This is a genomic window from Rhodococcus sp. 5G237 (assembly GCF_053764735.1).
On the sequence record NZ_JBSNCD010000013.1, the window covers coordinates 1 to 57,671 of the forward strand.

General features: G+C 68.5%; 53 protein-coding genes and 1 pseudogene (1 of these 54 running past the window's edge). 38 read left to right on the forward strand and 16 right to left on the reverse strand.

The window, feature by feature from the left end:
- From ACWPOC_RS24435 to ACWPOC_RS24495, 13 genes and pseudogenes are all read left to right on the forward strand, one after another.
- Window positions 1-253 (forward strand): annotated as a pseudogene (locus ACWPOC_RS24435) (ABC transporter ATP-binding protein); the annotation flags it as partial.
- A gap of 67 nt (window positions 254-320) precedes the next feature.
- Window positions 321-1,112 (forward strand): MlaE family ABC transporter permease, encoded by a 792-nt coding sequence (locus ACWPOC_RS24440; protein WP_006552286.1) that lies wholly within the window; start codon window positions 321-323, stop codon window positions 1,110-1,112.
- A gap of 4 nt (window positions 1,113-1,116) precedes the next feature.
- Window positions 1,117-1,977, forward strand: a complete 861-nt coding sequence (locus ACWPOC_RS24445) for an MlaE family ABC transporter permease (RefSeq protein WP_024101684.1) — start codon at window positions 1,117-1,119, stop codon at window positions 1,975-1,977.
- Window positions 1,974-3,347, forward strand: a complete 1,374-nt coding sequence (locus ACWPOC_RS24450; protein WP_159417763.1) for an MCE family protein — start codon at window positions 1,974-1,976, stop codon at window positions 3,345-3,347. The genes ACWPOC_RS24445 and ACWPOC_RS24450 overlap by 4 nt, the downstream gene beginning before the upstream one ends.
- The gene (locus ACWPOC_RS24455; RefSeq protein ID WP_120280024.1) at window positions 3,344-4,423 is read left to right on the forward strand and encodes an MCE family protein; all 1,080 of its coding nucleotides are present in this window, start codon (window positions 3,344-3,346) and stop codon (window positions 4,421-4,423) included. Before ACWPOC_RS24450 ends, ACWPOC_RS24455 begins: the two co-directional genes overlap by 4 nt.
- A complete protein-coding gene (locus ACWPOC_RS24460) occupies window positions 4,420-5,418 on the forward strand; it encodes an MCE family protein (RefSeq protein WP_159417764.1) in 999 nt (332 codons plus the stop codon). The genes ACWPOC_RS24455 and ACWPOC_RS24460 overlap by 4 nt, the downstream gene beginning before the upstream one ends.
- Entirely contained in the window at window positions 5,418-6,668 is a 1,251-nt protein-coding gene (locus ACWPOC_RS24465; protein WP_120280023.1) for an MCE family protein, read from the forward strand. The genes ACWPOC_RS24460 and ACWPOC_RS24465 overlap by 1 nt, the downstream gene beginning before the upstream one ends.
- Before the next feature lie 14 nt (window positions 6,669-6,682).
- Window positions 6,683-8,032 carry an MCE family protein gene (locus ACWPOC_RS24470; protein WP_159419159.1) on the forward strand — a complete coding sequence of 450 codons (1,350 nt, stop codon included), beginning with the start codon at window positions 6,683-6,685 and terminating at the stop codon, window positions 8,030-8,032.
- A complete protein-coding gene (locus ACWPOC_RS24475) occupies window positions 8,029-9,276 on the forward strand; it encodes an MCE family protein (protein WP_120280021.1) in 1,248 nt (415 codons plus the stop codon). Before ACWPOC_RS24470 ends, ACWPOC_RS24475 begins: the two co-directional genes overlap by 4 nt.
- Before the next feature lie 140 nt (window positions 9,277-9,416).
- Entirely contained in the window at window positions 9,417-10,061 is a 645-nt protein-coding gene (locus tag ACWPOC_RS24480) for a hypothetical protein (RefSeq protein ID WP_455409462.1), read from the forward strand.
- A 256-nt stretch (window positions 10,062-10,317) separates the two neighbouring features.
- Window positions 10,318-10,953 carry a hypothetical protein gene (locus ACWPOC_RS24485; RefSeq protein ID WP_183070547.1) on the forward strand — a complete coding sequence of 212 codons (636 nt, stop codon included), beginning with the start codon at window positions 10,318-10,320 and terminating at the stop codon, window positions 10,951-10,953.
- Window positions 10,954-11,342: 389 nt separating this feature from the next.
- A complete protein-coding gene (gene rpoB, locus ACWPOC_RS24490) occupies window positions 11,343-14,849 on the forward strand; it encodes a DNA-directed RNA polymerase subunit beta (protein ID WP_120280018.1) in 3,507 nt (1,168 codons plus the stop codon).
- A 115-nt stretch (window positions 14,850-14,964) separates the two neighbouring features.
- Window positions 14,965-18,936 (forward strand): DNA-directed RNA polymerase subunit beta', encoded by a 3,972-nt coding sequence (locus ACWPOC_RS24495; protein WP_120280017.1) that lies wholly within the window; start codon window positions 14,965-14,967, stop codon window positions 18,934-18,936.
- Between the two features lie 77 nt (window positions 18,937-19,013).
- Here the strand turns inward: ACWPOC_RS24495 and ACWPOC_RS24500 are convergent, their stop codons facing one another.
- From ACWPOC_RS24500 to ACWPOC_RS24510, 3 genes are all read right to left on the reverse strand, one after another.
- The gene (locus ACWPOC_RS24500) at window positions 19,014-19,508 is read right to left on the reverse strand and encodes a nuclear transport factor 2 family protein (RefSeq protein WP_120280016.1); all 495 of its coding nucleotides are present in this window, start codon (window positions 19,506-19,508) and stop codon (window positions 19,014-19,016) included.
- Between the two features lie 86 nt (window positions 19,509-19,594).
- Window positions 19,595-20,086: a SixA phosphatase family protein gene (locus ACWPOC_RS24505; protein ID WP_230791095.1), complete on the reverse strand. Its 492-nt coding sequence runs from the start codon at window positions 20,084-20,086 to the stop codon at window positions 19,595-19,597.
- Window positions 20,083-20,895 (reverse strand): acyl-[acyl-carrier-protein] thioesterase, encoded by an 813-nt coding sequence (locus ACWPOC_RS24510; RefSeq protein WP_455409457.1) that lies wholly within the window; start codon window positions 20,893-20,895, stop codon window positions 20,083-20,085. Before ACWPOC_RS24510 ends, ACWPOC_RS24505 begins: the two co-directional genes overlap by 4 nt.
- 167 nt (window positions 20,896-21,062) lie before the next feature.
- Here ACWPOC_RS24510 and ACWPOC_RS24515 point away from each other — a divergent pair, with 167 nt between their 5' ends.
- The 4 genes from ACWPOC_RS24515 (at window position 21,063) to ACWPOC_RS24530 (ending at window position 24,020) form a co-directional block, all read left to right on the forward strand.
- Complete coding sequence (locus ACWPOC_RS24515) at window positions 21,063-22,739, forward strand: FAD-dependent oxidoreductase (protein WP_120280014.1); 1,677 nt, start codon at window positions 21,063-21,065, stop codon at window positions 22,737-22,739.
- 89 nt (window positions 22,740-22,828) lie between these two features.
- The gene (locus ACWPOC_RS24520; protein ID WP_120280013.1) at window positions 22,829-23,284 is read left to right on the forward strand and encodes a Rieske (2Fe-2S) protein; all 456 of its coding nucleotides are present in this window, start codon (window positions 22,829-22,831) and stop codon (window positions 23,282-23,284) included.
- Between the two features lie 24 nt (window positions 23,285-23,308).
- Entirely contained in the window at window positions 23,309-23,674 is a 366-nt protein-coding gene (locus ACWPOC_RS24525; protein ID WP_120280012.1) for a YidH family protein, read from the forward strand.
- A gap of 13 nt (window positions 23,675-23,687) precedes the next feature.
- Entirely contained in the window at window positions 23,688-24,020 is a 333-nt protein-coding gene (locus tag ACWPOC_RS24530) for a DUF202 domain-containing protein (protein WP_120280011.1), read from the forward strand.
- Between the two features lie 20 nt (window positions 24,021-24,040).
- Here the strand turns inward: ACWPOC_RS24530 and ACWPOC_RS24535 are convergent, their stop codons facing one another.
- On the reverse strand, window positions 24,041-25,066 hold the full coding sequence (locus ACWPOC_RS24535; protein WP_120283570.1) for a putative sulfate exporter family transporter: 1,026 nt from the start codon (window positions 25,064-25,066) through the stop codon (window positions 24,041-24,043).
- Between the two features lie 101 nt (window positions 25,067-25,167).
- Here ACWPOC_RS24535 and ACWPOC_RS24540 point away from each other — a divergent pair, with 101 nt between their 5' ends.
- Window positions 25,168-26,061 carry a LysR family transcriptional regulator gene (locus ACWPOC_RS24540; protein ID WP_120280010.1) on the forward strand — a complete coding sequence of 298 codons (894 nt, stop codon included), beginning with the start codon at window positions 25,168-25,170 and terminating at the stop codon, window positions 26,059-26,061.
- 23 nt (window positions 26,062-26,084) lie between these two features.
- On the opposite strand, the gene ACWPOC_RS24545 is transcribed toward ACWPOC_RS24540, so the two are convergent.
- Window positions 26,085-26,948: an EamA family transporter gene (locus tag ACWPOC_RS24545; RefSeq protein ID WP_455409458.1), complete on the reverse strand. Its 864-nt coding sequence runs from the start codon at window positions 26,946-26,948 to the stop codon at window positions 26,085-26,087.
- A gap of 93 nt (window positions 26,949-27,041) precedes the next feature.
- Here ACWPOC_RS24545 and ACWPOC_RS24550 point away from each other — a divergent pair, with 93 nt between their 5' ends.
- From ACWPOC_RS24550 to ACWPOC_RS24560, 3 genes are all read left to right on the forward strand, one after another.
- Window positions 27,042-27,836 carry a TIGR03084 family metal-binding protein gene (locus ACWPOC_RS24550; RefSeq protein WP_120280008.1) on the forward strand — a complete coding sequence of 265 codons (795 nt, stop codon included), beginning with the start codon at window positions 27,042-27,044 and terminating at the stop codon, window positions 27,834-27,836.
- 69 nt (window positions 27,837-27,905) lie between these two features.
- Window positions 27,906-29,063, forward strand: coding sequence for an acyl-CoA dehydrogenase family protein (locus ACWPOC_RS24555; RefSeq protein ID WP_120280007.1), 1,158 nt, complete (start codon window positions 27,906-27,908; stop codon window positions 29,061-29,063).
- Between the two features lie 58 nt (window positions 29,064-29,121).
- Window positions 29,122-30,282 (forward strand): acyl-CoA dehydrogenase family protein, encoded by a 1,161-nt coding sequence (locus ACWPOC_RS24560; protein ID WP_016690886.1) that lies wholly within the window; start codon window positions 29,122-29,124, stop codon window positions 30,280-30,282.
- Here ACWPOC_RS24560 and ACWPOC_RS24565 read toward each other — a convergent pair.
- A complete protein-coding gene (locus ACWPOC_RS24565; protein WP_120280006.1) occupies window positions 30,279-30,938 on the reverse strand; it encodes a TetR/AcrR family transcriptional regulator in 660 nt (219 codons plus the stop codon). The two genes, ACWPOC_RS24560 and ACWPOC_RS24565, sit on opposite strands and share 4 nt — an antisense overlap.
- Before the next feature lie 163 nt (window positions 30,939-31,101).
- Between ACWPOC_RS24565 and ACWPOC_RS24570 the strand changes: the two genes are divergently transcribed.
- From ACWPOC_RS24570 to tuf, 7 genes are all read left to right on the forward strand, one after another.
- Window positions 31,102-31,731 (forward strand): TetR/AcrR family transcriptional regulator, encoded by a 630-nt coding sequence (locus ACWPOC_RS24570; RefSeq protein WP_120280005.1) that lies wholly within the window; start codon window positions 31,102-31,104, stop codon window positions 31,729-31,731.
- Between the two features lie 10 nt (window positions 31,732-31,741).
- Window positions 31,742-32,293 (forward strand): DUF3558 domain-containing protein, encoded by a 552-nt coding sequence (locus ACWPOC_RS24575; protein ID WP_064060459.1) that lies wholly within the window; start codon window positions 31,742-31,744, stop codon window positions 32,291-32,293.
- The gene (locus ACWPOC_RS24580) at window positions 32,290-32,823 is read left to right on the forward strand and encodes a DUF3558 domain-containing protein (RefSeq protein ID WP_120280004.1); all 534 of its coding nucleotides are present in this window, start codon (window positions 32,290-32,292) and stop codon (window positions 32,821-32,823) included. The genes ACWPOC_RS24575 and ACWPOC_RS24580 overlap by 4 nt, the downstream gene beginning before the upstream one ends.
- Before the next feature lie 324 nt (window positions 32,824-33,147).
- Window positions 33,148-33,522: a 30S ribosomal protein S12 gene (gene rpsL / locus ACWPOC_RS24585; RefSeq protein WP_006552258.1), complete on the forward strand. Its 375-nt coding sequence runs from the start codon at window positions 33,148-33,150 to the stop codon at window positions 33,520-33,522.
- Window positions 33,522-33,992, forward strand: a complete 471-nt coding sequence (gene rpsG, locus ACWPOC_RS24590) for a 30S ribosomal protein S7 (RefSeq protein ID WP_006552257.1) — start codon at window positions 33,522-33,524, stop codon at window positions 33,990-33,992. The genes rpsL and rpsG overlap by 1 nt, the downstream gene beginning before the upstream one ends.
- Before the next feature lie 146 nt (window positions 33,993-34,138).
- Window positions 34,139-36,241 (forward strand): elongation factor G, encoded by a 2,103-nt coding sequence (fusA, locus tag ACWPOC_RS24595; RefSeq protein WP_024101663.1) that lies wholly within the window; start codon window positions 34,139-34,141, stop codon window positions 36,239-36,241.
- A gap of 92 nt (window positions 36,242-36,333) precedes the next feature.
- A complete protein-coding gene (gene tuf, locus ACWPOC_RS24600) occupies window positions 36,334-37,524 on the forward strand; it encodes an elongation factor Tu (RefSeq protein ID WP_016690893.1) in 1,191 nt (396 codons plus the stop codon).
- 188 nt (window positions 37,525-37,712) lie between these two features.
- Here tuf and ACWPOC_RS24605 read toward each other — a convergent pair whose 3' ends face one another.
- Together ACWPOC_RS24605 and ACWPOC_RS24610 are read right to left on the reverse strand one after the other, a co-directional pair.
- Window positions 37,713-38,879 carry a serine hydrolase domain-containing protein gene (locus ACWPOC_RS24605; protein ID WP_120280003.1) on the reverse strand — a complete coding sequence of 389 codons (1,167 nt, stop codon included), beginning with the start codon at window positions 38,877-38,879 and terminating at the stop codon, window positions 37,713-37,715.
- 109 nt (window positions 38,880-38,988) lie between these two features.
- Window positions 38,989-39,567, reverse strand: a complete 579-nt coding sequence (locus ACWPOC_RS24610) for a TetR/AcrR family transcriptional regulator (protein ID WP_033096098.1) — start codon at window positions 39,565-39,567, stop codon at window positions 38,989-38,991.
- Between the two features lie 99 nt (window positions 39,568-39,666).
- Here ACWPOC_RS24610 and ACWPOC_RS24615 point away from each other — a divergent pair, with 99 nt between their 5' ends.
- On the forward strand, window positions 39,667-40,842 hold the full coding sequence (locus tag ACWPOC_RS24615) for an oxygenase MpaB family protein (RefSeq protein WP_120280002.1): 1,176 nt from the start codon (window positions 39,667-39,669) through the stop codon (window positions 40,840-40,842).
- Between the two features lie 44 nt (window positions 40,843-40,886).
- Here the strand turns inward: ACWPOC_RS24615 and ACWPOC_RS24620 are convergent, their stop codons facing one another.
- From ACWPOC_RS24620 to ACWPOC_RS24640, 5 genes are read right to left on the reverse strand one after another with little or no spacing between them, the layout of a single operon-like run.
- Window positions 40,887-41,450 carry a hypothetical protein gene (locus ACWPOC_RS24620; RefSeq protein ID WP_060650735.1) on the reverse strand — a complete coding sequence of 188 codons (564 nt, stop codon included), beginning with the start codon at window positions 41,448-41,450 and terminating at the stop codon, window positions 40,887-40,889.
- Window positions 41,447-42,454, reverse strand: a complete 1,008-nt coding sequence (locus ACWPOC_RS24625; RefSeq protein WP_120280001.1) for a DUF6286 domain-containing Asp23/Gls24 family envelope stress response protein — start codon at window positions 42,452-42,454, stop codon at window positions 41,447-41,449. The genes ACWPOC_RS24620 and ACWPOC_RS24625 overlap by 4 nt, the downstream gene beginning before the upstream one ends.
- Window positions 42,447-42,641: a hypothetical protein gene (locus ACWPOC_RS24630; RefSeq protein ID WP_006552248.1), complete on the reverse strand. Its 195-nt coding sequence runs from the start codon at window positions 42,639-42,641 to the stop codon at window positions 42,447-42,449. The genes ACWPOC_RS24625 and ACWPOC_RS24630 overlap by 8 nt, the downstream gene beginning before the upstream one ends.
- Entirely contained in the window at window positions 42,638-42,949 is a 312-nt protein-coding gene (locus ACWPOC_RS24635; RefSeq protein ID WP_120280000.1) for a hypothetical protein, read from the reverse strand. The genes ACWPOC_RS24630 and ACWPOC_RS24635 overlap by 4 nt, the downstream gene beginning before the upstream one ends.
- Window positions 42,946-43,407 (reverse strand): Asp23/Gls24 family envelope stress response protein, encoded by a 462-nt coding sequence (locus ACWPOC_RS24640; protein ID WP_120283568.1) that lies wholly within the window; start codon window positions 43,405-43,407, stop codon window positions 42,946-42,948. Before ACWPOC_RS24640 ends, ACWPOC_RS24635 begins: the two co-directional genes overlap by 4 nt.
- A gap of 210 nt (window positions 43,408-43,617) precedes the next feature.
- On the opposite strand from ACWPOC_RS24640, the gene ACWPOC_RS24645 reads away from it, so the two are divergent.
- The 3 genes from ACWPOC_RS24645 to ACWPOC_RS24655 all read left to right on the forward strand — a co-directional run bounded on the left by ACWPOC_RS24645 (window position 43,618) and on the right by ACWPOC_RS24655 (window position 47,108).
- On the forward strand, window positions 43,618-44,823 hold the full coding sequence (locus tag ACWPOC_RS24645) for an FAD-dependent oxidoreductase (protein ID WP_120279999.1): 1,206 nt from the start codon (window positions 43,618-43,620) through the stop codon (window positions 44,821-44,823).
- 68 nt (window positions 44,824-44,891) lie between these two features.
- The gene (locus ACWPOC_RS24650) at window positions 44,892-45,695 is read left to right on the forward strand and encodes an aspartate/glutamate racemase family protein (RefSeq protein ID WP_120279998.1); all 804 of its coding nucleotides are present in this window, start codon (window positions 44,892-44,894) and stop codon (window positions 45,693-45,695) included.
- Window positions 45,696-45,857: 162 nt separating this feature from the next.
- The gene (locus ACWPOC_RS24655; RefSeq protein WP_120279997.1) at window positions 45,858-47,108 is read left to right on the forward strand and encodes an MFS transporter; all 1,251 of its coding nucleotides are present in this window, start codon (window positions 45,858-45,860) and stop codon (window positions 47,106-47,108) included.
- Window positions 47,109-47,160: 52 nt separating this feature from the next.
- On the opposite strand, the gene ACWPOC_RS24660 is transcribed toward ACWPOC_RS24655, so the two are convergent.
- Window positions 47,161-48,216: a ferredoxin--NADP reductase gene (locus ACWPOC_RS24660; RefSeq protein WP_120279996.1), complete on the reverse strand. Its 1,056-nt coding sequence runs from the start codon at window positions 48,214-48,216 to the stop codon at window positions 47,161-47,163.
- Between the two features lie 299 nt (window positions 48,217-48,515).
- Here ACWPOC_RS24660 and mdo point away from each other — a divergent pair, with 299 nt between their 5' ends.
- The 3 genes from mdo (at window position 48,516) to madC (ending at window position 52,505) form a co-directional block, all read left to right on the forward strand.
- A complete protein-coding gene (mdo, locus tag ACWPOC_RS24665; protein ID WP_120279995.1) occupies window positions 48,516-49,787 on the forward strand; it encodes an NDMA-dependent methanol dehydrogenase in 1,272 nt (423 codons plus the stop codon).
- Between the two features lie 80 nt (window positions 49,788-49,867).
- Window positions 49,868-50,956: a MadB family AAA-type ATPase gene (locus ACWPOC_RS24670; RefSeq protein ID WP_120279994.1), complete on the forward strand. Its 1,089-nt coding sequence runs from the start codon at window positions 49,868-49,870 to the stop codon at window positions 50,954-50,956.
- 7 nt (window positions 50,957-50,963) lie between these two features.
- Window positions 50,964-52,505 (forward strand): MadC family VWA domain-containing protein, encoded by a 1,542-nt coding sequence (gene madC / locus ACWPOC_RS24675; protein ID WP_455409459.1) that lies wholly within the window; start codon window positions 50,964-50,966, stop codon window positions 52,503-52,505.
- 7 nt (window positions 52,506-52,512) lie between these two features.
- Here the strand turns inward: madC and ACWPOC_RS24680 are convergent, their stop codons facing one another.
- Window positions 52,513-52,998 (reverse strand): SRPBCC family protein, encoded by a 486-nt coding sequence (locus ACWPOC_RS24680; protein WP_120279993.1) that lies wholly within the window; start codon window positions 52,996-52,998, stop codon window positions 52,513-52,515.
- 26 nt (window positions 52,999-53,024) lie between these two features.
- Window positions 53,025-53,384 (reverse strand): ArsR/SmtB family transcription factor, encoded by a 360-nt coding sequence (locus ACWPOC_RS24685; RefSeq protein WP_120279992.1) that lies wholly within the window; start codon window positions 53,382-53,384, stop codon window positions 53,025-53,027.
- Between the two features lie 158 nt (window positions 53,385-53,542).
- Between ACWPOC_RS24685 and ggt the strand changes: the two genes are divergently transcribed.
- From ggt to ACWPOC_RS24700, 3 genes are all read left to right on the forward strand, one after another.
- Window positions 53,543-55,555: a gamma-glutamyltransferase gene (gene ggt, locus ACWPOC_RS24690; protein WP_120279991.1), complete on the forward strand. Its 2,013-nt coding sequence runs from the start codon at window positions 53,543-53,545 to the stop codon at window positions 55,553-55,555.
- A 166-nt stretch (window positions 55,556-55,721) separates the two neighbouring features.
- Entirely contained in the window at window positions 55,722-56,954 is a 1,233-nt protein-coding gene (locus ACWPOC_RS24695; RefSeq protein ID WP_120279990.1) for an iron-containing alcohol dehydrogenase, read from the forward strand.
- On the forward strand, window positions 56,951-57,671 hold the 5' portion of the coding sequence (locus tag ACWPOC_RS24700) for a MadS family sensor histidine kinase (RefSeq protein ID WP_120279989.1). Its footprint extends 653 nt past the window's final position; the window shows 721 of its 1,374 coding nt (coding positions 1-721); its start codon is at window positions 56,951-56,953; its stop codon lies beyond the right edge, outside the window. Before ACWPOC_RS24695 ends, ACWPOC_RS24700 begins: the two co-directional genes overlap by 4 nt.

The following is a 57,671-nucleotide window of genomic DNA, read 5'->3' on the forward strand; positions in this document are numbered from 1 at the left end:
TGTCGATGATGTCGAGGGGATCGTGCCGCAGATGCAGGCCACGCCGGGGATGCCGGAGCGGCAGGCGGTGGCGCGTCGGCAGGAGCGGGTGCGCTCGATCCTGCACACTCTGCCCCCGGCCGCCCAGAGCGCCATCCTCGAGTCGCTCGATCACAACGGCGCTCCCCACACCGCCCGGGGCTACGCCGACGACGACACCCAGATCATTCCCGCCTACACCGGAGAGGGATACGAGCAGCAGGCTCAGCAGTAACAACAGCCGCAGCAGTGGTACAGCGTCAGTAGTGGTACAGCCGCAGGCTGGAGAAGTAGGAGACTAGATGGGGGCGGGCAGCTCGCTCGTGCGGCCGGTTCACGGCGCACTCACCCAGGCCGGCAACATCGTCGAACTGTTCGTCGACGTCGTGCGGAACACCTTCCGCCGACCGTTCCAGTTCCGGGAATTCATCGAACAGGCGTGGTTCATCGCGAGCGTCACGATTCTTCCGACGGCGCTCGTCGCGATCCCGTTCGGCGCCGTCGTGTCGCTGCAGACCGGCTCGCTGATCAAGCAGCTCGGCGCCGAATCGTTCACCGGCGCCGCGAGCGTCCTGGCGGTCATCCAGCAGGGCAGTCCGATCGTGACGGCCCTGCTGATCGCCGGTGCCGCCGGTTCCGCGGTCACCGCCGACCTCGGATCGCGGACGATCCGCGAGGAGATCGACGCGATGGAAGTGCTGGGCATCAATCCCATCCAGCGCCTCGTCGTCCCGCGAGTACTGGCGATGGTGCTCGTCGCGCTCCTGCTCAACGGTCTCGTCTCCGTGATCGGCATCGCCGGCGGCTACTTCTTCAACGTGGTGCTGCAGGGCGGTACCCCCGGCGCCTACCTCGCCTCCTTCTCCGCCCTCGCGCAGCTACCCGACCTCTACGTCGCCGAACTCAAGGCTGCGATCTTCGGGTTGATCGCCGGTGTCGTCGCGTCCTACAAGGGGCTGCACCCCGGTGCGGGCCCGAAGGGTGTGGGGGAGGCCGTGAACCAGACCGTCGTCATCACGTTCCTGCTGCTCTTCTTCGCGAACCTGATCCTGACGATGGTGTACCTGCAGATCGTTCCTGCGAAGGGATCCTGACCAGATGACAGTCTCCAGAGGCCGCGGAGATCTCGTTCTTCTCCGGGGTCGCCGAGCGGTGCGCGCACCGCTGAACGTGCTCGACCGCGCGGGGGACCAGATGTCCTTCTACGCGCGTGCCGTCGCGTGGACCCCGCGAACCCTCACCCACTACCGCAAGGAAGTCCTGCGGTTGCTCGCCGAGGTCACCTTCGGCAGCGGTGCACTCGCCGTGATCGGTGGCACCATCGGCGTCATCGCGATGATGTCCGGCTTCACCGGCGTCGTCGTGGGTCTGCAGGGTTACGCCGCGCTCGAGCAGCTCGGCTCGTCGGTGCTCACCGGCTTCCTCTCGGCCTACGTCAACACCCGTGAACTGGCCCCGATCGTCGCGGCGCTCGCGTTGTCGGCGACCGTGGGTTGTGGCTTCACAGCACAGCTCGGTGCCATGAGGATCAGCGAGGAGATCGACGCCCTCGAGGTGATGGCCGTGCCGTCGCTGCCGTTCCTGGTGACCTCCCGGATGATCGCCGGCTTCGTCGCCGTGATCCCGCTGTACATCATCGGTCTCCTCGCGGCCTATCTCGCGACCCGCACGATCAGCACGCTGTTCAACGGCCAGTCGAGCGGCTCGTACGATCACTACTTCTATCTGTTCCTCCCACCGGAGGACGTGTTGTATTCGTTCGCGAAAGTGCTGGTCTTCGCGTTCGTGGTCATCCTCATCCACTGCTACTACGGTTTCCACGCCAGCGGCGGTCCCGCCGGCGTCGGGGTGGCCGTGGGCCGCGCGGTGCGTACCGCGATCGTGACGATCGCGATCCTCGACTTCTTCCTCAGCCTCGCGATCTGGGGCACGACGACCACGGTGAGGGTGGCCGGATGAGCGACACGACCACTTCGCCCTTGCGTCGCCGCACCCTGGGACTGATCTTCTTCGTGGTGCTGGCGCTGTTCCTGTACGTCACGATCGCGATGTACAACAAGACGTTCACGAAGGTCGTGAAGGTCGACCTCCGCACCGACAGCATCGGCAACGCCCTGCCGCTCAACGCCGACGTCAAGGCACGCGGTGTGCTCGTCGGCGAGGTCCGCGGAACGAGCGCGGACGGCGGCGATGTCACCGCGCATCTCGCTCTCGACCCCGACAAGGCCGAACTGATCCCGGTCAACGCCACCGCACAGCTGCTGCCGAAGACCCTCTTCGGTGAGCGCTACGTCTCGCTGATCATCCCCGACGATCCGGGCCGTCCCGTCACGAACGGCGATGTGCTGGTGCAGGACACGAGCGAGCGCACCGTCGAACTCGGCGACGTGCTCGACGGGCTGCTCCCGCTCCTCGAGGCCGTCCCGCCGCAGGACCTCGCCAACACGCTCGGCGCCCTGGCCCAGGGGCTGAGCGGACGTGGCGAGAAGCTGGGGCAGACGGTCGACGACCTCGAACAGATCTTCCGCGAGGTGAACGTCGAACTGCCCACGCTGCAGGAGGATCTGCGCGGACTCGCCGACTTCTCGCAGACCTACTCCGAGGCCGCACCGGATCTCGTCGAGGCGCTGAACAATCTGCGCACGACGGGTGGCACGGTCGTCGAACAGCAGAACCAGATCCGCACGCTGCTCGCGAGCGCGACGGGAGCGTCGTCGCAGACGGCCGATTTCATCGAGCAGAACTCGAACTCGATCATCACGCTGTCCGCCGATTCGAAGGAGGCGCTGCAGCTGCTCGCCCGTTACTCGCCGTCCTTCCCGTGCACCTTCGAGGGATTCGCCGACGCGAAGCCGGCCGCCGTCGACCTGCTCGCGGCCGACGATCCGTTCCCGGGTGTGCGCGCGAACATCCAGTTCACCAACCCGAAGGGCCGCTACCTGCCGAACCAGGACGAGCCGCGTCTGCTCGACGATCGCGGACCGGCCTGCTACGGCGACGTGACCGCGCCCGGCCGCAACTTCCCGCAGTATCCGGGCGGTTCGGTCAACGACGGTTCGTATCAGGTGCCGTCGCGTAATCCCGGTCCCGAGACCATCGATTTCTTCCCTGCCCCGGCAGGATCCGGCGTCCCCGACGACGTCGGTGAGATCATCGGCACCTCGGACGGCGGCGCGACTCCCGTCTCGTACGCCGGCTCGCGTCTGGAACAGGACACGCTCGATGTGATCTACGGACAGGCCACCGGTGTCGACCCCGAGGAGGTCCCGTCCTGGACCACCCGGCTCGGCGCTCCGGCGATCCGCGGTACGGAGGTGAGCTTCCAGTGAGAGGTCTGGCAGCACCCCTGATCAAACTCATCGTGTTCGCCGTGGTCACCGTCATCGCGACGGGTGTCCTCGCCGCGACCATCGCCAGTGTCGGCGGTGGGGGAGGAACGAAGTTCCACGCGATCTTCTCCGACGTCACCTCGCTCAACAAGGGCGACGACATCCGTATCGCGGGTGTCCGCGTGGGGCAGGTCGAGGAGATCTCCGTCTTCGACGAACGGCAGGCGCGGGTCACCTTCTCGCTCGAGGAACGCGACTGGCTCCCGGCCGGTGCCACCGCGACCATCCGGTTCCGCAATCTCGTCGGCCAGCGCTACATCGCGCTCGGTCAGGGTGAGGGCGCCCAGGGCGAGAAGATCACGGGTGGCGACACGATCCCGATCGAGCGCACGAAGCCGGCGGTGAATCTCACGACGCTCTTCGACGGCTTCCGGCCGTTGTTCCAGACGCTGAGCGCCGACGACGTCAACAAGCTCTCGTTCCAGATCATCCAGGTCTTCCAGGGGGAGGCCGGAACGATCGACGATCTGGTGCGCAGCACCGCGTCGCTGACCAACACCATCGCCGACAAGGATCGCGTGATCGGTGCGGTGATCGACAACCTCAACACCGTCCTGGCCACGATCGACCAGCGCGACGAGCAGCTCGATTCGCTGCTGGTCAACACGCAGGCACTCGTCAGCGGGTTGTCGGCCGACCGGGCGACCGTCGGTTCGGCGGTGGCGTCGATGGCGGGGCTGACCGACGCGGTCTCCGACGTCCTCGAGCCCACCCGCCCGTCGATCGCGCAGTCGATCACAGCGCTCGAACAGGTCACCTCGAATCTCAACGCGAACCGCGACGAGGTCGACCGCGTCCTCGAGACGTTGCCGGTCAAGCTCGACAAGCTCGGGCGCGTGGCCAGCTACGGTTCGTGGTTCCAGTTCTACCTGTGCGGTATCGACATCGTCGCAGGTCCCGGTTCGGTCCCGTATCTGAATCTGCCGACGGGGCTGCCCACCGTGAACCAACCCATCTACACGAATGCGGCGAAGCGTTGCTCGCAGGAGGGGATGCAGGAGTTGCAGGGACGATGAGCAAACGTCGCAGTCCGGCCGCCGCCGGTGCCCTGGGCATCGTCGTGGTGCTGCTGGGGACACTGTCCGCCTTCTTCCTCGACGAACTGCCCATCATCGGGGCGGGCGCGACCTACAAGGCCGAGTTCAGCGAGGCCGCAGGTCTCAAACCCACCAACGAGGTGCGTATCGCCGGCGTGAAGGTCGGCAAGGTCACCGGGGTCGACCTCGATGGCGATCGCGTGATCGTCTCGTTCAAGGTCCAGGACGCCTGGGTCGGGAACGACACGGCGGCCTCCATCCAGATCAAGACGATCCTCGGGCAGAAGTATCTGGCACTCGAGCCGCGGGGTACGGAGGTGCTCGACCCGGACGACCGGATCCCGCTCGACCGGACGGTCGCGCCGTACGACGTGATCGAGGCGTTCTCGTCTGCGGCCACGACCCTCGGCGAGATCGATTCCGAGCAGCTCGCGACCGGCTTCCAGACCCTGTCGGAGGCTTTCTCGGAGACACCCGACGACATCCGGGCCTCGCTCGACGGCATCAGTCGCCTGTCCGAGACCGTCGCGAGTCGTGACCAGGAGCTGAAGAAACTCCTCGACGCGACCGGCAACGTATCGAAGGTGCTCGCCGACCGCAACGCCGAGTTCAACCGGTTGCTCTCCGACGGTGCGCTGCTCGTCGCGGAACTGAACAACCGGCAGGAGGCGATCTCCCAGTTGCTCGACGGCACCAAGCGGTTGTCGGCGGAGCTCTCCGGGCTCGTCGAGGAGAACCGCGAGACCATCGGTCCCGCCCTGCAGCAGTTGCGCGGCGTCGTCGACGTCCTCCAGGAGAACAACGACAACCTCGATCGGGCCATGGAGCTGTACGAGCCGTTCGTGCGTGTCTACACCAACGTCGTCGGCAACGGCCGGTGGTTCGACCAGGTCGTCGTGAACCTGACCCCGCCGGGCCTGCCGGAGATCCCCGGTTACCGCGAACCCGGTCGCCGCCTGGAAGGGGGCAACTGATGGCACACGCCGAGAACGGCGAGTCCCGCAGCAATCGCGGGCGCATCGCGCTGATCGCGGCCGTCGTGGCGGTCGCGGTGGCCCTGGCCGGAGTGGGCTGGTGGTTGTTCACCCGACTGGGCACCACCGAGATCACCGCCTACTTCGACAAGGCCGTCGGCATCTACGAGGGTTCCGACGTGCGGGTGCTCGGCGTCGAGGTGGGGAAGGTTACCTCCGTCGAACCGCAGGGCGACCTGGTCAAGGTCGGTCTGCGGGTGAACCGCGGCGTCGACATTCCTGCCGACGCCCGCGCCGTGCAGATCACCCCCTCGGTCGTCGCCGATCGTTACGTGCAGCTCACCCCCGCCTACACCGGTGGCGACACGATGAGCAGCGGTGCGGTGATCGACCGCGAGCGCACCGCCACCCCGGTGGAGGTCGACGAGCTCTACGCGAGCATCGACGAACTCTCCCGCGCGCTCGGTCCCGACGGCGCGAACCGCGAGGGCGCGCTGACCGATTTCGTCGAGGTCGGTGCGGAGAACCTCGCCGGCAACGGTGAGGCCCTCGGGCAGAGCATCGAGAACCTGTCGGCCGCCGCGCGCACGCTCGACCAGTCGCGCGACGACCTCTACGGCACGATCGAGAATCTGCAGCTGTTCGTCAGTGCTCTCGCGGCCAACGACGAGCAGGTGCGCCAGTTCAACGCGCAACTGTCGGACCTGTCGGGATTCCTGGCGGGGGAGCGGCAGAACCTCGGTGAGGCGCTGAACACGCTGTCGGTCACGCTCGGCGACGTCGCGACGTTCGTGCGCGACAACCAGGCGGCGGTGAAGGACAACGTCGACGCACTCGTGCCGATCACGGAGACGCTGGCGAACCGCCGGCAGGAACTCGTGGATTCGCTGACGCTGCTCCCGCTCGCGGTGAGCAACCTCGTCAACTCGTACGACGCCGAAGCGGGTGTGCTTGCATCGCGGCTCGTGCTGCCCGACCTGCAGGATCCTGCGGGAGCAGTGTGCAAGCTCATCGATCTCGGCAATCTCGTGCCCGGCGACGAGCGTTTCGAGCAGCTCGGCCGGCAGATGCAGCCGCTGATCGACCGGTGCCGCGATGTCGCCACGCAGATCACCGAGGACCAGCGGTCCCCGGATCTGATCCTGCCGTTCGGTGTCCTGAGCGGCGAGAACATCCAGCGGCAGGTCACTCCGGGCACGGTGCCCGGCGTGGTCTCGCCCCGGCTCGACCTCCAGGGAGGAGATCGGTGAGCGGCGCGAAGAGGATGGGCCGCACAGGTGTCTTCGGAGCGGCCGCGTGCGTGGTCGCGGTGACGGTCACGGGGTGCGGAGGTCTGTCCGACGTCCCGTTGCCCGGCGGCGCCGATGTGGGTAGCGATCCGATCCGTCTGTCCATCCAGTTCGACGACGTGCTCGACCTGGTTCCGCAGTCGAGCGTGAAGGTCGACGGTGTGCCGGTCGGGCGCGTCGAATCGATTTCGGTCGCATCCGATTTCGGATGGACCGCCGACGTCGGCATCGTGCTCGACTCGAGTGTCGACCTGCCGGCGAACGCGCTCGCGAGCGTCGAACAGTCGAGTCTGCTCGGTGAGAAGTTCGTGCAGCTCACGCCTCCGGAGGACGAGCCCCCGACTGGTCGGCTCGCCGACGGCGACGTGATCCCGCTCGACCGCACCCGGCACGCCACCGAACTCGAACCGGTGCTCGGCGCGCTGTCGCTGCTGCTCAACGGTGGCGGTGTCGGCCAGCTCGCGCCGATCGTCAGCGAGTTGTCGACGGCCTTCGACGGCCGCGAGGGAACCACGCGCAGCCTCATCGAGCAGGCCGAGACCCTGATCACCGGTCTCGAACAGCAACGCGACGACATCACCCGGGCGCTCGACGGACTCGACGAGCTCACGGTGCGGGTCGCGGAGCAGAACGACAAGATCGCCGCCGTGCTCGACGAACTGCCGGTCGCAACCGAGGTGCTCGAGCAGCAGCGGCCGCAGCTGACGCAGCTGCTCGGCCAGCTCGACCGGCTCGGCACCGCAGGTGTCGACGTCCTCGATCAGTCCAAGGAGGATCTGATCGCCGACCTCCTGGCGCTGCGCCCGACCCTCCAGGCACTCGCGGCGTCGGGCGACGACCTCGTCGAGGCGCTCGCCTTCGTGCCCACGGTGCCGTTCCCGGACGGTGTCGAAAAGGTCGCGCTGGGCAACTCGGTGAACCTCTTCCTCGTCGTCGACCTGCAGATCGGCAACGCGCTGGCCGCGCTCGGTGTGGGTCAGGGCGACCCGGTCTACCGCCAGCCGAAGTTCGGCAATCCGAAGCCGCTCGTCGACCCGTCCAACCCGTACTACGACGGGAACGGACCTGCCCCGGGCTGGCCCACCGTGTCGTTGCTGCCGGTGCTTCCCACTCCGCGTCTGCCCGGTGTGACCCTGCCCGAAGGGGTGACGCTGCCCGAAGGGGTGTCGCTGCCCGACGGCATCGAGATCCCGGGGGTCACCGAGGCCGGCGCGGACACGGACACGGACACCGGCACCGGCACCGGCACCGAGGGCGACGATGCCCCGCCGCCGGGGCCGCTGGAAGGTTTGCTGAATCAGCTCGGACTCGGGGGTGGGCAGTGAGATCGCGCCTTGTGAAAGTGCAGCTCGCGCTGTTCGTGGTCATCGCGCTGCTCGGCATCGTGTTCGTCGGTGCCCGGTATGTGCGGCTCGACAACCTCATGGGCTTCGGCCAGTACACCGTCGACGCGCGGTTCCCCACCGGCGGCGGCATCTTCCCGAACGCCGAGGTCACCTACCGCGGTGTGCCGGTGGGCCGCGTCGGGCCGATGACCCTCACGGACGACGGCATCAATGTCGAGTTGCGCCTCGACAACGGTGGCCCGCAGATCCCGGCGTCGGCGCGACCGGTCGTGGCGAACCGGTCGGCGATCGGTGAGCAGTACGTCGATCTGCAGCCACCGAACGACGAGGGTCCCTATCTCGAACAGGGCTCCGTCATCGAGGGCACCGAGGACGATCTGCCCACGCCGGTCGAAGACCTGCTGTTGAGCACGAACGACCTCGTGTACTCGGTTCCGCTCGAGCCGCTGCGCACCGTCGTCACCGAGCTCGGCGCGGCCTTCGACGGCCGCGGCGACGACCTGCAGGTGCTCGTCGACGCGCTCGCCGGTCTCAGCGAGAAGGGCACCGAATACCTGCCGCAGACCGTCACGCTCATCCGCGACAGCCTCACGGTGCTCGACACGCAGTCCGACCAGTCGTCGGCGATCCAGCAGTTCAGCTCGGATCTGGATCTGGTGACCGCGCAGCTTCGCGACAGCGACCCCGATCTGCGGCGCCTGATCGACACCGGCACCGATGCGAGCGACCAGCTCTCCCAGCTGATCGAGGGCTCCGGCCCGGGCCTGACCACCGATCTCGCCAATCTCGCGGCGGTGGCGGAAGCGGCAGCCCCGCAGTCGATCGCTCTGCAGCCGCTGCTGGCCTTCCTTCCCGCCGTCGCGGGCAGTGCGAGTACGGTCGCTCCGGGCGACGGCGCGGTGCGTCAGGGCATCGTGCTCGAGACCAACAATCCGCCTTCGTGCACCATCGGGTACGAGGGGACGCAGGAGATCCTCGCGCAGATGCGCGCGCAGGATCCGAACTTCGACGAGACCCAGCAGGACTTCCCGTTCAACACGAACGCCTCGTGCGAGGTGCCGCAGGGCAGTGTCACCGGCGTGCGCAGCGCGAACCGCATCGTCTTCGCCGATCCGAACACGATCCAGCCCTGGGATTTCAAGCCGAAGAAGGACCCCGACAAGCTCAACCTGAATCCGATCGCAACGCAGCTCGCGCCGTTGCTCGGAGTCACCCCGAAGTGAGCAGTTAGTAGGTTTGTGGAGTGAGTGCACCAATTTCCTCCGACGCTCCGCCCACCCCACCTCCCTCCGCAGACGGCAACTCGTCCGCGGACGGTCGGGGACCGGGCGGGGCACGCAGGGCGGCCCTCGCCGTCGTCTCGGTGCTCGCCGTCGTCGCCCTCGCGGCGGCGGTGTGGTTCGGCTACGGCTGGGGGCGTGCGCTCCTGGTGGACCGCTCGGCTGCCGAGGCGCGCGACGCCGCGCTCTCGGGAGCCATGCAGGCGGCCGTCAACCTGAACAGCGTCGACGCGAACGACGTCGACCTGTCGATCGAGAACATGCGATCGTCGATCACCGGCGACGCCCTGCGCAACGATCTCGCGGCGACCGAGGAGGACATCCGGGCCCGGGTCGCGGAGACCGGCACCAGCATGTCGGCCGAGGTGCTGTTCGGAACGCTCACCGAACTCAACACCGACGACGATCTGGGCAAGGCGCTCGTCGTCCTGGCCGTGCGCACCCAGACCCCCGAGTACTTCGTGACCAACAAGGTCCCGGTGCTCGTGTCGCTGCGCAAGGACGGCGACGTGTGGAAGGCCGAGACCATCGAACCGCTCGCCTCCGTCGAGATGGAGTCGGGACCGGTCCCCGGTGCGCCGGCCTCCGATCCCGGCGCGCAGCCCGCGCCCGGAGATTCCGGGGCGCCCGAGCCGGGAGATTCCGGGGCGCCCGAGCCGGGAGATACCGGGGCGCCCGCGCCGGGAGATACCGGGGCGCCCGCGCCCGAGGGCGAGGCGGGTCCGTGATGTTCGGCAAGTCGACGAAGGAGAACGTGTAGTGCCCCCGCAGCGACGGAAGACCGGCCCCAGTGGGCCCCCGCGCCGTCGGCCGAAGGTCGCCGGCACGTCCCGACCGCCTCGGATGACCCCGGCAGAGGACGAACGCCCGACCCGGGCAGAGGACGAACGCCCGACCCGGGCAGGGGACGAACGCCCGACCCGGGCAGGGGAAAAGCCTGCCGAGGAAACTTCTGCCGAGCAGTCGCAGTCGCGACCCTCCGAGGTGACGCTCGACAAGCAGGACGAGAAGCAGGAGAAGCCGGCCCCGGCGGCCGGCGACGGAACTCCCGCAGAGCACCCGACGGAGTCTCCGGCCGAGCCGGTGGATCCGCCCGAGCCTCCCGCCGGTGACGACGGCGGGTCGCGCGCCTCCGGTGGATGGCGCCCGGTGATCGTCGTCGGTGCGGTGGCGGTGGTGCTCGCGGTGATCGCCGCGGTCGCCGCCTTCCGTCCCGGCGCCGAGGTCTCGAACGTCGCGTGGGTCGATACCGCTGAGACGCGCGAGGTCACCGAGGCCGCGAAGGTCGCGATCGAGACCATGCACGGCTACGACTACCGCACCATCGACGAGGACTTCGGCCGGATCCGGGAGTTGCTGACCCCGGAGCGGCTCGAGGAGTTCGACTCGACCGCGGACGTCACCAAGAAGGCCGCGGTCGACACCCGCACGGTCACCGAGGTGATGGTCGAGCACATCGGCGCGACGATGCTCGACGACACCCGCGCCGAGGTCGCCGCCTACATCAACGTCAGCGCCACCGGCGACGGGATCGCCCAGGGGAGCGCGGCCGCACCGCTGCTGGTAAGGATGGAGAAGTCGGACGGACGATGGCTGGTCTCGGAGATCCGCGACCGGTGACGACGGCTGCGGATCGCCCCCTCACCGGGAGCGTCCGCGGCCGCGACGCGCAGATCGTTCCGGACTCGCAGTCTTGACGCAGGCGACGCGAGGGGTCACTCTATCGGTACGCCTGTTCGACTGAAGGCTTCCTCGTGAGCCGCTCGAGGTCGTTTGCCAGGTTTCTTTGAGGCACCCCTGTGGACATTTCGCCTACTCAGGTGTAGGTTAGTTCTTTGCGCTGGCTGCCTCCTGTTCACCTTCTGATCGTCGAGTCGGAATTCGCCCTTTCGGGCGAGACCGTTTCGGTGCGTCGGTGGGGTTCTCGTTCGGGTTGCGACCAGCGAAAACGCCCCACATGAAGAAGCAGGTACAGCGGCGGTCGCACCGGTTGGAGCGGCCCGCGTGAGGTGCTGGAAGGACGCATCTTGGCAGTCTCTAGCCAGACCAAGGCAGTAGCCGGAATCCCCGGAGCCCCGACGAGGGTGTCGTTCGCGAAGATTCGCGAACCCCTCGAAGTTCCCGGGCTCCTCGATCTACAGACCGATTCCTTCGAATGGTTGATCGGCTCGGAGCGCTGGCGCGCGAAGGCTGCCGAGCGCGGCGACGGTCACGTCGTCGGTGGCCTGGAGGAGATCCTCGACGAGCTCTCGCCGATCGAGGATTTCTCGGGTTCGATGTCCCTGTCCTTCTCCGATCCTCGTTTCGACGAGGTCAAGGCCTCCGTCGAGGAGTGCAAGGACAAGGACATGACGTACGCGGCTCCGCTGTTCGTCACTGCCGAGTTCATCAACAACAACACCGGCGAGATCAAGAGCCAGACGGTCTTCATGGGTGATTTCCCGATGATGACCGACAAGGGCACCTTCATCATCAACGGCACCGAGCGTGTCGTGGTGTCTCAGCTCGTCCGTTCGCCGGGCGTGTACTTCGACAAGAATGTCGACAAGAGCACCGAGAAGGACCTGCACAGCGTCAAGGTCATCCCGGGCCGCGGTGCCTGGCTCGAGTTCGACGTCGACAAGCGCGACACCGTCGGTGTGCGTATCGACCGCAAGCGCCGTCAGCCGGTCACCGTGCTGCTCAAGGCGCTGGGATGGTCCACCGAGCAGATCGTCGAGCGTTTCGGGTTCTCCGAGATCATGATGTCGACGCTCGAGAAGGACAACACGGCGGGCACCGACGAGGCGCTCCTCGACATCTACCGCAAGCTCCGTCCGGGCGAGCCGCCGACCAAGGAGAGCGCGCAGACCCTGCTGGAGAACCTCTTCTTCAAGGACAAGCGCTACGACCTGGCGCGCGTGGGTCGTTACAAGATCAACAAGAAGCTCGGCCTGAACACGGGTCAGCCGATCGAGGCGTCCACCCTCACCGAGGAAGACATCGTCGCCACGATCGAGTACCTCGTGCGTCTGCACGCGGGCGAGAACAAGATGACCGTCCCCGGCGGCGTCGAGGTTCCCGTCGAGGTCGACGACATCGACCACTTCGGCAACCGTCGTCTGCGCACGGTCGGTGAGCTCATCCAGAACCAGATCCGCGTGGGCCTGTCCCGCATGGAGCGCGTGGTCCGTGAGCGCATGACCACCCAGGACGTCGAGGCGATCACGCCGCAGACCCTGATCAACATCCGTCCGGTCGTGGCCGCGATCAAGGAGTTCTTCGGAACCTCCCAGCTGTCGCAGTTCATGGACCAGAACAACCCGCTGTCGGGCCTGACGCACAAGCGTCGTCTGTCGGCGCTGGGCCCCGGCGGTCTGTCGCGTGAGCGCGCCGGCCTCGAGGTCCGCGACGTCCACCCGTCGCACTACGGCCGCATGTGCCCGATCGAGACCCCGGAAGGCCCGAACATCGGCCTGATCGGTTCGCTGTCGGTGTACGCGCGGGTCAACCCGTTCGGCTTCATCGAGACGCCCTACCGCAAGGTCGTCGACGGTGTCGTCACCGACGAGGTCGAGTACCTCACGGCCGACGAGGAGGACCGCTACCTCATCGCGCAGGCCAACTCGCCGATCGGTTCCGACAACCGCTTCTCGGACGAGCGTGTCCTCGTCCGTAAGAAGGGCGCGGAGATCGAGTACGTCGGCGCCGACCAGGTCGAGTACATGGACGTCTCGCCGCGCCAGATGGTGTCGGTCGCGACCGCGATGATCCCGTTCCTCGAGCACGACGACGCCAACCGTGCCCTCATGGGCGCGAACATGCAGCGTCAGGCCGTCCCGCTGGTGCGTAGCGAGTCGCCGATCGTCGGTACCGGCATGGAGCTGCGTGCCGCCGTCGACGCCGGCGACGTCATCGTCACCGAGAAGAGCGGCGTGATCGAAGAGGTCTCCGCCGACTTCATCACCGTCATGGCCGACGACGGAACCCGCAAGACCTACCGTCTGCGCAAGTTCGACCGTTCGAACCAGGGCACCTGCTCGAACCAGCGTCCGATCGTGGACGAGGGACAGCGCGTCGAGTCCGGCCAGGTCCTCGCCGACGGCCCCTGCACCGAGAACGGTGAGATGGCGCTCGGCAAGAACCTGCTCGTGGCGATCATGCCGTGGGAGGGCCACAACTACGAGGACGCGATCATCCTGTCGCAGCGCCTCGTGGAGGAGGACGTGCTCACCTCGATCCACATCGAGGAGCACGAGATCGACGCCCGCGACACCAAGCTCGGTGCCGAGGAGATCACCCGCGACATCCCGAACGTCTCCGACGAGGTCCTCGCCGACCTCGACGAGCGTGGCATCGTCCGCATCGGTGCCGAGGTCCGCGACGGCGACATCCTCGTCGGCAAGGTCACGCCGAAGGGCGAGACCGAGCTGACCCCCGAGGAGCGCCTGCTCCGCGCGATCTTCGGTGAGAAGGCGCGCGAGGTCCGCGACACCTCGCTGAAGGTGCCCCACGGTGAGAACGGCAAGGTCATCGGTGTTCGCGTGTTCTCGCGCGAGGACGACGACGATCTGCCTCCGGGTGTCAACGAGCTCGTCCGCGTGTACGTGGCGCAGAAGCGCAAGATCCAGGACGGCGACAAGCTCGCCGGCCGCCACGGCAACAAGGGCGTCATCGGCAAGATCCTCCCGCAGGAGGACATGCCGTTCCTGCCCGACGGCACCCCGGTCGACATCATCCTGAACACCCACGGTGTTCCGCGTCGTATGAACATCGGCCAGGTCCTCGAGACGCACCTGGGCTGGATCGGCAAGGCCGGCTGGCAGATCCAGGTGGCCGACGACGGCAGCCGTCCCGAGTGGGCACAGAACCTCTCCGAGGAGATGCTCGCCGCCGAGCCCGACACCAACATCGCCACGCCGGTGTTCGACGGTGCCCGCGAGGAGGAGCTGACGGGTCTGCTGTCCTCGACGCTGCCGAACCGCGACGGCGAGGTCATGGTCGGCCCCGACGGCAAGGCGACGCTGTTCGACGGTCGCTCCGGCGAGCCGTTCCCGTACCCGGTGTCGGTCGGCTACATGTACATCATCAAGCTGCACCACCTGGTCGACGACAAGATCCACGCGCGTTCGACCGGTCCGTACTCGATGATCACGCAGCAGCCGCTCGGTGGTAAGGCGCAGTTCGGTGGTCAGCGCTTCGGTGAGATGGAGTGCTGGGCGATGCAGGCCTACGGCGCCGCCTACACCCTCCAGGAGCTGCTCACGATCAAGTCCGACGACGTGGTCGGTCGCGTCAAGGTCTACGAGGCGATCGTCAAGGGCGAGAACATCCCCGAGCCGGGTATCCCCGAGTCGTTCAAGGTGCTCCTCAAGGAACTCCAGTCGCTGTGCCTGAACGTGGAGGTCCTCTCCAGCGACGGCGCGGCCATCGCGATGGCCGACGGCGACGACGAGGACCTCGAGCGGGCGGCCGCCAACCTGGGCATCAACCTTTCCCGCAACGAGTCGGCCACGGTCGACGACCTCGCGAACTAGGAGCCGAGCCGATGCGGTACGCACCCCGACACCACCGGGCGCGTACCGCGTCGGGCCCCGGCAGCGATAGCGACAACTAGCAGCAATACAACCCGCACAGGGGAAAGGAAGTTACGTGCTCGACGTCAACTTCTTCGATGAACTCCGGATCGGCCTGGCCACCGCCGAGGACATCCGTAACTGGTCGTACGGCGAGGTCAAGAAGCCCGAGACCATCAACTACCGCACGCTCAAGCCCGAGAAGGACGGCTTGTTCTGCGAGAAGATCTTCGGTCCCACCCGGGACTGGGAGTGCTACTGCGGCAAGTACAAGCGTGTCCGCTTCAAGGGCATCATCTGCGAGCGCTGCGGCGTCGAGGTGACCCGCGCCAAGGTCCGCCGTGAGCGCATGGGCCACATCGAGCTCGCCGCTCCGGTGACGCACATCTGGTACTTCAAGGGTGTGCCGAGCCGTCTCGGCTACCTGCTCGACCTCGCGCCGAAGGATCTCGAGAAGATCATCTACTTCGCCGCGTACGTCATCACGTCGGTCGACGACGAGCTGCGCCACAACGAGCTCTCCACTCTCGAAGCCGAGATGGAGGTCGAGAAGAAGTCGGTCGCCGACCAGCGCGACGCCGACCTCGAGGCCCGTGCGCAGAAGCTCGAAGCCGACCTCGCCGAACTCGAGGCCGAGGGCGCCAAGTCCGACGTCCGCCGCAAGGTCAAGGACGGCGGCGAGCGCGAGATGCGTCAGCTCCGCGACCGTGCGCAGCGCGAGCTCGACCGTCTCGACGAGATCTGGACGACCTTCACGAAGCTGAAGCCGAAGGATCTGATCGTCGACGAGATGATCTACCGCGAGCTCCAGGACCGCTACGGCGAGTACTTCACCGGTGCCATGGGTGCCGAGGCGATCCAGAAGCTCATCGAGAACTTCGACATCGACGCCGAGGCCGAGTCGCTGCGCGAGACCATCCGCAGCGGCAAGGGCCAGAAGAAGCTCCGTGCTCTCAAGCGCCTGAAGGTCGTGGCGGCGTTCCAGCAGTCCGGCAACTCGCCCATGGGCATGGTGCTCGACGCCGTGCCGGTGATCCCGCCGGAACTGCGTCCGATGGTGCAGCTCGACGGTGGCCGCTTCGCGACCTCCGACCTCAACGACCTGTACCGCCGCGTCATCAACCGCAACAACCGCCTCAAGCGACTGATCGACCTCGGTGCCCCCGAGATCATCGTCAACAACGAGAAGCGGATGCTGCAGGAGTCGGTCGACGCCCTGTTCGACAACGGCCGTCGTGGTCGGCCGGTCACCGGTCCCGGTAACCGTCCGCTCAAGTCGCTGTCCGATCTGCTCAAGGGCAAGCAGGGTCGCTTCCGTCAGAACCTGCTCGGTAAGCGCGTCGACTACTCGGGCCGTTCGGTCATCGTCGTCGGTCCGCAGCTCAAGCTGCACCAGTGCGGTCTGCCGAAGCTCATGGCGCTCGAGCTGTTCAAGCCGTTCGTGATGAAGCGTCTCGTCGACCTCAACCACGCGCAGAACATCAAGTCCGCCAAGCGCATGGTCGAGCGTCAGCGCCCGCAGGTGTGGGACGTCCTCGAAGAGGTCATCAACGAGCACCCGGTTCTGCTGAACCGTGCTCCCACGCTGCACCGCCTCGGTATCCAGGCGTTCGAGCCGCAGCTCGTCGAGGGCAAGGCCATCCAGCTGCACCCCCTCGTGTGTGAGGCCTTCAACGCCGACTTCGACGGCGACCAGATGGCCGTGCACCTCCCGCTGTCCGCGGAGGCGCAGGCCGAGGCCCGCATCCTGATGCTGTCGTCGAACAACATCCTGTCGCCGGCATCGGGCCGCCCGCTCGCCATGCCGCGTCTGGACATGGTGACGGGTCTGTTCCACCTGACCCGTCTGGTCGAGGACGCCCCCGGCGCCTACAAGGCCGCGACCGCCGACGAGCCCGAGCAGGGCGTCTACTCGTCGCCGGCCGAGGCCCAGATGGCGGTCGACCGCGGCGTGCTGTCGGTTCAGGCTCCGATCAAGGTGCGCCTGACCCAGCTGCGTCCGCCGCGCGACGTCGAGAACGAGCTGTTCCCGGAGGGCTGGAAGTTCGGTCAGCCGTGGACCACGCAGACCACTCTCGGTCGCGTGCTGTTCAACGAGCTGCTGCCGGCGAACTACGCGTTCGTCAACGACATCATGCCGAAGAAGCGCCAGGCCGCGATCATCAACGACCTGGCCGAGCGGTACCCGATGATCGTCGTCGCGCAGACCGTCGACAAGCTCAAGGACGCCGGCTTCTACTGGGCCACGCGTTCGGGTGTCACCATCTCGATGGCGGACGTGCTCGTTCCGCCGGAGAAGAAGGACATCCTCGAGCGGTACGAGACGCAGGCCGACGCCATCCAGCGGCAGTACGACCGAGGAAAGCTCTCGGAGGACGAGCGTCGCGATTCGCTCGTCAAGCTGTGGCAGGAAGCGACCGAAGAGGTCGGTCAGGTCATGGAGGCGCACTACCCGGACGACAACCCGATCCCCACGATCGTCAAGTCCGGTGCTGCGGGCAACATGACCCAGATCCGATCGCTCGCGGGCATGAAGGGTCTGGTGACGAACCCGAAGGGCGAGTTCATCCCGCGCCCGATCAAGTCCTCCTTCCGTGAGGGCCTGACCGTCGCCGAGTACTTCATCAACACGCACGGCGCGCGTAAGGGTCTGGCCGACACCGCTCTCCGTACCGCCGACTCGGGTTACCTGACCCGTCGTCTGGTCGACGTCTCGCAGGACGTCATCGTCCGCGAGGTCGACTGCGGCACGCCGCGCGGCATCGAGATGACCATCGCCGAGCTCGCACGCGACGCGACCGGTCAGCCGACCGGTGAGCTCGTGCGCGACGCTCACATCGAGACCAGCACCTACGCCCGTACGCTGGCGACGGACGCGGTCGACGCGAACGGCAACGTCGTCGTCGAGCGTGGTTCCGACCTGGGCGACCCGGCGATCGAGGCGCTGCTCGAGGCCGGTATCCAGAAGGTCAAGGTCCGCTCGGTCCTGACCTGCGACACCGGCACCGGCGTGTGCGCGACCTGCTACGGCCGCTCGATGGCGACGGGCAAGCTCGTCGACATCGGCGAGGCCGTCGGTATCGTCGCCGCCCAGTCGATCGGTGAGCCCGGTACGCAGCTGACGATGCGTACCTTCCACCAGGGTGGCGTCGGTGAGGACATCACCGGTGGTCTGCCCCGCGTCCAGGAGCTGTTCGAGGCCCGCGTCCCCAAGGGCAAGGCCCCGATCGCCGACGTCTCCGGCCGCATCCGTCTCGAGGACGACGATCGTTTCTACAAGATCACGATCATCCCCGACGACGGTGGCGAGGAGGTCGTGTACGACAAGCTGTCCAAGCGTCAGCGTCTGCACGTCATCCGCAAGGCCGACGGCACCGAGGGCGTGCTCGCGGACGGCGACCACGTGGAGGTCGGTCAGCAGCTCCTCGAGGGCTCTGCCGATCCGCACGAGGTGCTGCGCGTGATGGGCCCGCGTCAGGTTCAGGTCCACCTGGTCCACGAGGTCCAGGAGGTCTACCGGAGCCAGGGCGTGTCGATCCACGACAAGCACATCGAGGTCATCGTGCGCCAGATGCTGCGTCGCGTGACGATCATCGACTCGGGCTCGACGGAGTTCCTGCCCGGTTCGCTCGTCGAGCGCAGCGAGTTCGAGGCTGCGAACCGTCGTGTGGTCCAGGAGGGTGGCGAGCCGGCTGCCGGCCGTCCGGTCCTCATGGGCATCACGAAGGCGTCGCTGGCCACCGACTCGTGGCTGTCGGCGGCGTCCTTCCAGGAGACCACTCGCGTGCTCACCGACGCGGCGATCAACTGCCGCTCGGACAAGCTGATCGGTCTCAAGGAGAACGTGATCATCGGCAAGCTGATCCCCGCCGGTACCGGTATCAACAAGTACCGGAACATCGAGGTCCAGCCGACCGAGGAGGCCCGCGCGGCCGCGTACGCCATCCCGGCGTACGACGACCAGTACTACTCGCCGGACGGCTTCGGCCAGAACACCGGCGCTGCAGTGCCGCTGGATGACTACGGTTACTCCAACGACTACCGGTAGTTCGCTGCCGTAGTAGACGACGAAGGTCCCGCCCTCTTCTCTTCGGGGGCGGGGCCTTCGTCATGTGTGGGGGGCCGTCATTGCTTCGGTGCGAGCATCTCCCGGTGGGCGGGGGTGCCGTCGAGGTTGGCATTGATGCGTTCGGCGGTCCGCCATCCCTCGGGGGTGCGGACCCAGCGCCAGGTGTTGGCGGAGACTCGCGCGACCCGGAAGAGGTCGTTCTCGGCGTCCCACCGGATGTTGAGCGCGTAGCTTCTGCCGGTCGCCTCGTCGCCGTCGATCTCGATGTGCGGAACCGTCAGAACGTGCCCGCATCCGTTCTCGATCAGGCTGCCGTGGCCGGGTCCGTGCACCATGGCGGCGATCTCGGCGCGACCCTCCATCCGTCGTTGGGGGACGGCGTCGAAGAGTCCGTCCTCGGTCCACAGCGCGGCAGCGGCGTCGCCGGAACCGCTGTCGACGGCGGGTCCGTACTGGGCGACGAGCTGCATGATCTCGATCCGGTCCTCGAGCAGGCGGACACGTTCGGTCAGCTGTTCGACGGTCGCGGCGAGTCGTTCGACATCGGTCACGGCATCTCCTGATGATTTGGAAAGGTCATTCTCATGCAGGAGAATGTCATACTGAGAGGTGCCGCGGCGGTTGCGCTCGGGGTGGGTCAGCGTGGGATGTGGAAGTCCACGAGTTCGGCCGTGCCTCGCGACAGTTCGGACCAGGATCCGCTCACCGTGAGGACCGCGATCGCGGAGGTGGGGAACTTCTCGGCCACCTGATGGGCAGCGTCGGTGCTGTGATCCGTGATGAGCCCGAGGACGGTCGCGGAGAGGGTCGGCTCGTGCCCGACGACGAGCAGGGTCTGCACGTCGTCGGCCGTTCCCCGGATCTCGGCGACCAGGGATTCCGGATCGGCGTGGTACAGGCTGTCGCGGTACTCGACGGGAGCCTCGACCGCCGCCTCGGCGAGTGTCTTGCGCGTCCGGGTCGTGGTGGAGCACAGAACGGCGTCCACCTCGGGCAGGTTCGCCCGGATCCAGCGACCGGCGAGTCCGGCCTCGCGGCGTCCGCGGGGAGAGAGGGGACGCTCGTGATCGTCCACGTCGTCCGGGTACGCGGACTTGCCGTGGCGCAGCAAGATCAGGGTACGGGTCATGGGGTCCACCGTAGAGCGTCCGGTTCCCGGCCGATCCACGCGACCGCGCGAGTGTGATCCTCGACCGTGAACCAGACCGTCAGTCCGTCCTCTCGCAAGGTCGTCCGCAGTGTGAGGGTCTCACCGGCGGAGACGGGGCGCAGGTGTTCGATCACCGCCCGGTACGGCGCGTCCGGGACGTCCGGTCGGAGGGGCAGGAGTTCCTCGAGGCCGTGCCAGTAGACGGCATTGTTGACGTGCCCGAACGGGTCGAGATCGGTGGCGCGCAGAGGGAAGACCCGTTCGTCGTCGACCTCGTCGGGTGCGCGACCGGGCAGCCACGCCGTCCACTTCAGGCGCGTGTCGTGCGCGTAGCGGGCCATGTGCTCGAACAGGCCGTCGCTGATCCGGGTGGGGGCGCCGGTGGTGGGGCCGATGTCGATCCAGAACGCCGCGGTCTCGATCAGCGGACCGTCCGGAGCGTCGTCGGGATCGTCGAGGCGGACCCGCACGTTCGCCCACCGTGTCGACAGGGCGTCGCACCAGCGTCGCAGCCGGAGCGTGCGGCCGTACTCGGCGGGGCGGTGCACGTCGACGATCGTGCGCCGGACGATCCAGAGCGGGTCGGTCTCGGACGCGCCGACGGCGGCGAGGTTGTCGGTGCCGATGTCCTGGAGATAGCGGGCGATGCCGTCGAGTCGCAGTCGCCTGCCGGTGTCGACGTCGCCGGTGCGGACGGTGCGCTCGGTGGAGAAGGGATCCGCTTCCTCGGGCAGTTCCGTCAGCGGTCGTGTCCGAGGCAGGTCGGTGCTCGGCGTCGACGTGGCCATGTATCCCCCCGGTTCGGATGTCCGATCGTGCGATTCTCGCAGCTTCGGCGGGTGGGTCGCAGGTTCTCTTGCGAACCCGCGGTGGCAGCCGCTACAGTCGAATTAACTGTTACGGATCGTTACATGAAAATCGCGGACGCTCCGCCCGGCTGCCGAGGACTCTTCCCATGGCCTATGTGATCACCCAGACCTGCTGCAACGACGCGAGCTGCGTCGCGGTCTGCCCCGTGAACTGCATCCACCCCTCGCCGGACGAGCCCGAGTTCGCCACCGCCGAGATGCTGCACATCGATCCGAAGACCTGCATCGACTGCGGCGCCTGCGCCGACGCGTGCCCGGTCGAGGCGATCCTGCCCGACGACAAGCTCGATCCCTCCCAGAAGCGGTTCGCCGAGATCAACGCGGCCTGGTACGAGGACCACCCGGCGCCGGAGGGGTGGCAGCCCCTCGTGCCTGTTCCGGCGCCTCCGCGCGATCGCGGAACGCTGCGGGTCGCCATCGTCGGCGCCGGCCCCGCGGCCTGCTACGCCGCCCAGGAACTGCTCGAACGGTCCGACGTCGAGGTCGAGATGTTCGACCGGCTCCCGACTCCCTTCGGCCTCGTGCGCGCCGGTGTCGCCCCCGATCATCCGGGGACCAAGGCGGTCACGGAATCGTTCGAATGGTCGTTCCGGCGCGAGGAGTTCGCCCTGCACCTCGCCACCGAGATCGGACGCGACATCACTCACGCCGAACTGCTCGAGCATCACCACGCCGTGATCTATGCGACCGGTGCGTCGTCCGACCGCCGACTCGGGATCGCGGGCGAGGACCTGCCCGGCAGCCACGCCGCCACCGAGTTCGTCGCCTGGTACAACGGCCACCCCGATTACGCCGACCGCACCTTCGATCTGTCCGGCGAACGCGCCGTCATCGTCGGCAACGGCAACGTCGCCCTCGACGTCGCGCGGATCCTCACCATGGACGTCGACGAACTGGCGCGCACCGACATCGCCGACCACGCTTTGAAGGCGCTGCGGGAGAGCAACATCCGCGAGGTCGTCCTGCTCGGCCGGCGCGGCCCGGCGCAGGCCGCGTACAGCAATCCGGAGTTCCTCGCACTCGGCGACCTCACCGGGGTGGACGTCGTCGTCGACGACGCCGACCTCGAACTCGATCCGGTGAGTGCCCGGGCCGTGGAGGAGGACGCGGCGACCGCGCTGCGTGTCCGTCTCGCCCGTGAGTACGCCGGACGGCCCGTCCGCCCCGGGCACCGCCGCATCGTCTTCCGGTACCTCGCCGCGCCGAGTGAACTGCTCGGCGACGACCACGTGACCGGCGTGCGGATCGAACGCACCGAACTCGTCGACGACGGTGGCCGCCTCACCGCCCGCCCCACCGGCCGGTTCGAGGACTCACCCGCCACGCTCGTACTCCGGTCGATCGGCTATCGCGGCGTTCCGCTTCCGGGTGTGCCCTTCGACGAGGTCCGCGGGGTCGTTCCCAACACCGGCGGTCGTGTGGGCGCCGGCGTCTACGTCACCGGGTGGGCCAAGCGCGGGCCGAGCGGCGTCATCGGCACCAACAAGGGATGCGCGAAGGAGACCGTCGCGGCGCTGCTGGCCGACTTCGACTCCGGTGCACTCGCGGCTCCCCGCGGAGACCGCCGGGCGCTGAACCGGTTGCTCACACAGCGCAGGCCCGATCGAGTGGACCTGCACGGCTGGAAGACCATCGACGCCGCCGAGCGGCAGGCCGGACGAGCCCAGGGCCGGCCCCGCGTCAAGATCACCGATCGCGAGACCCTCGTCGAACTCGGTCGTCGCCGACGCCGTCTTCCGTTGCTCGCCTCGTTGCGTCGCTGACCGAGCCGCGGGTGACGCAGGTCGCGGCCCGCCCGGACGTTCGTCGATAGGCTCGGGAGAACCGAATCCCGACCCGAACGGACATGTGCATGAGCAGCGACAATCTCGACCGCACGGCGCTCACACGCCGCACTCTCATCGGCGGCGCCGGTGTGGTGGCGGCCGGCGCGGCCCTCACGGCCTGCGGATCGTCCGGCGACACCGGCGAGGCGCGATCGGCGGTGCCCGCACCGACCACGACGGCGCCTCCCGGACCCGACGCGGAGGTCGTCGCCGCCGTCGCGGACGTGCCGGTCGGCGGAGGTGTCATGCTCGAATCGAAGAGGCTCGTCGTCACTCAGCCCGCAGAGGGCGACTTCCGCGCGTTCATCGCGATCTGCACCCATCAGGGCTGCAATCTCAGCGGTGTCGAGGGTGAGCGCATCATCTGCCCGTGCCACGGCAGCCGGTACGACCTCGACGGCGCCCCGGTCGAAGGACCTGCGAAGCGGCCGCTGAAGACCCGTCCCGTGGCGGCGCGCGGGTCCGATCTCGTCGTGGGCTGATCGGTCCGGGATAGAGTCCGCTCCGTGGAGACCAGCGGAGGCTGGCGCCCGAAGGCGCTGCGTGACGGTACGGACCCGGACCCTCGTTTCACGCTGGCCAACGAGCGCACCTTCCTCGCGTGGGTGCGGACCGCGCTCGGCGTCATCGCCGCGGCGGTCGCGCTGGAGACCTTCGCGGGCGGCATCGTGTCGGAGGGGCTCCGCACAGTGCTGGCGTGTGCGTTGCTCGGATTCGCCGCCGTGCTCACGGTGTTCGCGCTGATCCGCTGGCACCGCGTCGAGCACGCGATGCGCACCGGACGCGCACTCCCGGTGCCGTGGGTGGCCTACTTCCTCGCCCTGGCCCTGGGGGTCTCGGGGGTCGTGCTCGCCGTCGCGATCGCCCGGTGAGACGAGCGGCATCGTGAGCGGGGACGATCTGCGGCACGGCGACGCAGGTCTGCAGCCCGAACGGACGAGTCTGGCGTGGCTGCGCACCGCCTCGGTGCTCGGTGCGGTGGTGCTCGGATTCATGCGGTTCGTGCCCGGCCCGGGTGCCGTGGTCGCGACGATCGGCCTGATCTGCCTCGTGCCCGTGCTCGCGGTGCTGCTCGCCTCCCGGATCGGTCACCGCGCGCGGGTGCGCGGTCTGGTCGCGGGTCGCGCGCCCTATTTCTGGTGGCGCAACGTCTCGGTCTCCGCCACGGTCGTGGTGCTCGCGATCTCGTCGGCCGTACTGATCGTCACTGCCCGCTGATCGTCACTGCCCGCCGATCCTCACTGCCCGCCGAGTGACGACACGCCGATCAGCGCTATCGCGGCGACCCAGACGGTCGCCGCTGCCGCGAGTGCGATCGGGCGCCATCCGACGCCGCGGAGGACTTCCCGGCGCACCCCGGCGCCCAGGGCGAACATCGCGACGGTCAGCAACGCGCGCTGCACCGTCCCCGTAGCCTCCACCACGATCGGATCGAGCAGTCCGGTCGAGCGCAGTGCGACGCACGCGAGGAAGCCCAGCAGGAAGACCGGCACGATCGGGGGAGTGCGCGCGTCTCGGCGACCGTCACCGCGCCGCCGGGCGACGACCCCGACGATCGCCACGACCGGGGCCAGCAGTGCCACCCGCGCGAGCTTGACCGTCACCGCCGCGGCGAGCACCCCACCGGCGGTGGCTTCGAGGGCGGTGCCGGTCGCGACCACCTGGGCGACCTCGTGGATCGCCGCACCCGCCCACAGACCGGCGGTCCCGGGAGTCAGCCCGAGCATGCCCGCGGCGAGCGGAACGAGCGGGATCATCGCGGTGCCGAAGACGACCACCAATGCGACGGTGGTGACGAGTTCGCGTTTGCGCGAATCGATCACACCGTCGATCGCCGCCGCGGCCGCAGCTCCGCAGATCGAGAAACCGCACGCGATGAGCAGGCGCTGGGTCCAGCCCACCCCGAGCCACCGGCCGAAGGCGAGCGACCCGCAGATGCCCGCGACGACGACGGCCGCCGCGACGACCGCTGTGCCCCACCCGAGGCCGACGAGATCGGAGACCGCGAGTTGCACGCCGAGCAGGGCGACGCCCACTCGGAGGAGACGCTTCGCCGCCATACCCAGGCCCGGCTCCAGAACCTCGACCACCGGTGCGGGCAGACCGACGTTCGCCACGACCACACCCAGGACGATCGCGACGAGCAGCGGACTCGCCCCGGGGACCAAGTGCGTCGTTCCCAGCGCGACGACTGCGCCCGCCGCGGCCACCAGGAGCCCCGGGACGACGGTGGGCCGGGATGCGGGCGCGTGGACGGTGAGCATGCCTCGACTCTTCCGTCGCAGCGGTGTCCGCACCAGCCGCCGATCGGACATGAGGTCATATCGAATGGATATGAGTAGCGGGTACGGCATATCGTTCGTGCATGACCAGCTGGCCGGATCTCGTCGCTCTGGAACTGCTCGTCGGGGTCGACGACCGGGGCGGGCTCGGCGCCGCGGCCCGCGCGGCCGGTCTCGCCCAACCCAACGCGACCCGCATGCTGCGCCGCCTCGAACGGCAACTCGGCGCGGTCCTCGTGCGGCGGGGCCGGACGGGTTCGGTGCTCACCCCGGAGGGCACGGTGGTCGCGCACTGGGCGCGGGAGGTCCTGGCCGACGCGGAACGCCTCCTCGACGCCGCTGCAGCACTGCGCGTCGAGCAGCAACCCGAACTGGTGGTCGCGGCGTCGATGACGGTCGCCGAACACCTCATCCCGCGGTGGCTCGGCGCCTTCCGCACGCTCCGCGACGACGTCCAGATCCAATTGCAGGTCCACAACTCGATGCGGGTGTGTGACGTCGTCGCCGAGGGCGGATGCGACGTCGGGTTCGTCGAGGGGCCGACGGTTCCGGAGGGACTGCACAGTGTCGCGGTGGCACGCGACCGCTTGGTCGTGGTCGTCCCGCCGCAGCATCCCTGGGCGCGGCGGCGGCGCCCGCTCACCGTGGTCGAACTCGCGGCGACACCACTGGTCGTCCGCGAGGAGGGGTCCGGTACCCGCCGCACCCTCGACCTCGCGTTGCAGGAATACGACCGGGCCGCACCGCTGCTCGAACTCGGGAGCGGAGCCGCGGTTCGCACGAGCGTGCTCGGGGGCACGGGCCCGGCGGTGCTGAGCACCCTCGCGGTGGAGGAGTACCTGGACTCCGGTCGGCTCGTCGCGGTCGCGGTGGACGGACTCGACCTGCAGCGTGTGCTCCGCGCGGTCTGGAGGCCGCCGCGGGCGTTGTCCGGTCCGGCGGGGGAGTTGGTCCGACTGATCACCCGTACCCGCTGACCGGTCCTACGTCCGGCGCCGGGTCACGCGCGCGAGTGTTGCAACGCACCGGCCCCGGCGACCACCACGAGTGCGATACCCGCGAGGGCGAGAGGTTCGACGACCTGCCCCAGCACCAGAGCTCCGGCGAGCGCTGCGGCGGCGGGCTCGAGCGCGATGAGGATCGCGAACACCTTCTTCGGCAGGTCGCGCAGGGCACGGATCTCGAGGGTGTACGGGATCGCCGACGACAGCAGCGCCACGGCGAGTCCTGCGAGCACGAGGTCGGGCCGGAGGAGTTCGGTGCCGGCCGTCGCTGCGCCGAACGGCAGGACGACGACGGCCGCGATCGTCGTGGCCCCGGCCAGCCCTGCAGACCCGGGCAGGGTCGTCGCCACACGTGAGCCGGCCACGATGTACCAGGCCCACCCCGATGCGGCGACCAGCGCGAAGGCGACTCCGAGCGGATCGAGACCGGTGGACAACCCGGCACCGTCGCCGACGCCGAGCAGGACCACCCCGCCCAGCGCGAGCACCACCCACAGAGCGTCGCGCACACGTCGGGACAGGATCGCGGCCAGCCCGAGAGGGCCGAGGAACTCGATGGTGACGGTCGCGGCGAGCGGCAGTCGCGTCAACGCCCCGTAGAACGCCGTGTTCATCAGCGCGAGACTCGCGCCCAGTGTCACCACCGCCCGCCACTGTGCCGGTGTCCACGTCCGCGGCCGGGGCCGGGTGAACGCGCAGAGGATCACGGCCGCGAACAGCAGGCGCAGGGTCACCGTGCCGAGGGCGCCCGCCCGGTCGAACAGCGTCGCGGCGAAGGCCGCCCCGAACTGCATCGACAGCACCGCGGTGAGGACCGCGACGACAGGCCCGACGGTGTGCGTGCGGGAATCGTCGGCCATCCCGTCAGTCTGTCCGACGGGCCCGGACGACGCCTGCCGCAAAAACAATCACCAGTGCTTGATTTTGGGGCTGTGACGTGTGACGCTTGCCGCATGTCCGATCTGCGCACCGTGCTCGACGATCTCCGCTCGGAGGGCGACGATCTCGACGCTCTCGTCGCGAACCTGCCCGATGGGAGTTGGGCACTGCCCACCCCGGCGGAGGGCTGGACCATCGCTCACCAGATCGGTCACCTGCTGTGGACCGACCGGGCGGCGCTCACCGCCGTACGCGACCCGGACGCCTTCGTGAAGATGGTCGAAGCGGCATTCGGCGACCCGCTGGGATTCGTCGACGTCGGTGCCGAGGAACAGGCGGGGCGGCCGCCCGCGGAGTTGCTCGCCGACTGGCGTGACACCCGACGCGAACTCGCCGACGCGCTCGCCGAGCTCCCGCGCGGTACGAAGATCCTGTGGTTCGGGCCGCCGATGTCCCCGGCGTCGATGGCAACCGCCCGGCTCATGGAGACCTGGGCGCACGGGGGAGACGTCGCAGACGCCCTCGGCGTCACCCGCACGCCCACCGCGCGCCTGAAGAACATTGCGCACCTGGGTGTGCGGACGCGCGACTTCGCGTACGTCATCCGCGACCGGAAGCCTCCGGCCGAGCCGTTCCGTGTGGTGCTCACCGCCCCCGGCGGGGACAGCTGGGAATGGGGTCCGGAGGACGCGGCGCAGTCGGTCACCGGCCCGGCCCTCGACTTCTGCCTGCTCGTCACCCAGCGCATCCACCGCAACGACACCGCCCTCGTCACCGACGGCCCGGACGCGGAGGAATGGCTCGGCCTCGCGCAGGCCTTCGCCGGTGCCCCCGGCGCCGGGCGCGAGCCCGGCGCGCCCGCCTCCTGAGACCGCCCGCCCCACAGTCGAGACACCTCCGGCCGAGACTTCTTCGGCCCGAACACCATCGGAGACATCGTGAGCATGTGGACCACCCCCGAGCGTCTCGCCCTGCGCGAGACCGTCACCGGTTTCGTGAAGCGCGAGATCCTGCCCCGCCTCGACGACTGGGAGCGCGCCGGCGAACTGCCCCGCGAACTGCACGTCGAGGCCGCGAAGATCGGCCTGCTCGGCGCGGGATTCCCCGAGGAGGTCGGTGGCTCCGGCGGTGACGGTGCCGACACGCTCACCGTGTGCGAGGCGTTCCACGAGGCGGGTGCCTCGGGCGGTGCGTTCGCGTCGCTGTTCACGTGCGGCATCGCGCTGCCGCACCTCATCGCGGCCGGTGATCCCGATCAGATCGACCGGTGGGTACGGCCCACTCTCGCAGGCGAACTCATCGGGTCCCTCGCGATCACCGAACCGGGCGGAGGATCGGACGTCGGCCATCTGACCACCACTGCGGTGCGCGACGGCGACCACTACGTCGTCAACGGCGCGAAGACCTACATCACCTCGGGATGCCGCGCCGACTTCGTGGTCACCGCGGTCCGCACCGGAGGTCCCGGCGCCGGGGGAGTCTCGCTGCTCGTGATCGAGAAGGGCACACCGGGTTTCACCGTCTCCCGCAAGCTCGACAAGATGGGCTGGCGCGCGTCGGACACCGCCGAGTTGTCCTTCGCCGACGTCCGCGTACCGGTCACCAACCTCGTCGGCACGGAGAACACCGGATTCTGGCAGATCGCACAGGGTTTCGTCTCCGAGCGGATCGCCCTCGCCGCCCAGGCCTATTCGGGTGCGCAGCGGTGCCTGGACCTGACGGTCGCGTGGTGCCGCGACCGCGAGACCTTCGGCCGGCCACTGATCACCCGCCAGGCCGTGCAGCGCACGCTGTCCGAGATGGCGCGTCGCATCGACGTCGCGCGCGTCTACACCCGCCACGTCACCGAACGCGCCGTGGCGGGGGAGACCGACCTGATCGCCGAGGTGTGTTTCGCGAAGAACACCGCGGTCGAGGCCGGCGAATGGGTCGCCAACCAGGCGGTCCAGTTGTTCGGCGGCCTCGGGTACATGGCCGAATCGGAGGTCGAACGGCAGTACCGCGACATGCGCATCCTCGGTATCGGCGGTGGCACCACCGAGATCCTCACCGAACTCGCAGCCAAGCGGCTGGGTTACGGCGTCCGACCCACCTGATCCTTCACGCGACCGTCCACGGCCGCGCGTCCTCTCACCCGACCCGGAAGGCATCCTCGTGAGCATCATCGAGACCGAAGAACAGAAGGAACTGCGCGCTGCGGTAGCGGCTCTGGCCGAGCGCTACAACTACGTCGACTACGTACTTCCCAAGTCGCGCGCGCACGAGCCGCTCACCGAATTGTGGGCGGAGGCGGCCAAGCTCGGCTTCCTCGGCGTGAACCTTCCGGAGCAATACGGAGGCGGCGGCGCCGGCATCTACGAACTCGCGCTGGTGCAGGAGGAACTCTCCGCGAAGGGCGCCGGGCTGCTGCTCGTCGTGGTCTCGCCGGCCATCTGCGGCACGATCATCTCCAAGTACGGCACCGACGCCCAGAAGCAGGAATGGCTGCCCGGGCTCGCCGACGGCTCCCGCATCATGGCCTTCGGCATCACCGAGGCCGATGCCGGATCCAACTCGCACAACATCACCACGATCGCGCGCCGTGACGGTGACGACTGGATCCTCTCCGGCAGCAAGGTGTACATCTCCGGTGTCGACCAGGCCGACGCCGTGCTCGTCGTCTCCCGCACCGAGGACGCGAAGACCGGCAAACTCCGTCCGGCCCTGTTCATCGTGCCGACCGACGCTCCGGGCTTCACGAAGACGCCCATGGAGATGGACATCCTCGAGCCGGACTACCAGTTCTCCCTGTTCTTCGACGACGTCCGGCTTCCCGCCGACGCACTCGTCGGTGAGCCGGAGGCCGCGCTCATGCAGCTGTTCGCCGGACTGAACCCCGAGCGGATCATGGGCGCGGCGATGGCGGTGGGTATGGGCCGGTACGCCCTCGACGCCGCGGTGCGCTACGCCAACGAGCGGACCGTCTGGAAACAGCCCATCGGTGCGCACCAGGGCATCGCGCACCCGCTGGCGCAGCGCAAGATCGAGCTCGAACTCGCCAAGCTCATGATGCAGAAGGCCGCCGTCCTCTACGACAGCGGCGACGACTTCGGGGCCGCCGAGGCCGCGAACATGGCCAAGTACGCCGCGGGTGAGGCCGCGATCGCCTCGCTGGACCAGGCGATCCAGACCCACGGCGGTGCCGGTCTCACCCGGGAGTACGGCCTCGCGGCGATGCTCGGCGCCGCGCGCATCGCACGCGTGGCGCCGGTCAGCCGGGAGATGATCCTCAACTTCGTGGCCCAACACTCGCTGGGCCTGCCGAAGTCGTACTAGGCCGACGCTTCGGTGTTCGATGCTTCCGAGTCGGACACTTCCGGGTTCGATACCTCGGACCCGGAGGTTCCGATGTTCGGCGGGAAGGAATCCGGCGGGAAGAGGCCCTTGGCTTCCTCCGCCGGAAGCAGGGTGCCCAGTAGGTAGGCGAGGGACCACCGCAACGAGCTCACGTCCTGCAGCGGCACGGTCTGCTGGTAGCCCACGAGCGTGTACAGGGCCAGTCGCGCGAACCGCTCGGCCTGTTCCCTCGAACCGAGGTACCGGGCCACCGCTTCGGCCACCACCGCGTACCGCAGGTCGTCGACCTTGCTCTGCACCTCGTAGACGCCGGAGTCGCTGTGCGACCAACCGCGGATCGCGGACTCGGCGGAGTGGGGGAGGCTGCACGCGAATTCGACGAGCAACCGGAGCCGCCGGGTCATCGAACCCTCGAGGCGCGCCGCGGCGGCGAGCTGGAGCGTCTGGCTCTCGAGCCAGTGCTGGAGGAATTCGGTCTTGAACTGCGCCCAGCTCTCGAAATAGTTGTAGAACGAGCCGGTCGTCACCTCGAGGTGACTGCACAACCGTGCCTGCTTGAGTCCGGCATGGTCGTTGGTGGCCAGGATGGCCAGCGCGGCGTCGAAGTAGTCCTCGCGCCTGACGATGGTCGCCACGTGGTGCTCCCCCTTTCACCCCGACCTGTTATACGAGTGTACGGATGGTGAGCTTTGCGTACGGTCTCGGGGTCGCACGAATACCCGCACGGCGGAAGATCAGTCGTGACGGAACGGTCGTGACCAGGGGGTCGTGACAGGACAGGCAGGAACAGGAGTCCCGATGGCGCGAGAACCGAAGCAGGACCGCAGCCGCGCCACGCGGCGGCGACTGCTCGAGGCGACGATCGACTGCCTCGTCGAATCCGGTTGGGCTGCAACCACAGTGAGTGTGGTCGCCGAGCGCGCAGGAGTGTCGCGCGGGGCCACCCAGCATCACTTCCCGACCCGGGAGGATCTCATCACCGCATCGCTCGAGTTCATGTTCGACAGTCGCATCGAACGGGTCCGCACCGAGCCGTTCGACGTGCCCGAGGGCGTCGGCCGCACGGAGGCGGTGGTCGAGCGCATCGTCGACCAGTGCACCGGCAACATGTTCAAGGCCGCCCTGCAGGTGTGGACGGCCGCGGCGGCCGATCCGGCTCTGCGCGAGATGCTCCTGCCGCTCGAGGAGAAGTTCGGGCGTGTCTCGCACGCCGTGGCCGTCGAGCAGCTCGGTGCCGACGACACCGACCCGGTCGTGCACCGGACGGTGCAGGCGACCCTGGATCTCGCGCGCGGCCTCGGCCTGGCCGACGTGCTGACGGACGACTCGGCCCGCCGGCGGGAGATCGTCCGGCACTGGGCCGCGCAGCTCGACGAGGTGCTCCGGGAGTCCTCGGGTCGTCGCACACAGGCGGGCCCGGCTCGGTAGTCTTCCCGCCATGCCTCTCCCGCGCATCGGAAGGACGGCGGCTGCCGTGGCGACGGCCGGTCTCGTGGGTCTCGGTGCGGCGGCGTGCGGGAACTCCGACGACGCCGGACAGGTCGAGACCTCGCCGACCGCGTCCGTCACCGACCCCGGCCCGCTGTTCGACGAGTGCGGCGCGATGTCCGACGACGAGGTGGCGGCGGCCTTCGGTCTCGGCAGTTTCACGACGGTGACGCGCAACTCGGTGGGCTGCGAGTGGGAGATCTACGTCGGCGGCCCCAGTGTGAGCTTCTCGTGGTACCGGGGAAGTCCCATCGGTCGCGAACGCGCCGGCTCCGATCTCATCGGCCGGCCCGCCGCCGACGTCGAGATCGGGGGACGGTCCGGCTTCATGGGGTCCTATCAGAACGACCTGGGGCAGACGACGCTGTGCGAGATCGGCGTGGAGTTCGGCGGCGACTTCGTCCACTGGTCGGTCTCGTACTCGAACCTCACGCCCGTCGCCGACGCCTGCGTCGTCGCTCGCGGCCTGGCCACCACGAGTGTGGAAAGGGTGCAGAAGTGAACGCCCGCCGCTGGTGCGCCGCATTCGCGACCGTCCTCACGACGGGTGCTCTGCTCACCGGATGTACCCGCACCCTCGAGGGGCGGGCCGTCCCGGAGGGGATCGGCGGCGGCACGGGCGCCGAGTTCACCCGGCTGCTCACCGAGTGCGATGCCGTCGCCGACGAGAAGATCGCCGAGGCCGTGGGCGCGGACTACGTCTATCGCGGATTCTTCGGTGCGATCTGCCGCTGGGACGGTGAGGGATCCACGGGAGTAGTGAAGGTCACCTTCAACTGGTTCGAGACCGGTTCCCTCGACCACGAACGCGCCGCCGCCGAGGGACTCGGTTACGAGATCGAGAACACGACCATCGAGGGCCGGCGGGCACTGCAGATGCGCCGACCCGGCGATCCGCTGTCGTGCGGGGTCAGTTCCGGGGCGTCGACGACCGGCATCTTCGGCTGGTGGGTGCAGTACACCTCCGGGGGAGCGGACCCGTGTGAAGCTGCTGCTACGTTGGCCCGGCTCACACTGAACCTCAGCAGTTGACGGTGTGTGCGGATCCTCGGGAGGGTGCGCGCTTCTCACTTTGACCTCATGCGCGCACGCCGGGTATCGTTGTGGGTCGTGTCCGGCATGCCCGGGCCGGTCTGTGTGCCTATGCGAGGTAGTGCCGTGCGCGCGGTCTGTGGATATCTGCAGGAGCGAGCCCCCGGCTGCCTGTGTGGGGGTACGCGACACACCCGACCTCGTGTGCACACGAGGGGCGAGTGCGGGGCAGCAGCTTTCTTGCCCCAACCGATGGATCCCTAATTTCAGAACAGCCGAGGTTGCTCGAAGTGAGCAGCTTCAGACAACGAAGAAAGCCGGTTAATGCCAACCATCAATCAGCTGGTCCGCAAGGGCCGCCGCGACAAGGCCGCCAAGGTCAAGAGCGCGGCGCTCAAGGGCAGCCCCCAGCGTCGCGGTGTGTGCACTCGCGTGTACACCACCACCCCGAAGAAGCCGAACTCGGCTCTCCGTAAGGTCGCCCGTGTGCGCCTGACCTCCCAGGTCGAGGTCACCGCCTACATCCCCGGTGAGGGCCACAACCTCCAGGAGCACTCGATGGTGCTCGTGCGTGGCGGTCGTGTGAAGGACCTCCCGGGTGTGCGCTACAAGATCATCCGCGGCTCGCTCGACACCCAGGGTGTCAAGAACCGCAAGCAGGCCCGCAGCCGCTACGGAGCGAAGAAGGAGAAGGGCTGATGCCACGTAAGGGTCCCGCTCCCAAGCGTCCGCTGATCGCCGATCCGGTCTACGGTTCGCCGCTGGTCACCCAGCTGGTCAACAAGATCCTGCTGGACGGCAAGAAGTCCACCGCCGAGCGCATCGTGTACCAGGCGCTCGAGCAGGCTCGCGAGAAGACCGGTACCGATCCGGTCGTCACCCTCAAGCGCGCGCTCGACAACGTCAAGCCCGCCCTCGAGGTCCGCAGCCGTCGCGTCGGTGGTGCCACCTACCAGGTGCCGGTCGAGGTTCGCCCCGGTCGTTCCACCACGCTCGCGCTGCGCTGGCTGGTGACGTTCTCGCGTCAGCGTCGCGAGAAGACCATGGTCGAGCGGCTCGCCAACGAGCTCCTCGACGCGAGCAACGGCCTCGGCGCCTCCGTGAAGCGCCGCGAGGACACGCACAAGATGGCTGAAGCCAACAAGGCGTTCGCGCACTACCGCTGGTGAGTCGTCGCCGACCGGGAGATGCCGTCATCACGGACCTCCCGGTCGGCTGCTCGCACAACTGTGTCGGTCCCGTAAAGGCCGGCTGACAACACAAGAACATGTGGTCCGCACCCAAGGACCGACACGAGCTACGAGCGGGGTTACCTGTGGCACAGGAAGTGCTGACCGACCTGAACAAGGTCCGCAACATCGGCATCATGGCGCACATCGATGCCGGCAAGACCACCACCACCGAGCGCATCCTCTTCTACACCGGTGTCAACTACAAGATCGGTGAGACGCACGACGGTGCCTCGACCACCGACTGGATGGAGCAGGAGAAGGAGCGTGGTATCACCATCACCTCCGCTGCTGTGACCTGCTTCTGGAACAAGAACCAGATCAACATCATCGACACCCCCGGCCACGTCGACTTCACGGTCGAGGTCGAGCGGTCGCTGCGCGTCCTCGACGGCGCAGTCGCCGTGTTCGACGGCAAGGAGGGCGTCGAGCCCCAGTCCGAGCAGGTCTGGCGCCAGGCTGCCAAGTACGACGTTCCGCGCATCTGCTTCGTCAACAAGATGGACAAGATGGGCGCGGACTTCTACTTCACCGTGCAGACGATCATCGATCGCCTGGGCGCGAAGCCGCTGGTCCTCCAGCTCCCCATCGGTGCCGAGGATGCCTTCGACGGCGTCGTCGACCTCGTCGAGATGAAGGCGCTCACCTGGCGTGGCACCACCGACATCGGCACCGAGGCCACGGTCGAGGAGATCCCGGCCGACCTCGCCGACAAGGCTGCCGAGTACCGCGAGAAGCTGCTCGAGACGGTCGCCGAGTCCGACGAAGAGCTCATGGAGAAGTACTTCGGCGGCGAGGAACTCACCGTCGCCGAGATCAAGGCGGCCATCCGCAAGATGACCGTCAACTCCGAGCTCTACCCGGTGCTGTGCGGCTCCGCCTTCAAGAACAAGGGCATCCAGCCCATGCTCGACGCGGTCATCGACTACCTGCCGAACCCGCTCGACATCGGCGACGTCATCGGCCATCAGGTCGGGAACGAAGAAGAGGAGCTGCGTCGTAAGCCCTCGAAGGAGGAGCCCTTCTCGGCTCTCGCCTTCAAGATCGCTGCGCACCCCTTCTTCGGCAAGCTGACCTTCGTCCGCGTGTACTCCGGCCGGATCGACTCGGGCACCCAGGTGCTCAACTCGACCAAGGGCAAGAAGGAGCGCGTCGGCAAGCTGTTCCAGATGCACGCCAACAAGGAGAACCCGGTCGACGAGGCGGTCGCAGGCCACATCTACGCGATGATCGGCCTGAAGGACACCACGACCGGCGACACCCTGTGCGCGCAGGACGCCCCGATCGTCCTCGAGTCGATGACCTTCCCGGACCCGGTCATCCAGGTCTCCATCGAGCCGAAGTCGAAGGCCGACCAGGAGAAGCTGTCGACGGCCATCCAGAAGCTCGCCGAAGAGGACCCGACCTTCTCGGTCGAGCTCGACGACGAGACCGGCCAGACCGTCATCGGCGGTATGGGCGAGCTCCACCTCGACATCCTCGTCGACCGCATGAAGCGCGAGTTCAAGGTCGAGGCCAACGTCGGCAAGCCGCAGGTCGCGTACCGCGAGACGATCACCAAGCCGGTCGAGAAGCTCGAGTTCACGCACAAGAAGCAGACCGGTGGCTCGGGCCAGTTCGCAAAGGTCATCATCGGCCTCTCGCCGTTCGTCGGCGAGGACGGCGCGACCTACGAGTTCGAGAACAAGGTCACCGGCGGTCGCATCCCCCGCGAGTACATCCCGTCGGTCGACGCGGGTGCTCAGGACGCCATGCAGTACGGCGTGCTCGCCGGCTACCCGCTGGTGAACCTGAAGGTCACCCTCATCGACGGTGCGTACCACGACGTCGACTCGTCCGAAATGGCGTTCAAGATCGCCGGCTCGCAGGCACTGAAGGAAGCGGCCCGCAAGGCCGCCCCGGTGATCCTCGAGCCCCTCATGGCGGTCGAGGTCACCACGCCCGAGGACTACATGGGTGAAGTGATCGGCGACCTGAACTCCCGCCGTGGCCAGATCCAGGCCATGGAGGAACGCAGTGGTGCCCGTGTCGTGAAGGCGCTGGTTCCGCTCTCGGAGATGTTCGGTTACATCGGCGATCTGCGGTCGAAGACCCAGGGTCGTGCGAACTTCTCCATGGTGTTCGATTCCTACGCAGAGGTTCCCTCGAACGTCGCGAAGGAAATCATCGCCAAGGCGACCGGCGAGTAGCCTCCGGGTTATCCCTCGGTCACCTGCACGACCAAGTAATACAAACCGCACTGCTGCATACAGCAAGCAACAACAGTCCAGGAGGACATCCAGTGGCGAAGGCGAAGTTCGAGCGGACCAAGCCGCACGTGAACATCGGCACCATCGGTCACGTCGACCACGGCAAGACCACCACCACGGCTGCGATCACCAAGGTGCTTGCCGACAAGTTCCCCGACCTGAACGAGAGCTTCGCTTTCGATCAGATCGACAAGGCACCTGAGGAGAAGGCTCGTGGTATCACGATCAACATCTCCCACGTCGAGTACCAGACCGACAAGCGCCACTACGCGCACGTCGACGCCCCGGGTCACGCGGACTACATCAAGAACATGATCACCGGTGCCGCCCAGATGGACGGCGCGATCCTGGTCGTGGCCGCCACCGACGGCCCGATGCCCCAGACGCGTGAGCACGTGCTGCTCGCCCGCCAGGTCGGCGTTCCCTACATCCTCGTCGCCCTGAACAAGGCCGACATGGTCGACGACGAGGAAATCCTCGAGCTCGTCGAGATGGAGGTGCGCGAGCTCCTCGCTTCGCAGGAGTTCGACGAGAACGCTCCGGTCGTCCCGATCTCCGCTCTCAAGGCTCTCGAGGGTGACGAGAAGTGGGTCCAGTCGATCGTCGACCTCATGCAGGCCGTCGACGACTCCATCCCGGACCCGGTCCGTGAGACCGACAAGCCGTTCCTCATGCCCGTCGAGGACGTCTTCACCATCACGGGTCGTGGCACCGTCGTCACCGGCCGTATCGAGCGTGGCGTGATCAACGTCAACGAAGAGGTCGAGATCGTCGGCATCCGCCCCGAGTCGACCAAGACCACGGTCACCGGCATCGAGATGTTCCGCAAGCTGCTCGACCAGGGCCAGGCCGGCGACAACGTCGGTCTCCTCGTCCGCGGCATCAAGCGCGAGGACGTCGAGCGCGGCCAGGTCGTCGTCAAGCCGGGCACCACGACTCCCCACACGGAGTTCGAGGGCCAGGCCTACATCCTCAACAAGGAGGAGGGCGGCCGCCACACGCCGTTCTTCAACAACTACCGTCCGCAGTTCTACTTCCGTACCACGGACGTGACGGGCGTTGTTACCCTCCCCGAGGGCACCGAGATGGTCATGCCCGGTGACAACACCGAGATGTCCGTCAAGCTGATCCAGCCGGTCGCCATGGACGAGGGCCTCCGCTTCGCGATCCGCGAGGGTGGCCGCACCGTCGGCGCCGGTCGCGTCACGAAGATCATCAAGTAGGCACCGCCTACGGGATCATCAAGTAGGCACCGCCTACGGGATCATCAGGTGAGCTAGTCCTCACTGACGCTCGAACGGCGTCCACCCTCCGGGGTGGGCGCCGTTCGGCGTTTCTGCTCCGGCGTGGACGCCGTTCGGTGTTTCTGCTCCGGCGTGGATGCCGTTCGGCGTTTCGGGGTCACAGGCGATCAGCCGACGATCTCCTTCAGCCGGTTCGCCACGGGGGTCACCGGTTCTTCCCCGTCTGCCGTCGGGATGTCGCTGTTCACCGCGGCGACGACCACGGCCCGGCGTTCGGGCAGGTATCCCACGTAGGTGTTGAAACCGGGGAGCTCGCCCGTGTGGCCGAGCCAGCCGTTCTCGATCCCGAGCCCGAGGCCGTAGGCGCGGGTGTCGGTCGCACCGGGGACGTCGAACAGGAATGAATCGAGGCGGAGCTGCTGCATCTCGGGGGAAAGGACGCCCTCGCCCGTCCCGAGGGCCGTGCCCCACAGTTCGAGATCGTCGACGGTGGAGATCACCGCGCCGGCCGACCATCCCCACGACGGGTTCCATCCGGTCGCATCGGCCGTCTGCCCGTCCGGCTGTCCCTGTTCGGTGATCCCGTACAGGTGCGGTGACGCGATGGCCGCGTCGGTGGGCATGACGGTGTCGGCCATGCCCAGGGGCTCGAAGACATTCGTCCGGAAGTACTCGTGCAGGCTCTGCCCGGAAGCCTGCTCGACGACCAGCCCGAGCGCGATCGTGTTGGTGTTGGAGTACTCGAACCGCTCCCCGGGAGCGAAGTTCGGTGCGTCACCGCGTACGTAGTCGAGGAGTTCGTCCGGGGTCCACGGTGCCTCCGGATCGTCGAAGAGTTGCCGCTGGAACTCCTCGTCGAAGGTGTAGCTGGGGATACCGCTCACCATCGAGGCCAGCTGCCCCAGGGTGGCGACGTCGCCGTTCGGCAGGCCCGGCACGTAGCGACCGATCGGATCCTCCAGCGACAGGCGGTCGTCCTCCGCCAGTTGCAGCAGAGCGGTGATCGTCATCGTCTTCGTGATGCTGCCGATGCGGGTGTGGTCGTCGGGGCCGGGCTCCTCCGATCGACCCGCACCGATCGTGCCGGACGAACCGGTCCACTCGTAGTCCGGGGTGACCACGCGCGCAACGACTCCAGGGAAGCCCACCTCCTCGCGGACGCGGTCGAGCACGTCCTGGAATTCGTCGGCGGGCGCCGTGCCGGTGGCGGCCGAATCGGAGGTTGTCGATTCGGACGTTGTGGCGGGCGGTGATTCGCCCGAGGTGTCGTTGCCGCAGGCGGCCACGAGGGTGAGGATCACGGCGGACAACACGATCGGTAGTCGACGACGCACGGCACTCTCCCCGGTCGGGACGACGGTGTGAAGACGGCAGTCATCAGTATGTGCCGCTCGGCAGGACGTCGGGTCTGTTTTCGACCCGAAGCGAATCCAGCGTCGTGTATCAAGCGCTTTCGATCGCGGCGAGGAGCATCCGCGCCGTCACCGCGATCATCCGCGTCCGATCGGATCTCCGGGGCCGCAGGAGAGCGATCCGCGAGCACAGGCTCGCTGTCGCTCCCATCACGATGAACACGAGATCGTCGAGTGCGGCGTCGTCGAGATCCGGTCGCAGCCGCGCCGGAATGATGCGTCCCAGCGGCCGCAGCGGACCTTCGACCTCGGCCCACGCGAGCCCGAACTCGATCTCCTCCGAGGTGTACGACACCCGGAGTACCGCGGCGTGTTTCTCGAACGCGGCGGTGAGACTTTCCACGACCGTCACCATGGCCTCCTCCGGCTCCTGGTCCATCGCCCGCCCGATGGCGGTGGACAGTGAGGTGGTGATCGCGTGGACGGCGGTCATGCGGAGTTCGTCGAGCACGGCGTCGACGTCGGGGAAGTACCGGTAGACCGTCCCGATGCTCACATGGGCGTGCTCGGCGAGTGCTGTGGTGCTGATCCGCGCGGTGGGGCTGCGCTCGAGCAACTCGTACGCAGAGGTGAGGAGCAACTTACGAGTGTCGTGACTCCGCTGTTGCACAGGACGTTTCCGAGGGGTTCTGCCTGTGGTTCTGTTGCTGCGCGGGGAGCTCATGAAAAGTGAATAGTAAGTGAGGATTCCTCGTGTTTCCATGGATGCATGGAGCGACGTATCCCACGTGATCTCGTCAACGCCGACCTTGCTGTGCGCCGATACGCAGATCTCGGCGAGCGCTGGCTCGACGGCATGTGGCAGGCCGACCCGCCGGCCGACGCCGTGGTGAACGACGACTTCGGTCCGACCTCCGCGACCGACGCCGTGCGCGTCGCACTCGCCGACGGTGTCGACGCGGTCCCCGACGCACCCGAATCCCTGCGAGAGCTGTTCGCCTTCCTCGACGACGAACCCGCCTGGGTCGACCACGACCGCATCGACAACGCCGCCGACGCGCTCGTGCGGCACACCCCGATCCTCGGCATGGTGCTCGGTGCCGCGTCGCTGCTGCGCGGTGCCGGAAACTTCATCGCCGGAAAGCCTCTCGCGCTCACAGGCCGCTATGTGAGTCAGCCGGCCGTGCGGTCGGTCGAGGTCGGGGAGTGGCTGCGGCACGTCCTCACTCGCGGCGGAATGCGCCGCGACGGAGGCGGATTCGCGTTCACGGTGCGGGTGCGCCTGATCCACGCCCACGTGCGCAAGGGCATCCTCGCGAGCGGAGTGTGGGACGAGGACGCCTGGGGAGTGCCGATCCCGCAGTCGTACATGGCGCTGACGATGGCCGAGTTCGGGCACATCGCGGTCGAGGCGATGCAGATCCTCGGGGTGCGCTTCACCGATCGCGAACTCGACGACATCTACCACCTGTGGCGATATGTCGGGCACGTGATCGGGATGGGCGAGGAACTGGGCCTGCGCACCGAACGCGACCACATCGCGGTCGAGGACCTCTACCGGCTCACCTCGCCCGGCCCCAGCGACGAGGACCGGGAGTTCGTCACCGCGTTGACCGAGCAATATCTCGTCCCGGAGCTGGCGAACCTGCTGCCGGGCACCGCGCCGATCCGGACGACGGTCGCCCGCACGGTGATGCACTCGCTGCAGCGGGTGTTCATCGGTGACGCCGACGCCGACGCCCTGCACATCCCGGACAGCCCGCTCAAGCACGTACTCGGGCGCGTCGGGCCGCTGCTCGCGCTCGTCAACCGCGTCCAGGAACTCCGCTATCCGGACCTCGAACGCACCACACAGCGGGCGTACAAGGTGCGCGATGTGGCGATGGACCGGATGCGCGTGGACTACCGCGTCGAGCACGACCTCGTGGACGCGGCCCGAAGCTGAGCCGCCCCGGGCCGGATGGGCTCCGGACCCCCGGGCGGGTGGGCTCAGTGGACGTCCACGGCCGGGTCGAGATGCACGAGGACCTGCGTCGCCACGTGCGCCCCACCGAGAGCCCGCGCGACCCGCTGGGCGGCGTCCTCCGCCGCTTCCGTCAGTTCGGTGACGTCGATGGTCGGGTCGGCGTGCACCACCACCGAGAGCGTCGGCAGGTGGCGTTCGACGACCGCACGCCCGCGCACGGCCCGCACACCGGGCAGGGCGGCGAGTTCCGCTGCGACACCGTCGGCGACGGGACCGAGTTCGACACCGAGGGTGGCGTCGGTGACCTGGTCGTAGAGCTGCACGGTCGACGTGCGCCGGCGCGACAGGTTGACGGCGAGCAACGCGATGCCGAGCACGAGTCCGCCCGCGAAGACCGACCACAGGGCAGGTGTCCACCACGACTGGTCCGGGACGTCGGTCACGCGGGGACGGTCGAGACGCGAGAGTTGCTCTCGGGCCAGGGGAACCTGCCACACCCACGCGAGGGCGAACGCGCCGGCACCGGCGAGGGCGAGGCCCGCCAGGAAGGTGACGAGCCGATTCGCCAGCACGGTACGGAGTTTCACCGAGCCACCTCCACCACGAGTTCGACGGGGTCGGCGAGCGCCGCGAGGTTCGGGGCGACCGCGCCGCGCACGGAAGCGGTGATCTCGTCGATCGGTGTCTCGTCCTCGATCGAGATGCGCACCAGGGCACGGCGACGGTCGACGACCGTGCGGGCCGTGCGCACGCCGGTGAGCGCGGACGCGTGGGCGCTGCACATGCGTGCGACGTCCGTGCGCCGCATCCACACCGTGGGCACCGGCCCCGCGACCTGCAGCGGCACATGCGTCCGGCGGCGGGGTTTGAGGGCGACGACGATCAGGACGATCCCGAGGACGAGGCAGACGCCCGCGACGGGTGCGAGCCAGGTGTGCCAGTGCAGGCGGCCGAACCACTCGAAGGAGTTGCGCAGCCACGGGGCACCGCCGTACGTCCCGTTGACGATGAGCAGTTCCCGGGCGGCGACGAACGACAGGGCGAGCGCCGCGATCGCCACGATCGCGGCGGCGGGTGCGGCCGCAGGCGGCGCCAGCGGCGGCAGAGGAGCGACGGTGGGGATGTCGGGATGCGGAGTGGTCCGCGCCGCGACGATGTCGGATTCCAGGTACTCGACGGGTGGCTGCGCCTCGTCGGTCTCGCCCTCCTCGACGAGCGCGGTCGCGACGATGAGCACGTTGAGTTCGCTGATGCGCATGCCCGTCAGGTCGTGCAGTTGACGTTCGACCGCGTCGTGGACCCGGCGGGTGAGCATCGCCGCGTCGTACGGCCATTCGGCGGCGATGTAGAGATTCACCGCGACGGCCTTCGCGCCGGTGGTGACGTCGGCCCGGGGCAGGTCGCGGCCGGTGAGACGCAGGATGCCACCTCCGCTGTGCCGCACCACACCGGGAACGCCGAGCGCGGCGGCCGCGGCGATGCGTTCGATCGCACGGTCCTTGACGACGAGGCTGCCGCGTTCGCCCGGGGGAACGACCCCGGTCCCGGTGTCGTCGGATGTCCCGACGTCGGACGCGGTGGGGTCAGCCACGGCCCCGACTCCTCAGCAGGGCGCCGAGGTCGAGGTGGCCGTCGCGATGGGCGCCGATCGCGGCACCGAGCGCGCCGAGCAGTACGGCGAACAGCAGACCGCTGAACCCGCCGATGATGCCGGCGAGAGCCAGGAGCAGCCCCGCGAGGAGTCCGACGACGGTGTTGCTGACGGGTGTGTGGTTCACGATGGGGCTCCTTCTCGTTCACCGGCCTGGACGTCTTCGATCGTCACCTGGACGGGCACATCCACCAGCGGGGACACCCGGACGCGGACGGCGTCGGCGACGGCCGGGAGATCGGCGGGGATCCGCACGACGATGTGCACGGCGCACAGCTGATCGGTCAGCCGCACACCTTCGACCCGTCGGCCGGGCAGATACGTGGCGACCTCCCCGAATGCGCCGCGGTGCAGACCCACGACGCCGGGAACGGACAGCGCGGCGTCCGCGACCAGGTCGGCCGCGTTCGCCTGCGCTGCGGATCCGGGGTTCACTGCACGCGGGGTTTGGCGTCGTCGGTGAGGGCCGCGGCCTCTTCGTGGAGCATGACGTCGAAGACCGTGATGTTGACCTCGGTGACCTCGAGTCCCGTCATGCGCTCGACCGCGGCGATGACGTTGTGCCGGATGGCGACGGCGAGTTCGTGCAGCGCAACGCCGTATTCGGCGACGATGCCGATGTCGATCGCGGCCTGACGCTCACCGACCTCGACGGCGACACCCTGTCCGTGGTTGATGCGCGCACCGGGGATGCGGTCGCGCAGTGCGCCCACGACGCGGGCGGTGCCGGCGCCCACCTCGATGACGCCGCTGATCTCGCGGGTCGCGAGCCCCGCGATCTTGGCCACCACCGCGTCCGCGATGATCGTGCGGCCCTGCGGGTCGGCGGGTCCGGTGGAGGTTCCGGCGCCGAACTGTATGCGGCTGATACCTGCGCCGCTGTCGCTGGTCATGAGGGCTCCCAGGTAGGTGTACCGGTCGTGGTCCGTGCTCGATCCTGTGCTGGATCCCATTGTCCTCACGGTGCCTCGAACTCTAACGGCCGACGTAGGTCTGTCGCCCGCCGTCGCCGTTTGGTAAGAACGTGGGACGCAGGGTGGGATGCATCACTACCGCGCGGCACGCGCATGCGTGTCCCAGACGAAGCGAAGGATGGGCCGAGGGTGTCGAACGAGCGGGAGACCGAGAGTACGCCGGAGCGCGTCGTCGTCGTGGGCGCCGGTCTGGCGGCGGTACGTACCGCCGAGGAGCTGCGCCGCGCCGGATACGAGGGCGAACTCGTGCTCGTCGGCGACGAGACGCACCTGCCCTACGACCGCCCGCCCCTGTCGAAGGAGGTCCTGCGAGGCGATCGCGACGACACGACCCTCCGGCCGAGCGAGTTCTTCGGTGAGAACCGCATCGAACTGATGCTCGGTGCCGCGGCCCGCTCTGTCGACACCGCGTCGCGCACCCTCACGCTCAGCGACGGCACCGAACTCGGCTACGACGAACTCGTCGTCGCCACGGGTCTGCGGCCCCGCCGCATCCCCGGTCTGCCGGATCTTGCCGGAGTCCACGTCCTGCGGTCGCTCGAGGACAGCCGCGCGCTGCGCGAGGCGATCGTTCCGGGTGCCCGCGCCCTCGTCGTCGGTGCCGGGTTCATCGGGTGCGAGGTCGCGGCGAGCCTGCGGGCGCGCGAGGTCGAGGTCGTGCTGGTCGAACCGCAGCCCACTCCGCTCGCGTCGGTGCTCGGTGCCGAGGTCGGTGCTCTTGTCACCCGCCTGCACACCGCCGAGGGTGTCGACGTGCGTGCCGGCGTCGGATTGTCGGAGATCCGCGGCGACGAACGTGTCACCTCCGCCGTCCTCGGCGACGGCAGCGAGATCGACGTCGACCTCGTGGTGCTGGGCATCGGTTCGATCCCGGCCACCGAGTGGCTCGAGGGATCGGGTGTCGAGGTCGAGAACGGTGTCGTGTGCGACGGCACGGGCCGCACCTCCACCCCGCACGTGTGGGCGGTCGGCGACGTCGCGTCCTGGCAGGTACCGGCCGGTGGGCGCAGGCGCATCGAGCATTGGACGAACGCCGGCGAGCAGGCATCCGTCCTCGCGAAGACCATCATGGGTGTCGAGGCCGGGGCGGCCGCGCAGGTGCCCTACTTCTGGAGCGACCAGTACGACATCAAGATCCAGGGCCTCGGTGCGGTCACCGCCGACGACACGGTGCACGTCGTACGCGACGACGGCCGCAAGTTCCTCGCGTACTACGAGCGCGACGGCAGGCTCGTCGGCGCTGTGGGCGGCGGCCTGCCCGCGCTGGTCATGAAGTCGCGCGCGAAGATCGCCGCGGGCGCCCCGATCGACGAGCTGCTCACCGCGGCGGTCTAGGGGAGTGGTGCTGCGCGCCGCACCGACCGCCGTCGGGCCGGCCGCGCGCGACCCGCTAGATTCGTAGGGTGATCGTTGCGCTCATCGACTCGGGTCTCGGGCTCTTGCCGACGTCCGCGTGGCTGCGACGGTTGCGTCCCGAGCTCGACCTCATGTTGTCGACGGATCCCGACGGCGCCCCGTGGGGCCCGAAGTCTCCGGGCTGGGTGATCGACCGGGTCGTCACCACCGCCCGTCGCGCCGTCGATCGCGGCGCCGAGGTGGTCGTGCTCCCGTGCAACACCGCATCGGTGACCGCTCTCGAACACGTCCGGGCCGATCTCGGTCCGTCGGTGCCCGTGGTGGGCACGGTCCCCGCCGTCAAGCCCGCGGCCGCCGCGTGCGATTCGGTGGCGATCTGGGCCACCGCAGCGACCACCGCGAGCAGGTACCAGGCGAATCTGATCGAACAGTTCGCGAACGGGTCCGAGGTCGTCGGCGTGGCGTGTCACGGACTTGCCGACGCGATCGATGCGGGCGATCGGGTGGCCGTCGCCGCAGCGGTCGCCTCCGCGGCCGAGCGCACCCCTCGGGACGTCCAGGGTGTGGTTCTCGGCTGCACCCACTACCCGCTGGTCGCCGACACCATCACCGAACACCTGCCGGCCGGAGTGCGCCTGTTCGACAGCGCCGAGGCCGTCGCACGGCAGACGCTGCGCCGGATCGATGCGCTCGGGCGACCCGCCTCGGGGTCGGGCCGTGTCGAGGTCTTCCGCAGCGGTGTGCCCGGAGAGTTGCCGCCGGCCGCGACGGTCTTCGCCGCCGGTCGCGCCCTGCTCGCGGCGCCCGGCGACATGCGGGACGAGGACGTCGAGGACGCGACCTCCCTCTGAGTGTCCGAGCGCCCTGTGGGCGGCCGGAGGAATACTTCGCCGAGCGAAGTATGTTGGTGAAGGGGTGTTCACCGATTCGCGCGGGGGCGCATCGTTCGTGTCCGCGTGGGACACGCCGTTCGTTTCCCGCGTGGAACACGCCGATCACCTTATGGAGGTTCGATGACTGCTCCCGTACAGCCCCGCGGCCGCATCCGCTCGTTCGGTTTCGCCGTGGTCGGCCTGGGAGCGTTCACCCTCACCGCATCGTCGTCGGCACCGTCACCGCTGTACCCCGTCTACCAGCAGATGTGGGGATTCTCCGCGGCGATGCTCACGGTGGTGTTCGCGGTCTACGTGCTCGCACTGCTCGCGGCGCTCGTGACGGTGGGGTCGCTGTCCGACCACGTCGGGCGCAGACCCGTGATCGTGACGGCCCTGCTGTTGCTCGCGGCGAGCATGATGGTCTTCATCGCCTCCCCGGGGGTGGGGTGGCTGATCGTCGCGCGGATCCTGCAGGGTCTCGCGGTGGGCGCGGCGACGAGCGCGCTGGCGGCGGCCGTGATCGAGATGCAGCCGAACAGGCACATCGGTCCGCTGATCAACACCGCGGCGCCGTCGCTCGGCCTCGCGCTCGGTGCGGCGGGAGCCGGCGTACTCGTGCAGTTCGCGCCGTTCCCGACGGTCCTGAGTTATGCGGTCGTCGGCGTTCTCGCCGTCGTGCTGGCGATCGCGCTGATCTTCGTACCGGAGACGTCGCCGTCGGTGGGTTTCCCGTCGCGACGCGACGCCCTGCGCAGCCTGGTGCCGAGCGCGTCGGTGCCGCGTGAGGTCCGGGGCCGCTATCTGCTCATCCTGCCCAGTCTGATGTCGGCGTGGGCGCTCGGCGGGTTGTACATGTCGCTGGGGCCCTCGATCGTCGACTCGGTGTTCGGGATCGACAACCGGCTCGCCGCGGGTCTGGCGATCGGCACGCTGTTCACGGCGGGAACGGTCGCGGCGACCACCACGGCCCGCCGCGACCCCCATCGCATCGTGATCCTCGGGGCCGTGCTGCTCGCGACGGGACTGGCCGCGGTGATCACCGCGCTCCTCACGGGATGGGTCGCGGTGTACTACGCGGGTACCGCGGTCGCCGGCTTCGGCTGGGGTTCGACCTTCGTCGCGGCCATGGGCGTGGTCGGCTCGCTCGGCCGACCTCACGAGCGCGGCCGGATCTTCGCGACGACCTTCGTCGTCTGCTACTTCGCGTTCTCGGTGCCCGCGATGGCCGCCGGGGTGGCGGCCGGATCGTTCGGCCTGATGTCCACCGCCGTCGGCTACGGCGTGATCGTCGCCGTGCTGGCGCTCGTGGCCGGGGTCGGCGTGCTCGTGCGCATGCCGAAACCCGACTCCGCCGGGATGCGGGAAGTGCCCGTCCCCGCACGTTCGTAGGGGCCGGGCACTTCCGCAGAGAGAGTGAGCAGCGGGGCGTGAGTCCGCCGGATCAGAACTCGATCTTGAGGTGGTCGGTCACCGGCCGCGCCTGGCAACCGAGGATGTAGCCCGCCTCGATGTCCTCGGGGTCGAGCACGTCGCAGTTCTCCATCTCGACCTTGCCCTCGAGCACGGTGCACGCGCACGATCCGCATTCGCCCTCCTGGCACGAATACGGCACGTCGATGCCCTTCGCGAGCATGATGTCGACGAGGGTCTGCTTGCGCGGCCACGACAGCTTGTGGACCTCGCCGTCGAGCTCGACCTCGACGGTCGCGGCGTCGGCGGCGTCCTCGTCGCTGACCTCGACCGGCGCCTGGTCGGCGAACGGGTCGCCCGATAGCGAGTTGAAGACCTCGGCGTGCACGCGGGCGCGGGGCATGCCCACGATGTTCAGTGCCTGGTGGACCGTGTCCATGAACGGTCCGGGACCGCACATGAACGCCTCGTACGACTCGTAGGGCGTTGCGATCGCTGCGAGCTGGTCGGCGGTGGGCAGACCCTGGACGGACTCGAGCCAGTGCACGACGGTCAGGCGCGTCGGGTACTTCTCCGCGAGAGCCCGCAGCTCCTCGGCGAAGATGACGGACTTCTCGTCGCGGTTGGCGTAGACCAGCACCACCTTGCCGCCGCCCTGGGTGAGCGCGGACTTGAGGATCGAGATCACCGGGGTGATGCCGCTGCCGGCGCCGAACAGCAGGAAGTCGTGGTCGAGCGACTTCGGGGTGAAGACACCCGCGGGCGGCAGCACCTCGATGGTCTGTCCGGCCGCGATGTTGTCGCACAGCCAGTTGGATCCGTAACCGTCGGCGGTGCGCTTGACGGTGACCTTGGGGGCGTCGTCGGTGAACGGGGAGCTCGCGAGCGAGTAGCAGCGGGCCACGGAGCCCGTCCGGTCGCTCGGGATGCGCAGGGTGAGGAACTGGCCCGGCCGGTAGGCGAATTTGTCGCGCAGCTCGTCCGGGACGGCGAACACGATCGACCGCGTGTCGGCGGTCTCCTCGACGACGGCGGACACGGTGAGGATCACCGAGCGTGAGCCGTGGGGCACCTCGACAGTCGTCATGGGTGGGTCTCGTCCTCTCCTGCAAAGATGGCCGCGCACGACCGAATCTAGAACGTGTTCTAATTAAGGTTACCAGCGCGCATGGGATGAGGAAAACGGTACCGGCACTGCTCGGGCGGGTGCGGCGCCCACCCGGTCAGCGGGAGGTGCCCTACCCGAACGGACGGTGACCCCACGGCGACCGGACGGTTTCGGCCGCTACGTCTTTCACGCCTCGCAGCTCTGGTCGATGGTGAATCGCGGATGAGGTCCACATCACACTCCCGATCCGCTCCACCCCCTCTGCGAGGAGATACACCATGGCAATCGAGCTCAATCAGATCTGGGACTTCCCGATCAAGGAATTCCATCCCTTCCCCCGCGCGCTGATGGGTGTCGGCGCCCACGACATCCTCGGCGTCGAGGCGAAGAACCTCGGCTTCGAGCGCGCCCTGCTGATGACCACCGGCCTGCGCGGATCGGGGATCATCGAGGAGCTCATCGGCAAGATCGAGTACCAGGGCGTCGAGGTCGTCCTCTACGACAAGGTCGAGTCCAACCCCAAGGACTACAACGTCATGGAGGCCGCGGCGCTCTACCAGAAGGAGAAGTGCGACTCGATCATCTCCGTCGGTGGCGGATCGAGCCACGACGCCGCGAAGGGCGCCCGCGTCGTGATCGCCCACGACGGCCGCAACATCAACGAGTTCGAGGGCTTCGCGAAGTCCACCAACAAGGAGAATCCGCCGCACATCGCCGTCTCCACGACCGCCGGCACCGGCTCCGAGACGTCCTGGGCGTACGTCATCACCGACACCTCCGACATGGACCACCCACACAAGTGGGTCGGCTTCGACGAGGCCACGATCGTCACCCTCGCGATCGACGACCCGCTGCTCTACTACAGCTGCCCCCAGCACTTCACCGCCTACTGCGGCTTCGACGTCCTCGCCCACGGCTCCGAGCCGTACGTCTCCCGGCTGGACTTCGCCCCGTCGCTCGGCAACGCCCTGTACTCGATCGAGCTCGTCGCAAAGCACCTGCGTGAAGCGGTCTTCGAGCCACGCAACCTCAAGGCCCGCGAAGGCATGATGAACGCCCAGTACATCGCCGCGCAGGCCTTCAACTCCGGTGGCCTCGGCATCGTGCACTCCATCTCGCATGCCGTCTCGGCCTTCTTCGACAGCCACCACGGCCTCAACAACGCCATCGCCCTGCCGCGCGTGTGGGAGTACAACCTGCCCTCCCGCTACGAGCACTACGCCCGCATCGCCACCGCGATGGGCGTGGACACCCGCAACATGACCACCGTCCAGGCCGCCGACGCGGCGGTCGAAGCGGCGATCCGTCTCGCGAAGGACGTCGGTATCCCCGACAACTTCGGTCAGGTGCGCACCGACTCGTACGAGAAGAACCAGATGAACACCAAGAAGTACGCGGGTCGCGGAGACACGATCTGCGGCGACGAGAAGACCGTGCGCGCCATCTCCGAGCACATCCAGGACGACTGGTGCACCCCGGGCAATCCCCGCGAGGTCACCGTCGACTCGATGATCCCGGTCGTCGACCACTGCATCAACCGGTCCTACTGAGAACCCGCGCTCCCGGGGCGTCCCCTGCGCCCCGGGAGCGCCCTGCTCCGCTGCGACCACGCCACAGAAGGAGACCCCGGATGACCCCGTTCGCCTCGGGCGCCGAGTTGAAGGATGCGCTGCGCCGGCACGACTACATCGCCGACGACGAGTTCGCGACCGTCGTGCACCTCGCCACCGCACTCGAGCGGCCCCTGCTGCTCGAAGGCCCCGCCGGGGTCGGCAAGACCGAACTGGCCAAGGCGCTCGCCGCGGTCGGCGGCCGGAAACTGGTTCGACTGCAGTGCTACGAAGGGCTCGACGACAGCCGCGCCCTCTACGAGTGGGACTACGCCAAACAGCTGCTGCACGTGCAGATGCTGCGCGACCGCATCGGCGAACTGCTCGCCGGTCACGCCGACCTCGCGGACGCGTCGAAGTTTCTCGCGCAGCAGGACTTCGGGCTGTACTCGGAGACCTTCCTGTCGGTCCGTCCGCTGCTCGAGGCCGTGCTCTCGGAGGAGCCGGTGGTCCTGCTCGTCGACGAGGTGGACCGCACCGAGGAGTCCATGGAGGCGCTGTTGCTCGAGGTGCTCGCCGAACGGCAGGTGACGATCCCCGAGGTCGGCACGTTCACGGCCCGGTCCACACCGTGGGTGATCCTGACCTCCAACGACACTCGCGAGTTGTCGCCCGCGCTCAAGCGTCGCTGCCTGCACTACCACGTCGGATACCCGACACCCGAGCGTGAACGCGAGATCGTCACCGCGCGGGTGCCGGACGTGCGCCCAGGAACGGCCCACCAGATCGTCGACCTGTCCCGGAGCCTGCGCGACCTGCCGCTGCGCAAGAGCCCCTCGATCTCGGAGGTCATCGACGCCGCGCGTGCGGCGACGGTGATGGGGCACGACGCCGACGACCCCGATTCGCTGGGCGGCATGCGCGACGTGCTGTTGGCGACGCTGCTCAAGTACACCGGCGACGTCGACCTCGCGAAGACCCGGCTCGGCGGTGCGGCACCGGCAACCGCGGTGTCCGAACCGATCGCGTCCGAAGCGAGTGCGCCGGAACCTGTTCCGGTGCGTGAACGCGTGACGGTCGCATCACGCCCGGCGAACACCACGACCGCCGTCTTCCGGGGACGCGGTGGTGGCGGTCGCGACGCCGCGGGCAGCGGACTGCGGGGGTGACCCCGCAATGCACGCATCCCGGGTCACACGGGTGACCGCGCTCGACGAGCGTCGCCCCCGCTACGTGCTCGACGTGGTAGCGGCGGTGTTCGGCCTGCTCCTGCGACGCCACGGTGTCGCGGCGTCACCGGCGGAGAGCATCGAGGTGCGCCGGGTGCTCGACCTGGTCCCCGTCCGCGAACGGGATTCACTGCGCTCGTGCCTGCGGGCGGTGTGCGCCAAGTACCCGCACGAGCGGGCCGGTTTCGAGCGCGCCTTCGACGAGTTGTTCGGTGCGGTCGACGCCGCCGTCGCCGCGAGCGGCGGCGGCCCCGCCCGGGCGCAGTTCGCCGAATCCCTACCAGCGGCGCTCGAGATCGGCGACGACCCGAGCATCGCGCGCTACGCCGAGTACAACGACCGCGCAGCCGAGGTCGGCGACCACTTCGACACCCCGGAGGCCCGCAAGGGGTTCAACCCGCACAAGGACGACGACGATGTGTCGATGACGTCGTCCGATGCCGATCTGTCGGTGGACACCGGTGCGGACTCGGGCCGTCGCGGCGTCACCTACACCGTCGACGTCGAGAATGCGGCGACCACGACGGTGGGTGATCTGTCCGGTGAACCGGGTGCTGCGGTCGTCGGATCGCTGTCGTGGGACGACCCGGCGTCGATCCTCGCGTGGCTCGACGCCTACGACCCGCACCGCACGTACGGAGGAGAGGTCCTCGACGAACCTCTCTCCGCCTCACAACTCGCGCGACTCGTGGACGCGGTCGAGGCCTTCGTCGCCTCGCTCGCCGCCGCGGTGCCGGGCGCCGAGGGCGTCGAGGCACCCGAATCGCACGACGCCGCCGGCATCGATCGTGCCGAGATCGAGCTCGCGTGCCACGAGGTGCTGCGCCGCATGCGCGGACCGGTCCGGCCCCATCCTCGTGAGCGGACCCGCGGACGGCTCGACATGCGCAGGACCGCCCGAGCGGGGATGCGGACCGACGGAGTGCCGTTCCGGCTCGTCGTCCGCGCGCCCCGCCCCGACCGGGTGCGACTGCTCGTCCTCGCCGACGTCTCGCTGTCGGTCCGTCCGATCACCGCGTTCACGCTCCGGCTCGCCCAGGCGATGCACGGGCGGGCGCACCGGTGCCGGGTGATCGCCTTCGTCGATCGTCCGGTGGACGTGACGACACAGTTGCTGGCCGCCGGCGGCGACGGTGCCCTGGCCGCCGTACTCGCCCATCCCGCAGTCGATCTCGAAGCGAGCAGCGACTACGGCCGGACGTTCGACGAACTGCTCACCGAGCACTCCGGATCGATCGACGGCCGGACATCGGTGCTGGTCGTGGGGGACGGGCGCTGCAACGGCCTGCCCCCGCGCACCGACCGGCTCGAGGAACTCCGTCGCCGCGTGCACCGCCTCGCGTGGATCACGCCCGAACCCGAGCGGTACTGGACACAGGCGACCTGCGCGATGCCCGACTACGCCGAACTGTGCGACGAGGTGGTCGTCGCCCGCGACGGCGCGCAACTGCTCGCGCGCGCCGCCGAACTCGGCCACGCCCTGCGGTGAACGGCGCTCACCGTTTCGCGGACCCGGCCAACAGCTCCTCGAGTCGTTCGAAGCCCTCGGTCAGGCCGGTCTCCATACCCGATTCCGCCATGCCGTCGCGGGCCTCCTGGCTCGGGTACACGGAATGGCCGACCAGCTTGCAGCGGCCGTTCCCGAGGTCGACGAAGGTGAGCGTCTCGAGGCTCACCACGTCCGGGAACCCGAGATATTCGAAGGTCTGGACGATGAGCTCGTTCTCGCGGACGGTGTGGAAGACACCCGCGAAGCGGTAGCTGCCGCTGTCGTCGGAGTGTTCGTAGCGGTACGAACCGCCGGTGCGGAGGTCGTACTCCTCGATCTTCATCTCCAGGCCGCGCGGGCCGAGCCACTGTGAGACGAGATCGGGGTCCTTGTGGGCGCGGAAGACGTCCTCGACGGGAAAGTCGAACTCCCGCTCGTAATCGATGAAGGGGACGCCCTCCGGGATCGAGAGGGTGACTGCGTTGCTGCTCATGATGGTCCTCCTAAGATCGGGGTGGGCTACGCACCCCGTGGACGATCGGGGGCCGCTTCCCGGGCCAGCACGGCGTCGAGACCGCGGAACTGCTGCTCCTTCACCAACCGGTAGCGGTCGATCCAGGAGGTCAGCATCTCCAGCCGTGCGGGGTTCAGGTGGACGGGCCGGCGCTGGGCGTCGCGCGTGCGCGTGACGAGCCCTGCGTGTTCGAGCACCCGAATGTGTTTCGAGATCGCCTGTGTGGTGATCGCGAAGGGTTCCGCGAGTTCGGTGACCGTGGCCGGGCCCCGGCTGAGCCGGGCGACGATGCGGCGGCGGACCGGATCGGCCAGGGCGGTGAACGCCAGGTCGAGCGCGGTGTCGTCCCCGTCGTCGTCGTACACGATCGCCTCCGTTTATGAACCTTCCGGTTTATCAACCATCCGGTTGAATAAAGGATGCTCCCCGGACCACGACCGTGTCAAGGGGTTCGGGGAGCGGACGCGAACCGATCGCGGTCGAATTCCCTACGGGCACTCACGCGCCCGGCTACGGTCGGTGAATGGTCCTGCCCTCGAGAGTCCGGTCCGGTGTCCGCGCGGCCTTCGCCGCGGCCGTCTCGATCACCCTCCTCGGCGCGTGTACGTCCGCGTCGGGTGATACGGAAGCGGGCGATATGGAGTCGGGCGGTACAGCTGACGTGCAGGAGACTGCGGCAGCCGCGACCTGCACCGCCGAACCCAACGGCACCCCGATCACCGATACGCAGCCGGCGACGGAGACCGGGGATCGCGACATCTCCACGAACCCCGAGATCGCGACCGGTTACCGCGCCGGCATGACCGCGGTGACCACCTCCTCCTTCGCCGTGTCGACGGCCAATCCCGCATCCACCGAAGCGGCATGCGAGGTCCTGCGCGACGGTGGGACCGCGGCCGACGCACTCGTCGCCGCCCAGATGGTCCTCGGTCTCGTCGAACCCCAGTCGTCGGGTATCGGCGGCGGAGCGTTCCTGGTGTACTACGACGCCGAGTCCGGTGAGGTGAAGGCATACGACGGCCGCGAGACGGCACCGATGTCCGCGACCGAGAACTATCTACGCTGGATCAGCGACACCGATCGCACCGAACCCCGCCCCGACGCGCGTGCGAGCGGCCGCTCGATCGGCGTGCCCGGCGTCGTGCGGATGCTCGAAACCGTCCACGCGGAGCACGGGAGTGCCGCCTGGGGCGAATTGTTCCGCCCCGCCATCGATCTCGCCGATCAGGGCATCGTGATCAGCGACCGTCTGGCGCAGTCGATCGCCGATTCCGCCGAGCAGCTCGCCGTCGACGACGAGGCTCGCGCCTACTTCCTGCAGGCCGACGGCTCGCCCAAGCCCGAAGGTGAGATCCTCACGAATCCGGCGATGTCCAAGACACTCTCGGCGATCGCCACCGACGGCGCCGACGCCTTCTACACCGGTGACATCGCGGCCGGCATCGTCGAGTCCACCGGCACCGATTCCGGCGGGCGTACACCCGGAACGATGACCCTCGAGGATCTCGCCGTCTACGAGGCGAAGGAACGGCAACCACTGTGCACGTCCTACCGCGAGTACGAGATCTGCGGGATGCCCAACCCGTCCTCGGGTGGCATGGCGGTCGCGGCGACGCTCGGCATCCTCGAGAACTTCGACCTCGCGTCACTGCCACCGTCCGACGTCGACGCGGACGGTGGCGTCCCCGACGCGGACGCGGTGCACCTGATCTCCGAGGCCGAACGACTCGCCTACGCCGATCGCGACAAGTACGTCGCCGATGCCGATTTCGTGCCCCTGCCGGGTGGCTCGCTCGAGACTCTGGTGAACCCGGACTACCTGTCCGAACGCGCAGGGCTGATCGACCCCGGCAAGAGCATGGGCAAGGCGCAGCCCGGCGACTTCGGTCCGGTCCCGCTCGGCATGCCGCCGCAGAGCCCCGAGCACGGCACCAGCCACATCTCGGTCGCGGACAGCTACGGCAACGTCGCATCCATGACGACCACGATCGAGTCGGCCTTCGGCTCGTTCCACATGACCGACGGTTTCCTCCTCAACAACCAGCTCACCGACTTCTCGGCCGAACCGGTCGACGAGGACGGACTGCCCGTCGCCAACCGCGTCGAACCCGGCAAGCGGCCGCGCAGCTCGATGGCCCCCACGCTCGTCTTCGATCGCACCCCCGACGGCGGTCGCGGCGACATCCGGATGGTGGTCGGGTCGCCGGGTGGCTCGGTGATCATCCAGTTCGTCGTCAAGACACTCGTGAACACCCTCGACTGGGGACTCGACCCGCAGCAGGCCGTCTCGGCCGTGTCGTTCGGCGCCGCGAACACCCCCGTCACCGGGGTCGGCGGCGAACATCCGGCGATCGACGGTGCCGACGACGGAGCGAACGATCCACTCGTGCAGCAGCTCCGCGACATGGGCCACGAGGTGTCCGTCGCCCCGCAGTCCAGTGGGCTGAGCGCGCTGCTGCGTCAGGGGGAGGGATGGGTCGGTGGCGCCGACCCCCGCCGCGAGGGCGCCGTGATGGGCGATACCGGCGGGCAGTGACGGAGTCGGCGCCGAGCGCTGATCGACGCCCGTGACCTACCCTGTGGGATAGGTGCCGACCTCCCCATCGGTCCGGTGCGTCCCGTGCCCGCTCCGCCCGACAACCCGTGCACCGTAAGCTGGATCACACAGGTGCGCGGATCGTGCGGATCGTCAGGAGTGAACAGTGGCCGTCGTCATGCCGGGACACCAGAACACGACCCATCCCCGTGCTTCCGCGACCCCTCGGGACGACCACCCCGCTTCGGGGCCTGCCCTGGTCAAGTTCCACGCTCCCGAGATCGTCTTCGGGGAGGGCTCGCTCGTCGAAGCGGCCCACGCCGCGGTTCGGCTCGGCGGTGTCCGCCCCATGCTCGTCACCGACCCGGGGCTGATCGAGGCCGGGTGGGTCGACGAACTCCTGCAGCACCTGCGTGATCAGGGGGTCGACGCCACTGTGTGGGCCGGTCTCACCCCCAATCCCAAGGACCACGAGGTCGCGGCCGGCCACGAGCTGTACCGGTCGCGGGGCTGCGACGTCCTCGTCGCGCTGGGCGGTGGCTCGGTGATCGACGCTGCGAAGGGCGTCGCGATCCTCGCCGCCAACGGCGGCAACATCCTCGACTACGAGGGCGTCGACCGTGCGCCGTTGCCCATCCCGCCGATGGTCATGGTGCCGTCGACGTCCGGGACGGGAGCCGACGTCTCCCAGTTCTGCGTGGTCACCGACACCGCGCGCGGCAGCAAGATCACCATCATCGGCCGGTCGCTCGTCCCCGACCTCACGGTGATCGATCCGCGACTGCTCACCACCATGCCCGCCGACCTCAACGCCGCCACCGGACTCGACGCCCTCACCCACGGCATCGAGGCGTTCGTCTCCCGCGCCCACAACCCCCTCACCGACCATCACGCACTGCGGGCGGTGGGCATGGTCACCGGCACGCTCGTGCGCACGATCGACGACCCGACCTACATGCCCGCTCGCGCCACCATGGCCCAGGCCAGTCTCGAGGCCGGACTCGCGTTCACCAACGCGATCCTCGGTGCCGCCCACGCGATGAGCCATCAGGTCGGCGGTCTGCTCGACCTGCCGCACGGGGTCATCAACGGCGTGCTCCTGCCGCACGTCATCCGGTTCAACGGTGCCGACGATCCCGAGCCGTTCGTCCAGGTCGCCGCGACCCTCGGTCTGGAGGAGGCGCGCGGTGCCGCGCCCGAGGCCGTCGAGGCCGTCGCGTCGCGCATCGACGCGCTCGCCCGCCAGGTGGGCGTGCCGCGTGGACTGCGCCAACTCGGTGTGCGGGAGGAAGACCTGCCGCGACTAGCCGAGGGAGCACTGCGCGACGCGTGCATGTCGACGAATCCGCGTACCGCGACCCGCGACCAGATGATCGAGTTGTTCCGGACGGCGCTGTGAGTGCTCCCGACCTGTCGGCATTGACCGGACTCCGCTCCGGGAAGTCGACCTTCTATCCGCAGTACCGCGGCGCCGCCGAACGACTCGAACGCGTCGTCCACGCACTCGAACTGATCTCCCGGGCACTGGTGCGTACGGTCGAGGGGCCGGAGACGCTCATCTGCGCCGTCGCCGAAGCCGCCCGTGCGCACCTGAGCGCGACGTGGGTTGCTTTCGCCCTCGCCGACGGTGTCCTGCCCGATGCCGGGCCGCGCAGGCTCGTGCTCGGCCCCGACGCCACTCCCTTCCTCGTCGACAACGTCGAGGGTCCGCCCCTGCCCGATGAGGTCGTGGCCCTGCTCGACGCCGTGCGTACCGGTGCCGTCGAACGTCGCGAGCTGGTCGAGAACCACCACGTGTTCGTGCCCATCGTCCTCGACGGGGGAGTCGCCGGTGCCATCGCCGCGTGGACGCCGGACCACCGCGTCCTCGACACCACCGACCGCGCCGTCCTGTCGATCCTCGCCAGCCAGACCGCGGTCGCGCTGCAGAACTCGGCGCTCTACCAACGCGGACAACTCCTGCTCGAACGCGCCGAGCAGGCCTACCGCGAAGCGAACCGCTCCGCCGCCGATCTGCAGGCACGCAACGAGGAACTCGAAGCGACCCTGAAGAAACTCGCTCTCACGCAGCGGCAGCTGGGCGTCGCCCACCGGAACCAGGCCCTCGACGAGGAAC

Coding starts and splice junctions, on each gene's coding strand:
- ACWPOC_RS24510 (WP_455409457.1), bottom strand. CDS start 20,895: ATGGCCACGTCGACGCCGAGCACCGACCTGCCTCGGACACGACCGCTG.
- ACWPOC_RS24575 (WP_064060459.1), top strand. CDS start 31,742: ATGCCTCTCCCGCGCATCGGAAGGACGGCGGCTGCCGTGGCGACGGCC.
- ACWPOC_RS24540 (WP_120280010.1), top strand. CDS start 25,168: ATGACCAGCTGGCCGGATCTCGTCGCTCTGGAACTGCTCGTCGGGGTC.
- ggt (WP_120279991.1), top strand. CDS start 53,543: ATGGTCCTGCCCTCGAGAGTCCGGTCCGGTGTCCGCGCGGCCTTCGCC.
- mdo (WP_120279995.1), top strand. CDS start 48,516: ATGGCAATCGAGCTCAATCAGATCTGGGACTTCCCGATCAAGGAATTC.
- ACWPOC_RS24465 (WP_120280023.1), top strand. CDS start 5,418: ATGGCACACGCCGAGAACGGCGAGTCCCGCAGCAATCGCGGGCGCATC.
- madC (WP_455409459.1), top strand. CDS start 50,964: ATGCACGCATCCCGGGTCACACGGGTGACCGCGCTCGACGAGCGTCGC.
- ACWPOC_RS24440 (WP_006552286.1), top strand. CDS start 321: ATGGGGGCGGGCAGCTCGCTCGTGCGGCCGGTTCACGGCGCACTCACC.
- ACWPOC_RS24450 (WP_159417763.1), top strand. CDS start 1,974: ATGAGCGACACGACCACTTCGCCCTTGCGTCGCCGCACCCTGGGACTG.
- ACWPOC_RS24520 (WP_120280013.1), top strand. CDS start 22,829: ATGAGCAGCGACAATCTCGACCGCACGGCGCTCACACGCCGCACTCTC.
- ACWPOC_RS24470 (WP_159419159.1), top strand. CDS start 6,683: ATGGGCCGCACAGGTGTCTTCGGAGCGGCCGCGTGCGTGGTCGCGGTG.
- ACWPOC_RS24640 (WP_120283568.1), bottom strand. CDS start 43,407: ATGACCAGCGACAGCGGCGCAGGTATCAGCCGCATACAGTTCGGCGCC.
- rpsG (WP_006552257.1), top strand. CDS start 33,522: ATGCCACGTAAGGGTCCCGCTCCCAAGCGTCCGCTGATCGCCGATCCG.
- ACWPOC_RS24515 (WP_120280014.1), top strand. CDS start 21,063: ATGGCCTATGTGATCACCCAGACCTGCTGCAACGACGCGAGCTGCGTC.
- ACWPOC_RS24505 (WP_230791095.1), bottom strand. CDS start 20,086: ATGACCCGTACCCTGATCTTGCTGCGCCACGGCAAGTCCGCGTACCCG.
- ACWPOC_RS24655 (WP_120279997.1), top strand. CDS start 45,858: ATGACTGCTCCCGTACAGCCCCGCGGCCGCATCCGCTCGTTCGGTTTC.
- ACWPOC_RS24660 (WP_120279996.1), bottom strand. CDS start 48,216: ATGACGACTGTCGAGGTGCCCCACGGCTCACGCTCGGTGATCCTCACC.
- ACWPOC_RS24670 (WP_120279994.1), top strand. CDS start 49,868: ATGACCCCGTTCGCCTCGGGCGCCGAGTTGAAGGATGCGCTGCGCCGG.
- ACWPOC_RS24545 (WP_455409458.1), bottom strand. CDS start 26,948: ATGGCCGACGATTCCCGCACGCACACCGTCGGGCCTGTCGTCGCGGTC.
- ACWPOC_RS24445 (WP_024101684.1), top strand. CDS start 1,117: ATGACAGTCTCCAGAGGCCGCGGAGATCTCGTTCTTCTCCGGGGTCGC.
- ACWPOC_RS24680 (WP_120279993.1), bottom strand. CDS start 52,998: ATGAGCAGCAACGCAGTCACCCTCTCGATCCCGGAGGGCGTCCCCTTC.
- ACWPOC_RS24550 (WP_120280008.1), top strand. CDS start 27,042: ATGTCCGATCTGCGCACCGTGCTCGACGATCTCCGCTCGGAGGGCGAC.
- rpsL (WP_006552258.1), top strand. CDS start 33,148: ATGCCAACCATCAATCAGCTGGTCCGCAAGGGCCGCCGCGACAAGGCC.
- ACWPOC_RS24535 (WP_120283570.1), bottom strand. CDS start 25,066: ATGCTCACCGTCCACGCGCCCGCATCCCGGCCCACCGTCGTCCCGGGG.
- ACWPOC_RS24615 (WP_120280002.1), top strand. CDS start 39,667: ATGGAGCGACGTATCCCACGTGATCTCGTCAACGCCGACCTTGCTGTG.
- ACWPOC_RS24570 (WP_120280005.1), top strand. CDS start 31,102: ATGGCGCGAGAACCGAAGCAGGACCGCAGCCGCGCCACGCGGCGGCGA.
- ACWPOC_RS24460 (WP_159417764.1), top strand. CDS start 4,420: ATGAGCAAACGTCGCAGTCCGGCCGCCGCCGGTGCCCTGGGCATCGTC.